At 69.6% G+C, this 56,524-nt stretch carries 54 protein-coding genes and 3 tRNA genes (2 of these 57 running past the window's edge); 16 read left to right on the top strand and 41 right to left on the bottom strand.

Annotated elements, in window-relative coordinates; all coding sequences use genetic code 11:
* A protein-coding gene (aceB, locus tag EV279_RS07230; protein ID WP_133542174.1) for a malate synthase A crosses the window boundary here: on the top strand, positions 1–421 show its 3' end. 1,226 nt of this gene lie to the left of the window's left edge; only the last 421 of its 1,647 coding nucleotides appear in the window; the start codon falls outside the window, past its left edge; it ends in the stop codon at positions 419–421.
* Positions 422–572: 151 nt separating this feature from the next.
* Positions 573–908, top strand: a complete 336-nt coding sequence (locus EV279_RS07225) for a YciI family protein (protein WP_133542173.1) — start codon at positions 573–575, stop codon at positions 906–908.
* Between the two features lie 3 nt (positions 909–911).
* Here EV279_RS07225 and EV279_RS07220 read toward each other — a convergent pair whose 3' ends face one another.
* Genes EV279_RS07220 through EV279_RS07200 form a run of 5 tightly spaced genes read right to left on the bottom strand, consistent with a single transcriptional unit; the run spans position 912 to position 4,856 of the window.
* Entirely contained in the window at positions 912–1,235 is a 324-nt protein-coding gene (locus EV279_RS07220) for a hypothetical protein (protein ID WP_133542172.1), read from the bottom strand.
* A 17-nt stretch (positions 1,236–1,252) separates the two neighbouring features.
* Positions 1,253–1,885, bottom strand: a complete 633-nt coding sequence (locus EV279_RS07215; protein WP_133542171.1) for a response regulator transcription factor — start codon at positions 1,883–1,885, stop codon at positions 1,253–1,255.
* The gene (locus EV279_RS07210; RefSeq protein WP_133542170.1) at positions 1,882–3,069 is read right to left on the bottom strand and encodes a sensor histidine kinase; all 1,188 of its coding nucleotides are present in this window, start codon (positions 3,067–3,069) and stop codon (positions 1,882–1,884) included. Before EV279_RS07210 ends, EV279_RS07215 begins: the two co-directional genes overlap by 4 nt.
* Before the next feature lie 27 nt (positions 3,070–3,096).
* On the bottom strand, positions 3,097–3,942 hold the full coding sequence (locus tag EV279_RS07205) for an ABC transporter permease (RefSeq protein WP_133542169.1): 846 nt from the start codon (positions 3,940–3,942) through the stop codon (positions 3,097–3,099).
* Positions 3,939–4,856 carry an ABC transporter ATP-binding protein gene (locus EV279_RS07200; protein ID WP_133542168.1) on the bottom strand — a complete coding sequence of 306 codons (918 nt, stop codon included), beginning with the start codon at positions 4,854–4,856 and terminating at the stop codon, positions 3,939–3,941. The genes EV279_RS07205 and EV279_RS07200 overlap by 4 nt, the downstream gene beginning before the upstream one ends.
* Before the next feature lie 118 nt (positions 4,857–4,974).
* Between EV279_RS07200 and EV279_RS07195 the strand changes: the two genes are divergently transcribed.
* On the top strand, positions 4,975–6,180 hold the full coding sequence (locus EV279_RS07195; RefSeq protein WP_208109495.1) for a pyridoxal phosphate-dependent aminotransferase: 1,206 nt from the start codon (positions 4,975–4,977) through the stop codon (positions 6,178–6,180).
* Positions 6,177–6,572 (top strand): glucose-6-phosphate dehydrogenase, encoded by a 396-nt coding sequence (locus EV279_RS07190; RefSeq protein ID WP_133542166.1) that lies wholly within the window; start codon positions 6,177–6,179, stop codon positions 6,570–6,572. Before EV279_RS07195 ends, EV279_RS07190 begins: the two co-directional genes overlap by 4 nt.
* 135 nt (positions 6,573–6,707) lie before the next feature.
* On the opposite strand, the gene EV279_RS07185 is transcribed toward EV279_RS07190, so the two are convergent.
* The 8 genes from EV279_RS07185 to EV279_RS17120 form a co-directional block, all read right to left on the bottom strand.
* Positions 6,708–7,844: a UDP-N-acetylmuramate dehydrogenase gene (locus EV279_RS07185; RefSeq protein WP_133542165.1), complete on the bottom strand. Its 1,137-nt coding sequence runs from the start codon at positions 7,842–7,844 to the stop codon at positions 6,708–6,710.
* A gap of 4 nt (positions 7,845–7,848) precedes the next feature.
* The gene (locus EV279_RS07180; RefSeq protein WP_133542164.1) at positions 7,849–8,250 is read right to left on the bottom strand and encodes a MaoC/PaaZ C-terminal domain-containing protein; all 402 of its coding nucleotides are present in this window, start codon (positions 8,248–8,250) and stop codon (positions 7,849–7,851) included.
* On the bottom strand, positions 8,247–8,696 hold the full coding sequence (locus EV279_RS07175) for a MaoC family dehydratase N-terminal domain-containing protein (RefSeq protein ID WP_133542163.1): 450 nt from the start codon (positions 8,694–8,696) through the stop codon (positions 8,247–8,249). The genes EV279_RS07180 and EV279_RS07175 overlap by 4 nt, the downstream gene beginning before the upstream one ends.
* 55 nt (positions 8,697–8,751) lie before the next feature.
* A complete protein-coding gene (locus tag EV279_RS07170; RefSeq protein WP_133542162.1) occupies positions 8,752–9,549 on the bottom strand; it encodes a sulfite exporter TauE/SafE family protein in 798 nt (265 codons plus the stop codon).
* Between the two features lie 2 nt (positions 9,550–9,551).
* Positions 9,552–10,229, bottom strand: a complete 678-nt coding sequence (locus EV279_RS16925) for a DUF2510 domain-containing protein (RefSeq protein ID WP_208109494.1) — start codon at positions 10,227–10,229, stop codon at positions 9,552–9,554.
* Positions 10,230–10,267: 38 nt separating this feature from the next.
* The gene (locus EV279_RS07160) at positions 10,268–11,152 is read right to left on the bottom strand and encodes a hypothetical protein (protein ID WP_133542161.1); all 885 of its coding nucleotides are present in this window, start codon (positions 11,150–11,152) and stop codon (positions 10,268–10,270) included.
* Between the two features lie 372 nt (positions 11,153–11,524).
* Positions 11,525–12,370, bottom strand: a complete 846-nt coding sequence (locus EV279_RS07155; protein ID WP_133542160.1) for a methyltransferase domain-containing protein — start codon at positions 12,368–12,370, stop codon at positions 11,525–11,527.
* Between the two features lie 146 nt (positions 12,371–12,516).
* A complete protein-coding gene (locus EV279_RS17120; RefSeq protein ID WP_279526917.1) occupies positions 12,517–13,605 on the bottom strand; it encodes an alpha/beta fold hydrolase in 1,089 nt (362 codons plus the stop codon).
* A gap of 159 nt (positions 13,606–13,764) precedes the next feature.
* On the opposite strand from EV279_RS17120, the gene EV279_RS07145 reads away from it, so the two are divergent.
* Positions 13,765–14,349, top strand: coding sequence for a pyridoxamine 5'-phosphate oxidase family protein (locus EV279_RS07145; RefSeq protein WP_166644482.1), 585 nt, complete (start codon positions 13,765–13,767; stop codon positions 14,347–14,349).
* A 249-nt stretch (positions 14,350–14,598) separates the two neighbouring features.
* Here EV279_RS07145 and EV279_RS07140 read toward each other — a convergent pair whose 3' ends face one another.
* The 3 genes from EV279_RS07140 to EV279_RS07130 all read right to left on the bottom strand — a co-directional run bounded on the left by EV279_RS07140 (position 14,599) and on the right by EV279_RS07130 (position 16,701).
* Positions 14,599–14,982, bottom strand: a complete 384-nt coding sequence (locus EV279_RS07140; RefSeq protein ID WP_133542157.1) for a TIGR03618 family F420-dependent PPOX class oxidoreductase — start codon at positions 14,980–14,982, stop codon at positions 14,599–14,601.
* A gap of 9 nt (positions 14,983–14,991) precedes the next feature.
* Positions 14,992–15,585 (bottom strand): DUF1016 N-terminal domain-containing protein, encoded by a 594-nt coding sequence (locus EV279_RS07135; protein ID WP_166644481.1) that lies wholly within the window; start codon positions 15,583–15,585, stop codon positions 14,992–14,994.
* Between the two features lie 93 nt (positions 15,586–15,678).
* A complete protein-coding gene (locus tag EV279_RS07130; RefSeq protein WP_133542155.1) occupies positions 15,679–16,701 on the bottom strand; it encodes an AraC family transcriptional regulator in 1,023 nt (340 codons plus the stop codon).
* A 103-nt stretch (positions 16,702–16,804) separates the two neighbouring features.
* Between EV279_RS07130 and EV279_RS07125 the strand changes: the two genes are divergently transcribed.
* Together EV279_RS07125 and EV279_RS07120 are read left to right on the top strand one after the other, a co-directional pair.
* Complete coding sequence (locus tag EV279_RS07125) at positions 16,805–17,395, top strand: hypothetical protein (RefSeq protein WP_133542154.1); 591 nt, start codon at positions 16,805–16,807, stop codon at positions 17,393–17,395.
* A gap of 162 nt (positions 17,396–17,557) precedes the next feature.
* On the top strand, positions 17,558–19,150 hold the full coding sequence (locus tag EV279_RS07120; RefSeq protein WP_133542153.1) for an AMP-binding protein: 1,593 nt from the start codon (positions 17,558–17,560) through the stop codon (positions 19,148–19,150).
* A gap of 22 nt (positions 19,151–19,172) precedes the next feature.
* Here the strand turns inward: EV279_RS07120 and EV279_RS07115 are convergent, their stop codons facing one another.
* Together EV279_RS07115 and EV279_RS07110 are read right to left on the bottom strand one after the other, a co-directional pair.
* A complete protein-coding gene (locus tag EV279_RS07115; RefSeq protein ID WP_208109493.1) occupies positions 19,173–19,604 on the bottom strand; it encodes a GNAT family N-acetyltransferase in 432 nt (143 codons plus the stop codon).
* A gap of 135 nt (positions 19,605–19,739) precedes the next feature.
* Complete coding sequence (locus EV279_RS07110) at positions 19,740–20,606, bottom strand: helix-turn-helix transcriptional regulator (RefSeq protein WP_133542151.1); 867 nt, start codon at positions 20,604–20,606, stop codon at positions 19,740–19,742.
* A 100-nt stretch (positions 20,607–20,706) separates the two neighbouring features.
* Between EV279_RS07110 and EV279_RS07105 the strand changes: the two genes are divergently transcribed.
* The 4 genes from EV279_RS07105 (at position 20,707) to EV279_RS17165 (ending at position 23,975) form a co-directional block, all read left to right on the top strand.
* Positions 20,707–21,951, top strand: coding sequence for a multidrug effflux MFS transporter (locus tag EV279_RS07105; RefSeq protein ID WP_133542150.1), 1,245 nt, complete (start codon positions 20,707–20,709; stop codon positions 21,949–21,951).
* A gap of 24 nt (positions 21,952–21,975) precedes the next feature.
* Positions 21,976–22,992, top strand: coding sequence for a zinc-dependent alcohol dehydrogenase family protein (locus tag EV279_RS07100; protein WP_133542149.1), 1,017 nt, complete (start codon positions 21,976–21,978; stop codon positions 22,990–22,992).
* Positions 22,993–23,444: 452 nt separating this feature from the next.
* Positions 23,445–23,705: a hypothetical protein gene (locus tag EV279_RS17170; protein ID WP_347876852.1), complete on the top strand. Its 261-nt coding sequence runs from the start codon at positions 23,445–23,447 to the stop codon at positions 23,703–23,705.
* 21 nt (positions 23,706–23,726) lie between these two features.
* Positions 23,727–23,975, top strand: a complete 249-nt coding sequence (locus EV279_RS17165; protein WP_347876851.1) for an ASCH domain-containing protein — start codon at positions 23,727–23,729, stop codon at positions 23,973–23,975.
* A gap of 159 nt (positions 23,976–24,134) precedes the next feature.
* On the opposite strand, the gene EV279_RS07090 is transcribed toward EV279_RS17165, so the two are convergent.
* Together EV279_RS07090 and EV279_RS07085 are read right to left on the bottom strand one after the other, a co-directional pair.
* The gene (locus tag EV279_RS07090; protein WP_243728471.1) at positions 24,135–24,809 is read right to left on the bottom strand and encodes a response regulator transcription factor; all 675 of its coding nucleotides are present in this window, start codon (positions 24,807–24,809) and stop codon (positions 24,135–24,137) included.
* On the bottom strand, positions 24,806–26,635 hold the full coding sequence (locus EV279_RS07085; RefSeq protein WP_133542147.1) for a sensor histidine kinase: 1,830 nt from the start codon (positions 26,633–26,635) through the stop codon (positions 24,806–24,808). The genes EV279_RS07090 and EV279_RS07085 overlap by 4 nt, the downstream gene beginning before the upstream one ends.
* 885 nt (positions 26,636–27,520) lie before the next feature.
* Here EV279_RS07085 and EV279_RS07080 point away from each other — a divergent pair.
* Together EV279_RS07080 and EV279_RS07075 are read left to right on the top strand one after the other, a co-directional pair.
* Positions 27,521–29,605, top strand: a complete 2,085-nt coding sequence (locus tag EV279_RS07080) for a phospholipase D-like domain-containing protein (protein ID WP_133542146.1) — start codon at positions 27,521–27,523, stop codon at positions 29,603–29,605.
* Positions 29,606–30,133: 528 nt separating this feature from the next.
* Positions 30,134–31,978, top strand: a complete 1,845-nt coding sequence (locus tag EV279_RS07075) for a DUF3892 domain-containing protein (RefSeq protein WP_166644480.1) — start codon at positions 30,134–30,136, stop codon at positions 31,976–31,978.
* Between the two features lie 384 nt (positions 31,979–32,362).
* Here the strand turns inward: EV279_RS07075 and EV279_RS07070 are convergent.
* The 4 genes from EV279_RS07070 to EV279_RS07055 all read right to left on the bottom strand — a co-directional run bounded on the left by EV279_RS07070 (position 32,363) and on the right by EV279_RS07055 (position 35,149).
* Positions 32,363–32,436, bottom strand: a tRNA-Met gene (locus tag EV279_RS07070).
* Between the two features lie 36 nt (positions 32,437–32,472).
* A tRNA-Thr gene (locus tag EV279_RS07065) sits at positions 32,473–32,544 on the bottom strand.
* 94 nt (positions 32,545–32,638) lie between these two features.
* On the bottom strand, positions 32,639–34,042 hold the full coding sequence (locus EV279_RS07060) for a M23 family metallopeptidase (protein WP_243728470.1): 1,404 nt from the start codon (positions 34,040–34,042) through the stop codon (positions 32,639–32,641).
* 312 nt (positions 34,043–34,354) lie between these two features.
* Positions 34,355–35,149, bottom strand: a complete 795-nt coding sequence (locus EV279_RS07055; protein ID WP_133542143.1) for an inositol monophosphatase family protein — start codon at positions 35,147–35,149, stop codon at positions 34,355–34,357.
* 69 nt (positions 35,150–35,218) lie between these two features.
* Between EV279_RS07055 and EV279_RS07050 the strand changes: the two genes are divergently transcribed.
* On the top strand, positions 35,219–36,790 hold the full coding sequence (locus EV279_RS07050) for an NAD(P)/FAD-dependent oxidoreductase (RefSeq protein WP_133542142.1): 1,572 nt from the start codon (positions 35,219–35,221) through the stop codon (positions 36,788–36,790).
* A gap of 53 nt (positions 36,791–36,843) precedes the next feature.
* Here EV279_RS07050 and EV279_RS07045 read toward each other — a convergent pair whose 3' ends face one another.
* From EV279_RS07045 to EV279_RS07000, 10 genes are all read right to left on the bottom strand, one after another.
* Positions 36,844–37,812 carry a hypothetical protein gene (locus tag EV279_RS07045; protein ID WP_133542141.1) on the bottom strand — a complete coding sequence of 323 codons (969 nt, stop codon included), beginning with the start codon at positions 37,810–37,812 and terminating at the stop codon, positions 36,844–36,846.
* A 126-nt stretch (positions 37,813–37,938) separates the two neighbouring features.
* Positions 37,939–38,862: an ROK family protein gene (locus EV279_RS07040; RefSeq protein ID WP_208109492.1), complete on the bottom strand. Its 924-nt coding sequence runs from the start codon at positions 38,860–38,862 to the stop codon at positions 37,939–37,941.
* A gap of 110 nt (positions 38,863–38,972) precedes the next feature.
* Positions 38,973–39,054, bottom strand: a tRNA-Tyr gene (locus EV279_RS07035).
* A 187-nt stretch (positions 39,055–39,241) separates the two neighbouring features.
* Entirely contained in the window at positions 39,242–40,159 is a 918-nt protein-coding gene (locus EV279_RS07030) for a PfkB family carbohydrate kinase (protein ID WP_133542140.1), read from the bottom strand.
* Positions 40,156–40,650, bottom strand: a complete 495-nt coding sequence (locus EV279_RS07025; RefSeq protein WP_133542139.1) for an FBP domain-containing protein — start codon at positions 40,648–40,650, stop codon at positions 40,156–40,158. Before EV279_RS07025 ends, EV279_RS07030 begins: the two co-directional genes overlap by 4 nt.
* Positions 40,651–40,735: 85 nt before the next feature.
* Entirely contained in the window at positions 40,736–41,518 is a 783-nt protein-coding gene (locus EV279_RS07020) for a hypothetical protein (RefSeq protein WP_133542138.1), read from the bottom strand.
* A complete protein-coding gene (locus EV279_RS07015) occupies positions 41,515–43,629 on the bottom strand; it encodes a glycoside hydrolase family 13 protein (RefSeq protein ID WP_133542137.1) in 2,115 nt (704 codons plus the stop codon). Before EV279_RS07015 ends, EV279_RS07020 begins: the two co-directional genes overlap by 4 nt.
* A gap of 141 nt (positions 43,630–43,770) precedes the next feature.
* Positions 43,771–44,688 carry a sugar ABC transporter permease gene (locus EV279_RS07010; protein WP_133544709.1) on the bottom strand — a complete coding sequence of 306 codons (918 nt, stop codon included), beginning with the start codon at positions 44,686–44,688 and terminating at the stop codon, positions 43,771–43,773.
* Positions 44,689–44,762: 74 nt separating this feature from the next.
* A complete protein-coding gene (locus tag EV279_RS07005) occupies positions 44,763–46,361 on the bottom strand; it encodes an ABC transporter permease subunit (protein WP_133542136.1) in 1,599 nt (532 codons plus the stop codon).
* A 91-nt stretch (positions 46,362–46,452) separates the two neighbouring features.
* Complete coding sequence (locus EV279_RS07000; protein ID WP_133542135.1) at positions 46,453–47,706, bottom strand: maltose ABC transporter substrate-binding protein; 1,254 nt, start codon at positions 47,704–47,706, stop codon at positions 46,453–46,455.
* 263 nt (positions 47,707–47,969) lie between these two features.
* On the opposite strand from EV279_RS07000, the gene EV279_RS06995 reads away from it, so the two are divergent.
* Positions 47,970–48,458, top strand: coding sequence for a YajQ family cyclic di-GMP-binding protein (locus EV279_RS06995; RefSeq protein WP_133542134.1), 489 nt, complete (start codon positions 47,970–47,972; stop codon positions 48,456–48,458).
* A 52-nt stretch (positions 48,459–48,510) separates the two neighbouring features.
* Here EV279_RS06995 and msuE read toward each other — a convergent pair whose 3' ends face one another.
* The gene (msuE, locus tag EV279_RS06990; RefSeq protein WP_243728469.1) at positions 48,511–49,134 is read right to left on the bottom strand and encodes an FMN reductase; all 624 of its coding nucleotides are present in this window, start codon (positions 49,132–49,134) and stop codon (positions 48,511–48,513) included.
* Between the two features lie 165 nt (positions 49,135–49,299).
* Here msuE and EV279_RS06985 point away from each other — a divergent pair, with 165 nt between their 5' ends.
* Positions 49,300–49,656 carry a carboxymuconolactone decarboxylase family protein gene (locus tag EV279_RS06985; protein WP_133542133.1) on the top strand — a complete coding sequence of 119 codons (357 nt, stop codon included), beginning with the start codon at positions 49,300–49,302 and terminating at the stop codon, positions 49,654–49,656.
* Between the two features lie 26 nt (positions 49,657–49,682).
* Here EV279_RS06985 and EV279_RS06980 read toward each other — a convergent pair whose 3' ends face one another.
* The 6 genes in view from EV279_RS06980 to EV279_RS06955 are tightly spaced (at most 4 nt apart) and all read right to left on the bottom strand, a layout consistent with a single transcriptional unit that may run on beyond the window.
* The gene (locus EV279_RS06980) at positions 49,683–51,017 is read right to left on the bottom strand and encodes an FAD-linked oxidase C-terminal domain-containing protein (RefSeq protein WP_133542132.1); all 1,335 of its coding nucleotides are present in this window, start codon (positions 51,015–51,017) and stop codon (positions 49,683–49,685) included.
* On the bottom strand, positions 51,014–52,012 hold the full coding sequence (locus EV279_RS06975; protein WP_133542131.1) for a 2-dehydropantoate 2-reductase N-terminal domain-containing protein: 999 nt from the start codon (positions 52,010–52,012) through the stop codon (positions 51,014–51,016). Before EV279_RS06975 ends, EV279_RS06980 begins: the two co-directional genes overlap by 4 nt.
* Positions 52,009–53,637, bottom strand: a complete 1,629-nt coding sequence (locus tag EV279_RS06970) for an ABC transporter ATP-binding protein (RefSeq protein WP_133542130.1) — start codon at positions 53,635–53,637, stop codon at positions 52,009–52,011. The genes EV279_RS06975 and EV279_RS06970 overlap by 4 nt, the downstream gene beginning before the upstream one ends.
* Complete coding sequence (locus EV279_RS06965) at positions 53,634–54,542, bottom strand: ABC transporter permease (RefSeq protein WP_133542129.1); 909 nt, start codon at positions 54,540–54,542, stop codon at positions 53,634–53,636. Before EV279_RS06965 ends, EV279_RS06970 begins: the two co-directional genes overlap by 4 nt.
* Entirely contained in the window at positions 54,539–55,495 is a 957-nt protein-coding gene (locus EV279_RS06960) for an ABC transporter permease (protein ID WP_133542128.1), read from the bottom strand. The genes EV279_RS06965 and EV279_RS06960 overlap by 4 nt, the downstream gene beginning before the upstream one ends.
* 4 nt (positions 55,496–55,499) lie before the next feature.
* Positions 55,500–56,524, bottom strand: the 3' portion of a protein-coding gene (locus tag EV279_RS06955) for an ABC transporter substrate-binding protein (RefSeq protein ID WP_133542127.1). Its footprint extends 643 nt past the window's final position; only the last 1,025 of its 1,668 coding nucleotides appear in the window; its start codon lies beyond the right edge, outside the window — the gene reads right to left on this strand; the stop codon is at positions 55,500–55,502.

Genomic DNA, 56,524 nt, shown 5'->3' with positions numbered 1-56,524 from the left:
GCAGCGCGACGATGTCGAGGTGACGGCGGCCCAGCTGCTCGACGTGCACATCGGCCGGCCGATCACGGCACGCGGCGTCCACGACAACGTGTCGGTCGCGATCCGCTACATCGAGGCGTGGCTTCGCGGGCTCGGCGCCGTCGCGATCGACAACCTCATGGAGGATGCCGCGACCGCCGAGATCAGCCGCAGCCAGGTGTGGCAGTGGGTGCACCAGGACCGCGAGACCGAGGACGGCACCCCGATCACGCGCGAGCACGTCGAAGGCCTGATCCGTCGCGTCCTCCGGGACGCCGACCGTCACGAGGGCGACCGCTTCGACGACGCCGCCGAGATCTTCCGCGAGGTCGCACTCGGCGCGGATTTCCCGGCGTTCCTCACCCTGCCCGCCTACGCGAAGCACCTCGTGGACGTGGCCTGACCGTCCGGTCGGCGTGATCCCACAAGATCGCGAGGGACGGATGCTCCGGCTTCTGCCGGGGCATCCGTCCCTTCTTTCCGTGGTTCGTCGACTCGGCATCCGGTCGTTCGACGCACAGAGCGTAACGTCGCTTCACGGAAAGGACAGCGCGATGAAATTCCTCATGCTCGTGGTCGTCGATCCCTCCCTCGAGGAGAAGGAGGAGCCGCCGATCCCGATCGAGCAGTGGGTCGACGAGACCTACGGGGCCGGCAAGGCGACGGACGGAGACCGTCTGCGCCCGCCGGCCGACGCCAAGACCGTGCGGCGCCGCGGCGGCACGGTGATCGTGACGGACGGACCCTTCGCCGAGACCCACGAATGGATCGCAGGGTTCGACGTGCTCGAGGCCGCCTCGCTGGAGGAGGCGATCGAGATCGCGGCGCGGCACCCGATGGCCACCTCGGGTCTCATCGAACTCCGGCCGACCTGGCCGCTCGACCTCTGACGCTCAGGCCCTGGGGGCGGCACCGCGCGCGGCGCCCAGGGCCTGCGCCTCGGCCTCTCGCGCCAGGCGCTGGCCGCGGATCCCGCTGGCGACCGACCAGCTGAGCAGCCAGACCACCGTCACCACCGTGATGACGAACGACATCCGCAGCGCGACATCCTGATCCGCAACGGCCAGAAGCGGCGCGAGCGCGAGCACGCCGCCGACCACGGTGCCGACGGCGCCCGTGAGGGCGCAGGCGCAGGTTCCCCAGAGCCACCAGACGAGAACGCCCGCCACGACGAGCACGATCGACGAGATCACGGCTCCCCAGACCAACTCGTCCATGAGGGAAAGGGTAGCCCTCAGGGGAGGAATCCGCGCTCCATCGCCGTCGTCACGGCGTGCGTGCGATCGGCGACGCCCAGCTTGTCGAACGTCTTCAGCAGGTGCGTCTTGACGGTCGCCTCCCCGATGCCGAGTCGCGCGCCGATCTGCTTGTTGCTGTGCCCGGTCGCGACCAGGCGCAGCACCTCCGTCTCGCGCGGGGTGAGGATCGTCTCGGACGCGGGACGCCGCATCCGCTCCACCAGGCGCACGGCGACGCGCGGCGACAGCGCGGACTGGCCGGCTGCGACCGAGCGGATGCCCGCCACGATCTCCTCCTGGGGCGACGCTTTGAGGAGGTACCCGTCGGCGCCGGCCGCGATGGCCGCGAGGATCTGGTCGTCCGACTCGTAGGTGGTGAGGATGAGCACGCGCGGCGGCGGCTCTCCGGCTTCTCCCGCCACGATGCGGGTCGTCGCCACCACTCCGTCGGTGCGCGGCATCCGCAGATCCATCAGCACGACATCGGCCTCGGCGGCGCCCGCGACCCGCACCGCCTCCTCACCGTCGGATGCCTCGCCGACGACCTCGAAGCCGGGCTCGTCCGACAGCATCCCGGCCAGGCCCGCGCGGACGACGGGATGGTCGTCGGCGATGACGAGCCGGATCATCGCGCCTCCTCGACGCGGGCGGGTTCGTGCGGCAGGCGGACGCGGAGCGTCGTTCCGACCCCCGGCGCCGAGATGACGTCGATCGAGCCCCCCGCGAGGGCGACGCGCTCCCCCATGCCGTCGAGGCCGAATCCGGAGCGGGGGGCGTCGGGGTCGAATCCCCGTCCGTCGTCGCTCACCTCCACCTCGGTGACGCCCCCGGCGGAGGTCACCTCGACCGCCGCCCGCGTCGCACCCGCGTGCCGCCGCACGTTCGCGAGCGCCTCCTGGAGGCACCGGAGGAGCACGACCTGCGCATCGCGCCCGAGCGGCGCGGCATCGTCGATCCGCAGCGTGACGTCGATCGCGAGGCCTGCCTCAGCCCGGAAGCGCTCCGCGAGTCGCTCGACGGCTGCCGCGAAGGCGAGTTCGCCGGGGACCGCCGCCGTGCGGGCGACGAGGGCCCGCGATTCGGCGAGCGCTTCGCGTGCGACCTGCTCGACCGTCGCGATCGTCGCGGCCGCGGCATCCGTCGCCCCCTCCCGCGACTGCTTGCCCGCGCGCTCCGCGAGGATCACCAGCCCCGCGAGGGTCTGGGCGAGGGTGTCGTGGATGTCGCGCGACAGCCGCTCGCGCTCGCCCGCCGCGCCGCGATCGCGGCTGAGCGCCTCGACCTCGGCCTGCGCGGCGGTGAGTTCGGTGAGAAGGCGTGCGCGTTCCTCGCCGTACTCGGCGATGCTCGTGATCCACAGGCCCAGGGAGATGGCGAAGGCGACCGAGAAGCCGGCCGTGGTCAGTCCCGAGACGAATGCCTCGAACGACAGCCCGCCGCCCACGAGATACCCCGCGAGCACGGCCAGCGCGATGACGCTCGAGGCGAGGATCGCCTGGCGCCGATCCGGGGTGATGACCCACGCGAGCGGGTAGGCCACGATCTGCAGCATGGAGAGGAAGGGACCGGCCGCGACGCCGATGCAGATCGACACCGCGGCGATCGCGACGAACACCGGGACGCGCCACGTCGGGGGCTCCGTGCCGATCTCGGGACGGGCGAAGAGCGCGTAGCCCACGACGAACAGCCCGAGCGTCATCAGGACGATGAGGCGCTGGATGGGATCGGTCGGGCCGAAGCCGAGGAACGAGAACACCGCGATGGCGAGGATCGCGCCGATGACGGTGACGTCCCACCACCGCCGGTTCAGCATCCCGTGCCCCTTCCTCGCCTTCCGAGGCTACGCGTCGCGGCGGATCCACCGGAAGGTGATCCGGGACAGCACGAGGCCGACGACCAGCCACACCGACAGGGCGATCGCCACGCCGGCGAGGTTCCAGTCCTCCGTCTGCTCGAGCACTCCATAGCTGTCGGGCAGGAAGACGTAGCGCATGCCCTCGGCCATCCACTTGAGTGGGAAGAGGCTGGCGAAGTTCTGCAGCCAGTCGGGCAGCTGGAAGAAGAAGAGGTAGACGCCCGAGATGAACTGCAGCACGAGTGCGATGGGCACGACGACCGCCGTCGCGCTCTTGGCCGTTCGCGGGACCGAGGACAGCGCGACGCCGAGCAGCGCCGAGCCGGTGATTCCCAGCACGAAGACCCACGCGAACACCGCCCACTTCTCCGGGTCCGTCGGCAGCTGCGCGCCCAGCGCGAACACCGCGAAGGCGAGCAGCAGGATCGCCTGCAGGGTCCCCGTCACCCCGACCTGCCCGATCTTCCCGGCGAAGTACGACACCGGCGACAGCGGTGTGCCGCCCAGGCGCTTGAGGGTCCCCTCCGATCGCTCGACGGCGATGTCCATGGCGAGGTTCTGGAAGCCCGACAGGAGGAGCCCGGCCGCCAGCATCCCCGGCAGGTACAGCTCGGCGACCGAGATGGCCGGCACGCCCGGCGCCGGCTGGTACTCCCCGTCTGCGCCGAAGACGACGCTGAAGAGCCCGAGCATCGCGATCGGGAAGAGGAAGGTGAAGAAGAGGGTGTCTCCCGAGCGGAAGTACTGGACGATCTCGAAGCGCGTGCGCCACAGCCCGAGCGTGATGGGGCTACGCAGCGCGGGGCGGTCGGCACCGGCGGTGGCTGTCATCGCGCGCCTTCCTGGATGATCTCGTCGCCGGCGTCCACGGGCTCGGCGAGGCCCTCGTCGCCCGACTCCGCGGACGCCTCCGCCACGAGGTTCAGGTAGACGTCCTCCAGGCTGGGTCGCGCGATCTCGAGGCCTGCGGGAGCACCGCCCAGACGTGCCGCGAGTCGGGTCGCGAACTCGAACGGCTCCCGTGAGCGCTCCTCGCGCGACGCTCCGCCCTCGATCCAGCGCACGACCGGCACGCGGGCCTCTTCTCCGCCGATGGTCGCAACCGGCCCGATCGCCCGCAGGCGCCCGTCGGCGATGACGGCGACGCGGTCGGCCAGCTGCGCCGCCTCGTCGAGATAATGGGTCGTCAGGAGGATCGTCGTCCCTTCGCCCTGGAGGCGCCGGATGAGCTCCCAGAACTCGCGGCGGGCGTGCGGGTCGAACCCCGTCGTCGGCTCGTCCAGGAAGAGCAGCTCGGGCCGCCCGATGATCCCGAGCGCCACGTCGACGCGCCGCTGCTGGCCGCCGGAGAGCTTGGAGATGCGCGTCTTCGCCTGCGCCTCGAGGCCGACGGCCGCGATGACCTCGTCGACGTCCCGCGCGCGCGGGTAGAACCCGGCGAACTGGCGAAGCTGCTCGCGCACGGTGAAGAGCCCGCCGGATCCCGTGGGCTGCAGCACGATGCCGATGCGGGCCTTCCACTCGAGCCCGGCGGTCCCGGGATCCTCGCCGAGCACGGCGACCTCGCCGCCGGAGCGTCGGCGGTAGCCCTCCAGGATCTCGACCGTCGTCGACTTGCCCGCACCGTTGGGACCGAGGAGCGCGAACGTCTCGCCGTGCTCGATGTCGAACGAGACGCCGTCGACGACCGTCCGGCCGCCGTAGGCCTTCCGGAGGTTCCGCACTCGCACCGCAGTGTTCCGCATGCCTTCCAGACTTCCTGACGAGACGCCGGATGGGAACGCCTGACCGGGGTAGCGGGCATCCCCCATTCGGTGGATGCCTCCCCCGCGCACGTCGTTCGTCACGGGTACGCTCGAAGGCGTGACCGAACGCGCTCCCCTGTCCCGCAAGCTGTCCGCGATCGCCGAGTCGGCGACTCTCAAGGTCGACGCGAAGGCGAAGGCCCTGCAGGCGGCGGGACGTCCGGTCATCAGCTACGCGGCGGGAGAGCCCGACTTCGCCACCCCGCAGTTCATCGTGGATGCCGCGATCGAGGCGCTCCACGACCCCGCCAACTACCGCTACACGCCCGCCGTCGGCCTTCCCGTGCTGCGCGAGGCGATCGCGGCGAAGACCCTCCGCGACTCGGGCCTGGACGTCGCCCCGTCCCAGATCGTCGTGACCAACGGCGGCAAGCAGGCGGTCTACCAGGCCTTCCAGGCGGTCGTGAACCCCGGCGACGAGGTGCTGCTGCCGGCCCCGTACTGGACCACCTATCCCGAGGCGATCGCCCTCGCCGACGGCGTGCCGGTCGAGGTGTTCGCGGGTGCCGATCAGGAGTACAAGGTCACGGTCGACCAGCTCGAGGCGGCCCGCACCGACAAGACGACCGCGCTCGTCTTCGTCTCGCCGTCGAACCCGACTGGATCGGTTTACACCGCCGACGAGACGAAGGCCATCGGCGAGTGGGCGGTGGAGCACGGCATCTGGATCATCTCGGACGAGATCTACCAGAACCTGGTCTACGAAGGCGTGCGCGCCGTGTCGATCGTCGAGGCGGTTCCGGATGCCGCGGCCCAGACGATCCTCGTCAACGGCGTCGCGAAGACCTACGCGATGACGGGGTGGCGCCTCGGGTGGATGGTGGGCCCCGCCGACGCCATCAAGCTCGCGGCCAACCTCCAGTCGCATCTCAGCTCCAACGTCAACAACGTCGCGCAGCGCGCGGCGCTCGCGGCGCTGAGCGGCCCGCAGACCGAGGCGGAGGGGTTCCGCGTCGCCTTCGACCGCCGCCGCAAGCTCATCGTCTCGGAGCTGTCGAAGATCGAGGGCGTCACCGTGCCGAACCCCCTCGGCGCGTTCTACGCCTACCCCGATGTCACGGGACTCCTCGGCCGCGAGTGGCGCGGCAAGCGCATCGAGACGTCGCTCGAACTCGCCGACCTCATCCTCGACGAGGCCGAGGTCGCCGTCGTGCCGGGTGAGGCGTTCGGGCCCTCCGGCTACCTGCGCCTGTCGTACGCGCTCGGCGACGACGCGCTGCTGGAGGGTGTGAAGCGGATGCAGGAGCTCTTCGCGGACCGATGAGGATCACGGAATCGGCGGACTGGCGGGACGCGCTCCCGTTCGAGTCTCCTGTGCTGCTGGCCGATGCCCTCCCCGGCGAGCCCGCCCGCTGCGCAGGCTGCGGCCCGGACCGTGAACCGCGACCGCGTGACGAGCTCTGGGCGTACAAGCACCGGCATCCGAAGAACCACTCCGGATACGTGCGCTTCTACTGCGCCGCGCACGTCCCGGCCGCCCGGCGCCCCGCCGCGGCATCCCCCGTTCCGCGATCGCGCGCCGAGCGCGCGCCGCGTCAGGCACCCGTGCGCCGCACGCCCGCTCAGCCGGAGCGCGTCTCGCTGCTGTGCCCCAACTGCTTCGTCGAGGTGCCGCCGACGGGGGTCTGCGGCATCTGCGGCGAACGCGTCGCCTGAGGCATCCCCGCTTGCCGCCGGCCCGGCCGGACACAGGCGAACCGCATGAGGCAGGACCTCCCACCCGGGAGACTGCCTGCCTCCGTCTGATCGCCTGTACTCGACGAGGCGGACCGGGCCGGGCGTCTCGCGGCGCTAGAGCTCGACGCCGAGGAGGACCGGCTCGGGCTGCAGGACGAGCCCGAACTCCGACTGGACCCGCCCCTGGATGAAGCGGGCGAGCTCGGCGAGCTCCGCCGCCGTCGCACCGCCGCGGTTGGTCAGCGCGAGCGCGTGCTTCGTCGACAGCGCGGCGCGCGAGCGCGGCAGCGCGAAGCCCTTCCGGATGCCGGCGTGCTCGATGAGCCACGCCGCGCTCACCTTGACGTCGGGCTCCTCCGCCACGGGGGCCGGCACGTAGCCGTCGAAGGACGCCAGCGGGATGACCAGCACCGGATCGAGATCGGGTGCGACCGGCCAGCGCGGACATTCTTCGGGAAGAGTGCGGGCGAAGGATGCCGAGACCACCGCGTTCTGGAAGAACGACCCCGCGCTCCACGTGTCGGGGTCGTCGTCATCGAGCACCATGCCCTTGCGGCGACGCGTCTGGAGGACGTGCTCGCGGATCCACGCGACCGGGACACCCTGGCCCTCGGCGAGGCCGAGCGCCGTCCGCAGCTGCGAGCCGGCGATGGGCCGCTCCTCGTGGCCGACCTCCGCGAGCTCGAGGGTCACCGAGAGGATCACGGCGGAGCGCAGGGGCGCGGAGCCGTAGTGGTGCTTCAGCACCGACGTCCGGAAGCCGAGGCCGAGATCGGCGGCGGGCACCGTCGAGACCTCGCCCGTCGACTCGTCGAGCAGCTCCACCTCCACCAGCGTCTGCACGATCTCCTGACCGTACGCGCCGATGTTCTGCACAGGCGCCGCGCCGACCGTGCCGGGGATGCCCGACATCGCCTCGATCCCGGCGAGGCCCTGCTCGACCGCGTACGCGACCAGCGCGTCCCAGTCATGCCCGGCTTCGACACGGAGTCGCGCGAACCCGGGCCGGGGCGACGGCATCCGCTCGATGCCCCGCGTGAGGATCCGCACGACCGACCCCTCGAACGGCTCGTCGCCGACGAAGAGGTTGGAGCCGCCGCCGAGCACGAGCCACGGCTCGCCGTCTCCCCAGACCTCCAGGAGCGCAGCGACGAGCTCGTCGCGCGAGTGCGCGTCGATCAGGCGGGCGGGGAGGCCGCCGGTGCGCAGCGTCGTGAGCTGCGCGAGCGGAAGAGGCTCGACATCGGGCATGGGGCTAGGCCAGACGCACCCGTGCCTGGGCCTTGACGAGCACCGTCGTGCCGTCGTGCGAGACGATCAGATCGATACGCGCCGTCTCGTCGTCGACCGCGCCGACCTTCGCCACCACCGACACATCGGCCCCGGCCTCGGGGTCGACGACGACGGGGCGCGTGAAGCGCACGCCGTACTCGAGGATGCGGCCGGCGTCGCCGAGCCACGGCACGAGCGTCTGCACGGCGAGACCCATCGTGAGCATCCCGTGGGCGAGCACGCCGGGAAGACCGACCGCCGCGGCGATGTCGTCGCGGTAGTGGATCGGGTTGAAGTCGCCCGAGGCGCCGGCGTAGCGGACGAGCGATTCACGGGTGAGGTGCACGGTGCGCTCGGCGACGACGTCGCCCACGGTGAGGGTCACTGCTCCCCCTCCGCGACGAGCAGCACGGACGTCGCGGTCACGACATGGTCGCCCGAGGCATCCGTGATCTCGGACTCGCTGGTCACCATCGCGGCCGCGCCCATCCCGCGGATGCCCGAGACCGAGAGCCTGGCGGTGAGCTCGTCACCGGCGACGATGGGACGCGAGTAGCGGAATCTCTGCTCCGCGTGCAGCACGTTCTTCAGGACGATGCCGGAGTCGGGCTCGCCCAGCAGCTGCTGCAGGGTGGCGTCGGTGACGACGATCGCGAAGGTGGGCGGCGCGATGACGTCGGCGTAGCCGAGCGCCTGCGCTGCGGCCGGATCGGTGTGCTGGGGGTCGTCGGCGAAGACGGCGCGTGCGAACTCGCGCACCTTCTCCCGCCCGACGAGGTAGGGCGACGTCGGCGGGAAGTCCCGCCCGACGAGGTCGGGGTTCACTGGCACCGTGCCATCCTACCGAGCCCCTGGCGGCCGCCCTCCCGGCCGAGGGCGGGACGCGTCAGCGCTTGCGTCCGCGCACTGCGCGAACGGCCATCTGCACGGCGATGAAGGCGAGGAACACGGCGAAGAGGACGTTGCCGACGAACGGGTCGACGAGCGTGGCGATCCACGCCCCGAGCGCGGTGGTCGTGCACGCGGCGACACCCACGACGGCGGCGGCCAGGAGGTCGACGTTGCGGCGGCGGATGTTGCCGATCGTGCCCGAGATCGCCGTCGGGATCATCATGAGCAGCGACGTCCCCTTGGCGATCAGGTCGCTCGTGCCGAAGACGATCATGAGCGCCGGTACGACGATGATCCCGCCGCCCACTCCGAGGAGCCCGGCGAGCGTGCCCGTCACGACGCCGAGCACGACCAGGCCCGACACGGTGAGGACGTTCAACGGCAGCTCGGCCTCGCGTGAGGGGATGACGAGGAAGAGGCTCACGATGACGAGCGCGAGGAAGCCCACGAAGCTCCATCGCAGCACGGTCAGCGACAGGCGCGGCAGCAGCCACGTGCCGATCTGCGCTCCGCCGACGGCGCCCGCGGCGAGGATGAGCGCCGGGATCCAGGCGACCGATCCGTGGATCGCGTACGAGATGACTCCGACGGTCGCGGTGGGCACGATCGCGGCGAGGGACGTGCCGGCGGCGAGCCGCTGGTCGAACCGCAGGAGCAGCACGAGCAGCGGCACGATGACGGTGCCCCCGCCGACACCGAAGAGCCCGGAGAGCAGGCCGGCGAGCAGGCCGATGCCGATGCAGGTGAGGTAGAAGCGCGTCGTGCGAGCGGCGCCCGTCGATGATCCGGCCACGGTCAGTCGGAGGCCGCGTCGTCGATGGCCCAGCGCTCGCCGTCCGCCACGACGTAGTACTCGTAGTGCACCTCGGTCGGTTCGGGGGTCGCGAGAGGCTGGTTCTCGTCGTCGGTGAGCGAGAGGTAGGTCTCGGTCGTCGCGACCGTGATCGTGCCGCCGGCGCGGGTGATCCCGGTGACTTCGATGTCGTAGTCGTCGATCGATTCGCTGAAGCCCTGAGCCTCGCCCTCGAACGCCGCGCAGTCGGGAAGGCCGATCTGCGCCCGGAAGGACTCGGTGGTCGCGGCGAAGAACTTGTCGCAGTCGACCTCGCTCCATGCGTCGTCGTACAGCTCGACCGCGTCGACGGCGGCCCTCTCGTCGGCATCCCCCGGCTCCGTGCCGCCGCCGGCCGCCCCGACGAGGCTGGTGAGCAGCATCGGGATGAGCACGATGGCCGCGATGACCATCCCCAGGACGACGACGCCGATCACGACCCAGACGATCCACATCCTCGACGACCGCCGCGGCTCGGGGGTCCCGGGGGCGGGCGCCCCCGCACCGATACCGGCGTCGTCGAGGGCGGTGACATCACGACGATCCTCACCGGGCTGGGTGTGCTCCGTCCACCGGGCTCCGTCCCACCAGCGACGGGCGCCGTGTCGGTCGTCGTACCACCCCGGCGGTGTTGAGCTCATACCGGCAACCCTACCCGCGGGCCCCGGCGGGTCCCGGCTCACACCGGCGGCAGCGTCCCCACCAGACTCGGATCGGGGTCGCGCCACTTCTGCGCGGACTGGAGGATCCAGAACAGCGCGAACAGGCCGAGCGCCACGAACTCGCACACGAAGACCGGCGGGATCTCGGCATCCGGGATCTCGCCGCCCGCCACCAGCGCGACGATCACGACGATGTCGGCCACGAGCGCCGCGGCTATCGCGATGTTCGCGACGGCCAGGGCGCGCGAGGGCTGCACCCACAGCGGGTCGCCGGCGTGGGGGAAGGCATTCCACACGGCGACCGCGGCGATCACGAGGAAGAACAGACTCGTCGCGACGAAGTGCCCGAGGGCCAGGAACGCCTCACGGGCGAACGCCCATGTCAGCCCCACCGAGATGAGGACGAGCACCGTGACGAAGACGGATGCCGCGATCTGCCGCCACGTCAGCCCCTGCCGGCTGCGGATGAACAGCGCCACCACGACCAGCACGGCGCCCGTGACGAGGAAGGTCGCGACGTTATTGTCCACGTCGGCCCGCACCTCCAGCGGGACGCAGGGCGCGTCCGCCGGGCAGGTGCCGCCGAATCCGGGGATTCCGCCCGGATAGATCGGCGTCGGCACGATCGCGATGATCGGCGCGAGCAGCGCTGCCGCGTCGAGGAGGTTGCGCTCGACCCCTCGGCCGGACAAGGCGAACAGCCCGAAGGATGCCGCGATCAGCGCTCCGACGATCGCGTTGCGCGCGGGAGAGTAGTAGTACGCGCTGATCGACTCGAGCAGACCCACCTCCGCCACCCCGAAGCCGACGGAGACGGCGATGACGAGGACCGTGGCGGCGATTCCGATCCGCACGTACCGGTAGGTGCGCAGCAGCGAGGTCTCGATCGGCACGTCGGTCATCGGACTCCCTCGCTCGGGCGGCTGGTCAACGCTAGCGGCGTGCGCTGACGCCGCGTCGGACGGCGCGCAGGGATCGGGCGGGGTTCCCGGCGCGGAGCCGCTGTGGGTCCACGGCGTTACAGGTGCGCTACGTCTCGTCGAACCCGCGATGGTCCGCGGCGTCCGCCCCGTACCCTGACGGCAGGCCCGCCGTTGCGTCACCGCCGGGTTCCCCAAGTCCGGTGCGGCTCGACCTTCCAACGGCGGCCATCCGGCGGCGGCGGGCTCAGATCCCCCTCGGCGACCTCCCACCGCTCGAGGGGGATCGCCAATTCCGGGCGGCGCACGAAAGGCCGGGCCCGGCCGAAGCCGGACCGGGCCCTGGGTGATGGCTCAGGCCCGCCGGGCGGTGACCAGCAGATACTCCCATCCCATGACGCCGTCGCGGAGGTGTCGATCGCCGAGTGCGGCGAGCTCCTCGTCGAGGGCTGCGGCCCTCTCGGCGTCGTCCGCGAGGAAGCGGTACACCGCGATCGTGGGGCCGTAGTTGGCCTTGAAGAAGTCGCGGAACTCCGCGCCACTCGCGAAGCGCGTGACGCGAAGCGACCGCTGCCTGGCCACGAGGTCGGCCACCCGGTCCCCGAACAGCGCGCGCACGTGATCCGCGCTCCCCCACAGCGGCGCCGGCGAAGCGCCGGCGGGAGGCGGCGGAGCGTACGGCCTCATGACCGCGAACATCTCGCCGATGAAGCCGCTCGGCGTCCAGCTGAGGACACCGACGCGTCCCCCCGGGCGGACCACCCGGAGCAGCTCGTCGGCCGCGAGCTGATGGTGCGGCGCGAACATCACCCCGATCGACGACATGACGACGTCGAACGAGCCGTCCGCGAAGGGCAGCGACTCGGCATCCGCCGTCTGCCACGTGATCCCGCGGTTCTCCGTGGATGCCGCGACCCGGCCCACCTCGAGGAGCTCAGGCGTCAGGTCGGTCGCGACGACGTCCGCGCCCAGCCGCGCCGCGGGGATCGCCGAGGTGCCGGTGCCGGCCGCGACGTCGAGGATCCGCTCGCCGCGCTGCACGTCGAGGGCATCGACGAGGATGCCGCCGAGTCCGCCGACGATGTCCTCGACGACGGTGGGGTAGCTTCCGCTGGCCCACATCGCGGCGTGCTTGGCCTTGAGGGCGCGGTCCTCCGGGGTGGCGGTGATCGCCGGTCCGGTGGTGGTTGTGATGGACATTGTTCCTCCCGTGGGTGGTTGATGAGGCAACCGTAGGGACGAGGCATCCGTCCGCACATCGGCGCCAGCGCGCAGATCGGGCGGTCTCGCCCGGCTCGGCTGGCGGCTGACGCGTAGGCGGCGGCCCACGCGCGCAGAGGCGGCACTCAGGACCGGGAAAGGAGCCGGGCGACCGCCGCGGTCCGCGCGGATCGGCCTTGCAGCCCGAGCTTGGCGTAGGCGTTCTGAAGGTGCCGCTCGACGGTTCTCACCGAGAGCACGAGCTCGGCGGCGATCGCGTCGTTGTCCCGTCCGGCGGCAGCGAGGCGGAGGATCTCGAGCTCACGCGGCGAGAGGATCGCCGCGAGATCCTCCGGGTCGGGCGCCGCGTCGGGCAGCCGGTCGGGCGCGATGAAGTCCGACACCTCGCGGAGGAACACCGGCCACGCCGGCTCGTCCTCGAGGACGATGTGATTGTCGCTCTCCAGCGCGACGAGCCGTGCACCGCGGATGTGCGACGCCAGGTCGCGCGCGTGGTGGAACTCGTTCATCTGGTCGCCGCGGCTGTGGATGACGAGGGTCGGAAGGTCGATCTCCGCCATGCGAGCGCTCGAGTCGGCGTTCTGTCGCTGCGCGCGCGAGATGACGGCGGTCTCGGCATCCACCGCCATCTTCTGCAGGTCGTCGAGCCAGCTCCTCTGCTCCTCGGTTCCGCCCGGGATCATGAGGCTGCTGAAGACGCGCCGGAACTCGGACGTCGGGCGCGCCCACCCGACGCGGATCAGGGCTTCGAACGCCTCGTCGAGCGCGATCTCCTCGGGGGACGCACCCGCATGAGCGCCGGCGTAGCTGCCGTAGAAGATGAGCCGCGTCAGGCGTTCGGGATGCCGCACCGCGTACTCCAGCGCGACGGGGCCGCCCTGGGCCATCGCGAGGAGCGCGAATCGATCGAAGCCCGCATCGTCGGCGACCGCTTCGAGGTCGGCCACGCGGGCCTGGAGGCTGTGGTCGGTGACCCCCCGATCCGACAGACCGTGACCGCGCTCGTCGTACCGGATGACGGTCGCCACGCTTCCCAGCCCGACCAGGAAATGGCGCCAGACGGGGCTCTGCCAGTCGAACTGCAGATGGCTGAGCCAGCAGGCGTCGATGAGCAGGGGCGGTCCCGAGCCGTGCACGGCGTACGCGATGCCGACGCCGTCCGCGGAGCGCGCGAAACGGATGTCCTGCACCACGTCCGGCTCGAACGTCACCACGCCGGTCATTGTAGGAGGCGGATGCCGCGCGCACACCTGCTGCCGACGCCGTCCCCCGCCCGCTCCGCAGGACTGGTTCCCGCTAAGCGGGTGCACGCCTGGATCGGCGTCGGTTTCGGGAGTAGGACGGAAGGGGAAGCAGGAAGAAGGCGCAGAAGGATGAGCGGAGCTTCGCAGCACGGGATGTCGTCGTCGGTTCGGGCCGGAGTGGAGCACCTCGACGCGGCCGAGTGCTGGTCGATGCTGCAGTCGACCGAGCTCGGCAGGCTCGCACTCGTCCGGGAAGACGGCGCGCCGGACATCTTCCCGGTCAACTACGTTGCGCACGAGGGCTCGCTCTACGTGCGGACGGCTCGTGACAGCAAGCTGCTGCACATCGCGCACCACCCGGTGGCGGCCTTCGAGATCGACGGCGAGACCGCCGAAGCGCGGTGGAGCGTCGTCGTGCGGGGCCCGGCCGCGCGCGTCACCAGCGACGCCGAGATCCGCGCGAGCGGCGTGCAGCGGCTGAGCTCGTGGAGCCCGACGAAGAAGCACTTCGTCATCCGGGTGACGGCCCACGCCGTCACGGGCCGGCGCTTCGCCCGGTCGCCGGGCCGCAGCGAGCCCCTGCGGCCTTTCGCGGCGGATGCCTCGGCACCGCCGACCGACGGCGGCGACCACCGGTCGCGCGCGACGCGTCCCGAGCCGATCCCGCACCAGAGCCCTTCGCCTCGGTCGCCGGCCGGGCGTGCCCCCGACTGAGTCCCGCCGCCGGCGTCGGAGGGCGCTCCAGTCTCGCCCTGAAACACTCCCGGTGATGAACCGGATCGAGGACTCCGCGTCCGACGACTGGGCCGAGAAGAAGCAGGAACAGGACTCATCGTGGGCCTCCTCGGCGGCGCGAAGCACCGAGCTCCGCGACGATCCGTGTTGCTCTGGACCCTCGCGAACCCGTGAGAACTCCGTCGGAGCGGCCGGACTACGCTCGGGCGGATCACCAGGACGGCCGGATCACGCGACGAGTCCCGAGCTGCCCATCACCCGCCAGGGGACGATCTCGATCGCGACGCGCAGAGGGTTCTCGCGCGGTTGCCGGTAGCGCTCTGCGTAGAGGGCGACGGCGAGCGCGACGGCGTCAGGATCGTCCCGCACGGTCGCCTCTCCCTGGAACGTGATCCATCGAGCGCCTTCGAACTGGCTCACGGTCGCCGTGCCGTCGCGTCGAAGGTTGCGCACCTTCTGGGAGCCGCCCGAGGAGATGACTCTCAGCACGCCGTCCTGGAAGGTGTATCCGACCGGCACGGCGTGGATCCCGCCCCACGGCGCAAGGCTCGACAGCGTCGCGAGGTGGCGCCGGCGGATGAAGTCCCGCCCCTCGTCGGTCAGTGTTCGCACACCGCGACGCTACCGCGCCGACGCTCCGACTCGGTCGATGACGAGCGCGAGGAAGTCCCGCGTGTGCAGGTCATTGCTGATCTCGTGGGCCAGGTCCGAGTCCACGCGGCTGAGGGCCGCCGCGAAGTTCCCCGGAGCGGCCCCGTCGCTCTCGTGCAGCCGCGCTGAGATGTGCTCCACGAGGGTGTCGCAGCTCCACGTGTGCTCGATGGCCTTGCCGGCGTACCACTCTCGCAGCCCTTGGTCGTCGAGCCGGTCGAGCAGTGCGACGACGTGGGGCCAGGGCAGCTGCCCGACGGGCTGCTGGAAGATCCCGCCTCTCCCGGGCCACTCTGCGGCGAAGGTGCGCATGTGGTGCACGTCGGCGGAGCAGAAGCCCCGCATGGCGGGGAACTCGGTGCGGAGGTCCTCGGCGAACTGCGCGACGATCGCGCCGTCCGTATCGCCTTCCGCCTCCCTCTCGACGATCGATCGACCGATCAGCCAGTAGAGCGCGATGAGTTCGGCGTTGGCGCGGCGCTGCAGGGTGAACCGGGCCTCCTGAACGCGGCGCGTGAGAGCATCGAGCGTTTCGGCTTCCCCCGCGGAATCGATGTCTGCCATCCTCCAAGCATCGCGCATCTCATGACTCCAGACCTGGGGGGTTGACCCGGCAGGCCATCCGGTTTCCGGGAGCACGCACGCGGACGGCGATCCTCACTCCACCGGGGCGCCGGAGAGGGACCTCGCGCTGCGGCGCACCTGCGACGGGGATGCGCCGAACCAGCGATGGCAGGCGCGCGTGAGCGCGCTCTGCTCACTGAGCGCGAGGAGGCCGGCGAGCTGCCCGAGGGGCATGTCGGTGTCGCGAAGGTAGCGTTCCGCCTCGTCGCGCCGGACGTGGTCGACCAGCCGCGCGAAGCTGGTGCCCTGCGCGGCGAGCTGCCGTTGCAGGGTGCGCCGATGCTGCGCGAGCTGCTCCGCGACGAGATCCAGGTCGAGCGTGCCGGTCGGCAGCGTACGGCGGATGAGCCTGATCACGGCGTCTACCGTGGTGGCGGTCGTCGGTACGACGATCGTGTCGAGATAGTCCTGCACCACTGCGTGCACGGCGCTGTCGGACCTCAACGGACGCTTCAGGATCCGCGCGTGGAAGACGAAGCCGTAGCGGGAGGCGGAGAAGTCGATCGGGCAGCCGAAGTAGTCCACATAATCCGACCGGTCGACGAGCGGCTCGTGCCTGAGCTGCACCGACAGGGGAAGGAAATCGTCGCCGGCCAGAAGGCGGAAGACCCGGCAGGCGACGCCGAGCGCGAGTTCCGCGGCTTGGCGATGCACGGGGGGACGGCTCACGTCGATGCGCCACTCGAACGTCGCCGTCGATCCGGCCGGCTCCGCGCGCACCCCGACGGTGAGGGCGGGGCTGTACACCGACATGTAGTTCTCGATGGCCAGAAGCGCCTCTCCGACGGTCGGCGCCGTCCGGGCTGCGACGCCGAGGGGGCCGAGGATCTCAAGCCCCTGCCGGGAGCCGAGCCGGCGTCCGAAGTCCCCTGCGCCGGTCGCTTGGGCCGCGGCCTCGAGCACCCCCGCGACGCTCCGATAGCTGACGAATCGCTCATGATCGCCGATCGCCTCGCGGTCGAGCTGATAGGCCGCCAGCAGCCGGTCCGGGTCGCCGTTCAGCTGGCTCACGAGGTCCGCGAAGCCCAGCAGTGCGGTGCCTCGGATCAGCGACATGTCACTCATGATCAAGAAGGTGTCGCGCAGGGTCAAGACACGCTCGGGGTGGTCAAGGGATGGTGTCAAGGCTGATCGCTCACCGACGAGAGAAAAGGTCCCCATGAGCCGCTTCGACATCACCCGAACCAATCTCGCCATCGCGCGGCTGCTCGAGACGACCGAGAACCCGCGACATCGATGGCTGCTGCACGCCTACGACCGCCACCGCAATCTCGAGATGGCGGGGCGCTGGCAGGAGATCTTCGAGCCCGACATGACCGTCGAGCACCCCGTGTATCACTTCAACGTCTTCGGCATCAACACGGTGCTCGACGGCGCCGACGCGGTGAAGGCCGTGTACGACGAATGGTCGCGCTCAGCACAGTGCATCTTCTACACCGACGACGAGAAGCTCGCCGTGGGAGACAACATGATCGTCTCCACCGCCACGATCTACCAGCAGACTCCCGGCACGGTGCTCGCAGAGGCCGGCGCTCCGGTGGACCCGAATGCGCACTACCTCGTCGCCAACGTCGAGCACATGATCTGGCCGTACGACGACGAGGGCCGCCTGATCGGCGAGGACGTCTGGGAGATCGACGAGTCGAAGCGGCGGATCATCCCGCTCGAGCCGCATGAAGTCCTCACGGTCGAGGAGTCGGCCAGGCTGCTGAACCCGTACATCAAACCCCTCCCCGTGCGGGCGTTCTAGGCCGAGGCCACTCCGTCCGAGCGCCGTCCGCTCGCGCGTCCCGGCAGGGCGTGTACCATGCCGGGCATCGGATCCCACGCTGCGTGCGACTCCGTTCCAGCGGTCCGCACGACCCGCTCCCCATCCGACTCACCCATCGCACGGCCGATCGAAGGAGATCCGTTGTTCCGCAGCCCTTACCCCGACGTCGACATCCCCGAGGTCAGCGTCTACGACTTCCTCTTCGGCTCGCTGACCGGCGAGGAGGCGGGGCGCATAGCGTTGATCGATCCGGCGTCCGGAACGGAGACGACGTACGGAGCTCTCCGTGCACAAGTGGACGCGTTCGCGGGAGCCCTCGCTGCCCGCGGCGCGGGAACGGGCACCGTGGTCGGGCTGCTGTGCCCCAACGTCCCCGCTTTCGCGACCGTGTTCCACGGCATCCTCCGGGCGGGGTCGACCGTCACGACGATCAACTCGCTGTACACCGCCGGAGAGATCGAGAAGCAGCTGAAGGATGCCGGGGCCACGTGGCTCGTGACCGTGTCGCCGCTGCTGCCGCAGGCATCCGCTGCGGCCGAGGCCGTCGGCATCCCGCACGAGCGGGTCGTCGTGCTGGACGGGGCGCACGGGCACCCCAACCTGCGCGCGATGATCGCGGAACAGCTGTCGCCCCCGGAAGTGCATTTCGATCCCGCCACGCACGTCGCGGTGCTGCCGTACTCGTCCGGCACGACGGGGGTGCCGAAGGGGGTCATGCTCAGTCACCGCAACCTGGTCGCCAACGTGCAGCAGTGCCGCACCAACATCGACCTGCGCGGCACGGATCGGGTGCTCGCGGTGCTGCCCTTCTTCCACATCTACGGGATGACGGTCCTGCTCAACCTCGCTCTGAGGCAGCGGGCGAGCCTGGTCACGATGCCGAAGTTCGATCTGGCGGACTTCCTCACCAACATCCAGACCTACTCCTGCACCTACCTGTACATCGCCCCGCCGATCGCGGTCGCGCTGGCAAAGCACCCGATCGTCGACCAGTTCGACATCTCCAGCGTGCACACCGTCTTCTCCGGCGCCGCTCCGCTGGACGGCGAGACCGCCGACCTGGCGGGAACGCGCATCCATGCCCGCATGATGCAGGGCTATGGCATGAGCGAGCTCAGCCCCGTCTCCCACGCGATGCCGCATGACCGGCACGACATCCCCGTCAGCTCCGTCGGGACCATGCTCCCCAACGAGGAGTGCAAGCTCGTCGACACCGCCACCGGAGAAGAGATCACAAAGGTGGGCGAAGACGGCGTCACCGCTGCCGGCGAGCTGTGGGTCCGCGGGCCGAACGTCATGCTCGGCTACCTGAACAATCCCGAGGCGACCGCCGAGACCCTCGACGCGGACGGGTTCCTGCACACCGGCGACATCGCCGTCTACCACGAGGGCGGCTACTTCTCGATCGTCGATCGGGTGAAGGAGCTGATCAAGTACAAGGGCTACCAGATCGCCCCCGCCGAGCTCGAGGCGCTCCTGCTCTCTCATCCGAAGATCATGGATGCCGCCGTGATCGGCGTTCTGGACGACGAGAAGCAGGAGATCCCCAAGGCCTTCGTCGTCGCCGCCCCCGAGTCCGCCCTCACCGAGGACGAGGTGACGGCGTTCGTCGCCGACAACGTCGCCCCCCACAAGAAGGTCCGCCGCGTGGAATTCGTCGAGGCGATCCCGAAATCGGCGTCCGGGAAGATCCTCCGGAAGGACCTGCGTTCGCGAGAACTCGCCGGCGCATAGCGAGAAGGAGGAGCGAGCGGGTTCAGTTCTTCCAGGCGTCGCGAGAGAGGCGATAGCGGCGGAACGGCACACCGTCGAAGTCGCCGCTCCCGACGGAAGTGAAGCCCCACCTCGCCAGGACGCGGTCCGGTGATCGTGAATACGGCAGCGCCACGAAGACCTCGTCGAATCCGAAATGCTCGAATCCGGCATCCAGAGCCGCTCGCGCGACATCGGCTCCCGCACCCCAGAAGGAAGGGAACAGGACGAGCCCGAAGTCCGGGCCGTCATCCTCCCGCTGGAACCCTCCCCACCCGGCGAACTCCCCACCGACGAACACCGCCCACGGCCCGTACCCGTTGTGCTGCCACTGGGCGTCCTTGGACCGGACCCATTCAGCGGCTTGCGCCTGGTCGAACCTGCCTGCCAACGGCATGTGTCGCGCGTTGCGCGGCTCGTTCAGCAGCCTGGTCACTGCGGGCAGCGGAACCTCCGGAAGGCGCCCGAATCGAAGCTCCGGCCTCCGATCCTGGCCGGTGTGTCGACGGTCGCCGCTCATCGTGCTGTCCAGGCCCTCTGCTCAGTCCGCTTCTGCGATCTCGGCCCTGGCTCAGACGGTGGCGGAGCTCTTCGCGGCCCATGAGGCGAGCAGGCGCAGGCGTTCGGCCGAGGCTGAGCCGGGTTCGGCCGAGTAGACCATCATGATCTGCCCGGGCTCGGCGGTGATCGCGAGCTCCTCATAGGCGAGGATCAGCTCACCCACAACCGGGTGGTGGAACCGCTTCGTTCCCGAACCGTGCGTGCGCACGTCGTGCGCGGCCCACAGCGTGCGGAAGGTCTCGCTCTGCGTCGACAGCTCGCCGACGAGGTCTTGCAGCCCCTTGTCGTGCGGGTCGCGGCCCGCCTCGGCCCGCATGATATTGACGCACATCGCGGCGAAGAGGTCCCAGTCGGGGTAGAAGTCCCGCGAGACGGGATCCAGGAACTGGAAGCGGGCCAGGTTCGGCGTGCGCCCGCCATCGCCGATCACGGGCGAGTAGAACGCCCGGCCGAGGGCATTCGTTGCGAGCAGGTTCTGCTGCGTGTCACGGACGAAGGCGACAGCATCCGTGATCGCGGCGAGCGCCCATTCGAGACTCGGTCGCGGCGTCTGGGCTCGGGTGCTGCGCCGTCGCGGCCGCCCGGATGTCGGGATGCCGTCGGCCGCCCGGGCGAGGTCGAGCAGGTGCCCGCGCTCGGTGTCGTCGAGCTGCAGCGCCCGTGATACCGCGTCGAGGACGGATGCCGAGGCACCAGCGATGGCGCCGCGCTCGAGCTTCGCGTAGTACTCGACGCTGACTCCCGCGAGGATCGCGACCTCGGTGCGGCGCAGCCCGGGCACGCGGCGGTTGGCGCCGCCCGGCAGCCCCGCTGCCTCGGGCGTGAGCTTGGCGCGGCGCGACATGAGGAACTCGCGCACTTCCGCCTTGTTGTCCATGCATGAAGATTAGGTCGATCGCCGAGGCCGTGAGGTGCCCTGCTGGTACACCCCTTGTCAGGAACTCCCCCGCGTACGGAGACTTCCGGATGCTGGATCCATGCCTTCTTCCGTCACGGACACGTCGCGTCGCTTCGGCCGGCTGCTTCCGCCGCTGCTCCTCCTGCTCACGGTGTTCGGCCCGATCTCGATGGACCTCTATCTTCCCGTTCTCCCCGCACTGACCGTCGAGCTGGGCGCCGTCACGTCGGCCGCACAGCTGACGGTCACCGCGTGCCTCATCGGCCTCGCCGGAGGGCAGCTCGTCGCGGGTCCGCTGTCGGACCGGTTCGGGCGTCGCGGTGTCCTTCTCATCGGAGTGATCGCTTACATCGTCACGTCACTCCTATGCGCGCTCAGCCCGTCGATCGAGCTGCTCATCAGCGCTCGTCTCGTGCAGGGACTCGCCGGCGGCGTCGGCATCGTCATCGCGCAGGCTGCCGGGCGCGACGTCTACGAAGGACCGCGGCTGATCCGCTTCTACGGCCGGCTGACCGTCATCGGCGGACTCGCGGCGATCGTCGGGCCGCTCCTGGGCGGGCAGGTCGCGCTGCTCACGGACTGGCGCGGGCTGTTCGTCGCCCTCGCCGCGATCGGGGTTGTGCTGCTTGCCGCGACGATCTGGCTCTTTCCGGAGACGCTTCCGGTCGACGAGCGCCGCACCGGCGGCTTCGCGCAGACCGGGCGAGACTTCCGCACGCTCCTGACCGACTCGCGGTTCGTCGGCGCCGTTCTCAACCAGGGCTTCATGTACGCCGCGATCTTCGCGTATCTCGCCGGCGCGACCTACATCCTGCAGGGCGTCTACGGACTCTCGCCGCAGCAGTACGCCCTCGCGTTCGGTCTCAACTCGGCCGGCTTCATGGTGTTCGGATTCGCCGCCGGTCGAGCGGCCGAGCGCTGGAGCCTGCAAAGGACGCTCGCCCTGGGGATCGCGATCTCGGCGGTCGGCGCCGCCGGACTCGTCTTCGCCGGCGTCGTGCCGACCCCGGTGTGGGTCGTCGTCGTCTCGCTCTTCCTCCTCGTCAGCGGCGCCGCGCTCACGAGCCCGCCCGCGACGACCCTCGCGCTCGCAGATCATCCGCGGATCGCAGGCACCGCATCATCGCTGCTGGGCATGGTGCGGTTCGGTCTCGGCGGGGTCGCCGCTCCGCTCGTCGGCATCGCGGGCGCCGCCGCGATCCTCCCGCTGGGCATCGTCACCGCTTCCTGCGTCGTCCTCGCCGCGGTCGCTTCGCTCCTCGCCACACGGCGCCGGGTGGGGACCGGTGTGCCGACGGACGCCGAGTTTGCCAGCATCCACTGATCTGTTCACCGAAGGAGAATCCCCATGAAGGCCACCATCCTGTACGGGCCGCGCGACGTCCGCGTCGAAGAGCGGCCGAAGCCCGAGATCCAGCATCCGACCGACGCCATCATCAAGCTCGCCGCCGCGTGCGTATGCGGGTCCGACCTCTGGCCGTATCGCGGCACCGACAATGTCGCCGAGCCCGTGCCGATGGGGCACGAGTACTGCGGGATCGTCGAAGAGGTCGGGTCGGAGGTCACGAGCGTTCGGCCCGGGCAGTTCGTCGTCGGCTCGTTCTTCGCCTCCGACAACACGTGCGAGATCTGCCAGGCGGGGTACCAGTCCGGCTGCATCCACCGCCAGGGCATCGGCGGCTCGCAGGCCGAGTACATGCGCGTTCCGCTCGCCGACGGCACGCTCGTCGCGACGGCGGAGCATCCGCCGGCAGACAAGATCCCGTCGCTGCTCGCCGCATCCGATGTGCTCGGCACCGGGTGGTTCGCCGCCGTCGCGGCCGAAGTGGGCCCGGGGAAGACGGTCGCCGTCGTCGGCGACGGAGCCGTGGGGCTGCTCGGCATCCTCGCCGCGAAGCATCTCGGCGCGGAACGGATCATCGCGATGTCGCGCCACACCGACCGTCAAGCGCTCGCGCGCGAGTTCGGCGCGACCGACATCGTCGAAGAGCGCGGCGACGCCGGCGTCGAGAGGATCAAGGAGCTCACGGGTGGCTACGGCGCCCACTCCGTCATCGAGGCGGTCGGCACGCAGGAGTCGATGCTGCAGGCGATCCGCGCGACGCGGCGCGGCGGCCACGTCGGCTACGTAGGCGTTGCGCACGACGTGTCGCTCGACGGGCAGGAGCTCTTCTTCTCGCACGTGCACCTGCACGGCGGACCGGCGCCCGTGCGCGACTACCTCCCCCATCTCATCGACCTCATCCTGAAGGGCGAGATCGACCCGGGTAAGGTCTTCGACCTCGAGGTACCGCTCGATCAGGCCGCCAAGGCGTACAAGGCGATGGATGAGCGCCGCGCCGTCAAGGCTCTGCTGCGCGTCTGACGCATCCGCAATGCTTCAGGGCCGGGCTGCCTCGGCGGCTCGGCCCTGCGGAGCGGGACCGCCCGCGGGTGGAGTCAGGACGACCACCGCGGATACGAGAAGCGCCCCACACGGGGGCGCTTCTTTCGTAGCAGGAGCGGGGCTTGAACCCGCGACCTCACGATTATGAGTTGAACCGGGCGGCCTCACGAGTCGCAATTAATACTCATTGGACGCGGGATTTCGCGGGTGCCGTGCTTGTTAGGCGCAGTTAGTCCTCGTTGGTCGCAACGGGCGAACCGGCCCAAAACCGGCCCGTCGCGAAGATGGCCGCCGTGTAGGTATCGGGCCGTCTGCGCGTTGTAGATAGCGTCGCGCAGCGGCGCGAGGTCGTGGTGGTGACGGCCGTACCCATCACAGTTCACGACGCCGGGTGGATGACGCGTCACGTGGCGGAGTGTGATGATGACCGTGTGACCGACGTTTCCTATTCCAAGCGCGCAGCTGCCGGTGATCGCGCGGCCGCCGAGGTGATGTGGGCGGCGTACGCGCAGGCGCACCCCCAGGTTGTGAGAGTTTCGGCCGAGTACACCTTGGAGCACTTCGGCGACTCCGAGAGTCTCGCCGATGAATTACTGGAGCTGGTCCTGACCGGCCGCAAGCGAGCCACGGCAGCGCTTGTCGCCGACTTCCTCGCCGAGGGCGAGGAGCTGCCGCGGATCGGCTCGCACTGAATTGCCTGCGACGGGCGGGGCGTGCCGCGGCTCGTCATCCGATCGGTGGAGTTGCGACTGTGTGTCTTCAACGACGTGGATGCGCAGTTCGCCTTCGACGAGGGCGAGGACGACCGGTCACTGGAGAGTTGGCGGCGGAACCATCGCCGCTACTGGGAGCGCGGCGCGGCCGCACGTGGGGCGACCTGGTTGGAGACGGACGAGATCGTGCTCGAGCGGTTCTCGGTGGTGTGGCCACCGGAATTCGCTGACGAGAAGCTAACGTGCTGACTACGCCCGCTCGGTGGTGTACCGACCGAGCGCTCGGCGTTGTCGCTCGCCGTCCACGTTGCACTCCAACACGTAGGGGCTGCCGCCGTCGGCCCCGTCTGCGGAGCTGGCGGGGCTGCGCCTCTGTTACGCGGCTGGCTCGAGGCGCCTCTGGGCGGGTCAGTCGGTTGCTGGGCGCATGACTCCGCAGTCGTATGCGAGGACGACGGCTTGGACGCGGTCGCGCAAGCCCAACTTCGACAGGATACGCGTTACGTGCGTTTTCACGGTCGCTTCGCCCATGTATAGCTTCGCGCCGATCTCGCTGTTCGACAGGCCTCGAGCGATCGCCTCGAAGACGTCGAGCTCGCGTGGTGTCAGGGGGGCGAGCCGCTCGGGGATGCCGTCCAGGGTGGGGGGCTGCTTCACGTACGACTCGACGAGACGGCGAGTGACGGACGGTGCGAAGAGCATGGCGCCGCTCTGTGAGGCGCGGATCGCTGCGGTCAGCTCGGCGGGTGGTGTGGTCTTCAGGAGGAAGCCGCTCGCACCGGCGCGCAGCGCGCGTAGGACGTAGTCATCGAGGTCGAACATGGTCAGCATAAGCACGCGTGCTTCGGGGCGGGCGTCGATGACGAGCCGCACTCCGTCTATGCCGTCCACTCCGGGCATTTGCACGTCCATCAGGACCACGTCGGCGCGGGTTGTGACAGCTTCGCGTGCCGCGGAGGCGCCGTCGGATGCTTCCCCGACAACGCGCATGTCTGGTTCGGTGTCGATGATCGCGCGCAGGCCGCCCCTGATGAGGTGCTGGTCGTCGGCGAGAAGCACACGGATCGGCGGGGCATCCGTCACGAGGTCACCGCCGGCTCGATGGTCAGCACGGCCTCGACGGTGAAGCCCTGCTCTTGCCATCCGGCACGGAAAGTCCCGCCGACGCGGTCGACGCGCTCCCCGAGACCTGCCAGGCCGAACCCCGGACTGTCCGAGCTGGGGTTGCGTCCGCCCGGCGTCTGAGTGCCGTTGTCGACGACGCGCACCGTCACCTTCCCCTCCGACACGGCGACGCTGATCCGGACGTGTTGGGCGTTGGAGTGCCGCACGATGTTGGTCAGGCTCTCCTGAACGATGCGGTAGACGACATCATCCAGGTGCCGAGGGATGGATGCCTGCGCGAGGGAGATGGCGAGCCCGGTCTTGCGTATCCGGTCGACGAGGGTCTGCAACGGCTCGTGCGTGGGGGTTGCCAGTCCGGGGGCGCCGATCGCCCCGGAATCGAGCAGCTCGAACATCAGATCCAGCTCCTGCAATGTCTGCGCGGCCGTCTTGTCCACCGTCTTCAGCGCTTCACTCGCTGCAGCGGGGTCGCGGTCGCGCAGGGCGGACGCGGCGGAGGCCTGCAGCACCATCACGCCAACGGCGTGGCTGGTCACGTCGTGCAGTTCACGGGCCAGGCGCAACCGCTCCTCACGGCGCGCCGACTCCACCCTCGCCTTCAGGTCCGCACGTAGTCGATCCGCCCGGGCGGTGGCGGCGCGCGCCGCGCGGTCTTCCGCTGACCACTCGAACCCGGCGAACGCGGGCAGCGCGAGCAGTGCGAACGTGAATATAGCATTCCCCGGATCGTGCAGTGAGCCCCAGGCAGCCACGCCGACCGCGAGAGCCCCGAACGCCAGCCACACCACCGCTCGCGCGGCGGTACCGGCCGACCAGGCCAGAAAGGTGGCGCAGAGCAGTTCCCCGATGCTCGGCAGCACTCCGCTCAGAAGCCCCGCCCATACGCCGACGGCCGCCACCGTGCAGGCCAGCAGGGTGAAGCGCCGCCGTATGAGCGTGCACGCCGGAAGCATCACGGCGAGCACCCAGGAGAGCGGCGAAGCCGGCTCCCACACTTGGAACCACACCTCCAGCACACAGATAACCAGCAACACGGAGCCCACGATGACGTCCACGATGGGTCGCCACCGAGCCGTCAGCCTTTTCGGTGGATCCGGTGCGGGCTCGGACCGAAGGATCCCGAGCAGCCATCGCAGCTCCGCGACCCCTTGCCGCCCCCGCTGGCAGACCGACTCGATGAGGGTCGCGTCGAGATCGGCGCGCGCGGCCGCGGCATCAGCGCGCATGCCTTCCACCGCGGCGCGGAGCAGCTCGAGAGACTGTCCTCCCAAGCGTGCCCGCTCGTCAGCGACGATCCGAGCGGCGAGCAACGCCGCATCCGTTGCCTCCAGTTCCGCCGTCGACATCCTGGCGCGTTCCGCCCTCTGCGCGCGGAGTTGAACGACTCGGCCGTACCCGAAGGTGCATCCGGTGAGCACCAGGGAGAATGCGATGGTCCCGAAGTTCCACACTCCCCAGGTGAACACGGCCGCGAAGGTCAGCGCGATCAGGCCGCCTCGCCACGGCTCCGCGTACCGACCCAGGAAGTACACGCCAACGAAGTACGTCGCCAGGAACCCGGCATTCGAGCTATTGATGAGGTCAGTGAACGTCAACGTCAACTGCAACACTAAGACCAGGGCGCCGGCGATGACCGGGCGTTGCGGCATCACCAGAATAAGACCGGCCGCCGCGAGCGCCGCAGGAATATCCCACGCCGTCGTCGGCACCAAGTAGACCGCGACGTTAGTGCCGCAAATGATCGCCAAGACGGCTTCCGCGACGGTCGGCCGGCGTAGCCACATGGCGCGAGCGTACTGCCGTCATCCGCAAGACGCATCAGACCTGAGTGGGACCCAAGCTCCAACTTGCGGCTAGTCCGCTCGCGCCCCTTGACGCACGAGACGAATCCTTCAGGTGGACGCAACTTCAGGGGCCGCCCGCCAGCATCGTCATGAGACCGGTCGGCGGGACCGGCAATCTGAAGGAAACCAATAATGGCCGACAAGGGTCTCGTCACTATCAACGGATCAAGTGTCATTCGGAGAGCTGAGATGACCCGGGTCAGTGGGACGGCAAACGGGATGAGGTCTTCCATTCCGTCTCAGTCCGGCGGCACGACATCAACGGGAACCCAGTCAGTCAGCAGAGGACCTCCGGAAGCGAGCTCATGCGTGACGCACCTTTACCGAATCGAGTCAGAGTCGGCAGCCCGCCCGGCGGGCGTGAACGGATCGTGACCGGCGATCGATACCCAAACAACATGGAGCATGGGAACGAGGGGCCGAATTGAACGGCCCACGTGTTCCGCTCTACACCGTCTGGGGGCCGAAATGGTTGAGGGGCGATCTTCCCGGTCGCGAAGCCGTTCTTCGGGGCGATGTGCCTCGGGATCCAAACCATCAGATCTGTTCAAGGTCTTTGGGGCCCCTTGGTAGGTCTGAGCGGCGGCGGATCGGGGCACATGACAGTAGTCAGCGATCGCGCGATCGGCGTGTACGACCAACGTCGTGCAACCGTGAGCGATCCCCGTCCAGACTTCAAGCCCGCGTCGTCCGTCGATCGACTGTTGTCTCGCCCTTGGGCGATGCGCCAGCATCGCTCTTCGCCAGAACCCGAGAAGGTCCGAACAAACATTTACGAGGAGCAGACCGGATCGGCCCGCTCCGGCGATTCGAGGAGATAGACCAATGGTCAACACATCAGTTTCCGGGCGAGTGGTCGACACGACTGGCGCGCCGCAGCCTGGACTGAACGTCAGGGTATACGACGACGACGGGTGGCCATTCCGAGACTTTCTGCAACAGGGAGCCACGGATAGCGTCGGCGCGTTCTCGCTGACCTACCCAGCAGAAGCGTACGGGCTCGACGAACGCCGGCCCGACGTCGTCGTCGAAATCCGCTCTACCGGAGGGTCGTTGCTGTTTGTGACGAAGAAGGCCACCGACGTCGCAGAGGAGGTCCTGCAGCTCGGCGACATTACCCTGAGCGGTGTCAACGTTGGAGTGCAGGGCCGAGTGCTGGACGTGCAGGGGCGCCCGATCGCAGGACTCGTGATCGTCGCGACGGATTTGGACCTCATCGGCGGCGACCCGTTGGGCCGCACGGCCACCGATGCCGACGGCAGGTGGTCTCTCTCGTACTCGCCGACTGTGTACAACGAGCTGTCGGAGCGGCCGGACATCGTGGTGACGGTGTTCGATCGCGTGGGCATCCGTCAGCTGGCGCAGACATCCGAGGCGCGGAACGTCGCGGAATCGGTGCTCGTTGTGAAAGACATAGTGGTGCCCCGGGCCGCGGCCGAAGGATGGCTCGTGACCCTCGGACGGAGCAATACGCCCCGCCTGTCATCCGGCAACGATGTTGAAGTTCTCGTCGACAACGCGATCGCCGCGCGACGGCTTGTGGAGTTGATCGACGCGGCCACCACGGAAGTGCACCTTGCGCAGCTCGCGATCGACACTGGCTTCATCGCCACGTTCACGGGCCAAGACCCGGTGCCAACGAACGCGACACATGCGGATTCACTCGTGTTGGACAGCCTGTTCAAGGCCGGGCAACGGCCCGGCGTCACCGTCCGCGTGCTTCTGAACGAGAACGCGATCGTTCCCGATACGATCGACGAAGTCAGAGACTGGTTCGCGCAACGCGCACCACACACGGTGTCGGTGCGCTCGTTCCCCCTCACCTTCGAGACGATGCACGCGAAGATTCTGATCACGGATCCGGGCCTGCCGACCGCGAGGGCGATGATCATCGGATCACCCTTCGAGCAAGGCTACTGGGACACTCCGTCCCACCTGCTCGTCGACCCGCGCCGCGGCAGCCACGGCGCAAGCGGTATCGGATTGCGGCCTGTGCACGACGTTTCGATCAGCATGACAGGTCCCGCGACCGCTGACATCGCCCGGACGTTCTCCCTCATGTGGAACCATCGGTCGGATGTCGCCTTCCGTGGCGCTGACAAGCTGCCTTCCATAGTCCAGCCGCCCGCTGTCGGGAGCCAAAGTGTCCAGATCGTGCGATCCATCCCGCAACGCGCGATCCCCGCAACCGCTAAGGGCGAAGCGGGGGTCCTCGAGGCGTACCAGAGGGCGATCGGCGCGGCCACGGATGTCATCTATCTGGAGAATCAGTACTTCAGCAGCGGAGAAGCCGTACACGCGTTGCGTCGTGCCCTCGCCGTCAATCCTTCCCTCCAAGTCATTCTTCTCATCAACCAGAGTCCCGACATCCCCACCTACCGTCGGTGGCAGCAGTGGCGGATGGTCGGTGAACTGGGGATGCCGCATCCTCAGATAGGCGCGTTCACCCTCTGGCAGATCGGTCCGGTTGCAGGGAAGACCGGCATCCAACAGGTCTACGTGCATTCGAAAGTCGGAATCGTGGACACGTCGTGGGCGACGGTGGGCACCGCGAACCTCGACGGGATCTCGCTTGAGGGCGCCCGCGAGCTCTACCGCGGAGACAAACGCAGCGTCGAAGTCAACGCAGTCCTCCTCGACGGCGTTGCAGACCAGCCCGCGACGGGCGCGGTTGGCGCCCTACGGTCACGACTGTGGTCCGAGCATCTTGGCCCGCTTCCCGCCTCCCGGCCGCCGCAAGGGTGGCTGTCGCTGTGGCAGGAGCGCGCAGCCGCCAACGTCGCATCGCTCAGCCTCAACTCACCCCGGATGAGCCGAGGCCGAATACTCCCCTACCGGTTCGAAACGAAAGACGCCGACCAGCTCGCAGGTCTCGGCATCGACACGAGCCGGATGGTCGTCCTCGACTAGTTCGAGCAGCGGTCGATCCCAGTTCACTGCAGATGTGAGCGTACGGAAGAAGTTGGTGGTGGATGAGATGCCGATCACGGAGCGCGGCGCGGAGTCGCATGGTCGCCCGGCCCTCTACGTCGGTGTACCGGCACGCGTGACTCGGAGATCGCGCGGGCTCGGCGAGATCCTCAAGTCCCTCTCGCAGGTTCTTGGTGTCCGGCCATGCCGCAGCTGTGAGGAACGTGCTGGCAAGCTCGACGAGCTGGTCGTCATCGGGCCGAACCGGAGCGGTCCGCCGCTCCCCCGGCCGGGTTGTTGGTTCGTAGGAGCGAACTGCTACGGGTTCGTGCAGACCCTGAAGTTTTGCTGCTCCGACGGAAGTGAGTACACGGAGCGGTGGGGATGGTGCTTCGGTCTCGTCTTCGCCCCGCCCTGCACGGGGCGCGCCTTCCCTCCGGGAGTTCACCGTGCCGAGGTAACCCGCGGGTCGGAGATCGCGCCACTACTTACACCGTCCGCCCATCGCCACCAGTGAATCGAGCGATCGTGTGGACTTACTACTCTGATTGGCCAACGCCGGCACGTGACGAGCGCATAGCAACCTACGCGGAGGGCGACCCGCAGCTGCTTTTCTCGAAGCAGGACGACCCAGACGATCTCAAGAGCCGCCGCATCTACGTCGAGGGCAGACGCGTCAGCCGGCACGCGACGCGAAACCTCGGCCTGGATACATTCGCGGCCGCGCACTACATGGGAAGGATTTGGGTTTTCTGGCAGCGGCTGACGCCGACGAGATACCGGGAATTGCCGATGCTCTACGCCGCCGAAGGTGATGGCCGAGATCGCTGGCGCGACCTCGGCCCCGTCGACGGAGATGCCGGCGACCGGGACGGGCGGGTCGACTCCGCTGTAGGATGGCGCGTCGCTGCCGCGGGCGGCGCGCGTTCGCTGAACGTCTTCTACACCCAACGAGAGGCAGGAGGCAGGGAGAGTGTTCGCCACGCGTTCCGCCAAGGACCGAACTCTCCCACGCTCTTCCGCTACGAGACTCTTCCTGCACTCACTGGCCGCACCACGCACTCGCTGACCGCGTTGACATTGCCTGACCAGAGCATCTCCGTGCTCTTTGCCGGTATGCACGGCAACTACGCCCCACCGCCCCACATCTCTGTCGAAGCCGGGACGTGGACCTTCGAGCGGTGGACCCTCGCGGTACACGCCGACGACCCACCCACGAATCTCGCGGCCGTGGCCTGGAACGGCGAGCTGCACCTCTTCTATACGACAGCGCTTGGGGCGCCAGACGGACGCCGTGCGGTCCATCACGCCCACCGGACGCCGACAGGATGGGTGCACGAACCTTGGCTGCTGGCCCGAGAACTGGACGATCCCGGAGAGCCAGGCGATCCCGACGGGTACGGTGCTGGGCTTGCCGCGGTTGCGGACGAGGAGCAGATCCTCGTCTTCGCGGGGGGATCCAACTCTGTGCTGTGGTGCGCAGCGTTCCGACCGGGCATACCTCCTGAGGTCTTCCCTGTTGACGGCCATGTCGACGATCCGCAGACAGGAACCACCAGAACACATACGGCCACACGAGGCACCGACATGAAAGTCCTCGCTCGGCGGGTCATGGATAGCAGGTATGGGCCGACGGTGCCCGGGGTCGAAGTTCGGTACACCATGGTGCCTCGTGGGGGTGTGCCAACTCGGTTTTCCGCCTTTTCCAAGATCCAGCCGCCGGTGACGATTAACCGGTTCATCGCGTCACCGCACTGGTGGTTCGTGCCGCCCTCGATCCTCGCGGACTGGACCAGCAGGACATCGCACCCTGTGTACCTGAGCCTGCGTGTGAGCTACAAGGATGGCCCTGCACAGGCCATCGCTACGCGAAGCGACCCCTTCGCGCTCGACTCCTCGATCGACAACGTATGGGACCGCATGCGAGTTTCCGCGAACCCCGGGCAAGCCACCCGCCTGATCTGGATGGGCGACACAGCCGGCGGCGGCCGGCACATCGCGAACGGGGAGTACACGTTCTCCCTCGAAATCGCGGACGACATGGGTGTCCGATCGACGAGTGCGAGCTCCTGCATCATCAACTGGCATAACGGCAGAATCGAGTGCGTCGTCCGCCCAAATAGCGAAGCGGACGAGGCAGGGCTGATCGCGTTCGGCGGACGCAATGCACAGGGATTCCGCTGGACCGCCACGAAGCCGGGAATGGTAAGCGCGATCCTTGACGGTCAACGGTTTTTCGTTCAGGCCGAGAACGGCGCTCGGGCCGACGTCGAGGTCGTTACCCCGGCAGAGGGAGATCCGTATATCCGAACGACGGCGGACGCGACCTCTAACAACAACCTCCTCTCACTCCCCAACTGCTCACCGGCATGATCCGCTGCCGGGCCGCTCCGAAAGCAACGCCGCCAGTCCGACACAGAGTCCGACGGTGCTCACAGCTCGGTCGTGCCTCGCGCTTCACTGGGCCGTCGATATCGCGTGCGCCGCGTCCGTCCGCTGGGGACGCGCGTGATCAGCAGCGAAAATCACTCTCGCGGCGCTCCGCAAGAGGATGGCCCAGGTTGGCGACCTCACGATTGCGAAATCCATAATCGTGAGGTCACAAACCGCCTGTCGGCGTCTTGCGTGGGTGCCCGTTACTGTCAGTTGGTCGCAGTTAGTAGAGCGCCGACCGCCCCAAAACCGGCTCACATACGGCGTGTCGTTACCGGTCATTAACGGTGCAACAGAAAAACCCAGCTGAGCTGGGTTTTCTCGTAGCAGGAGCGGGGCTTGAACCCGCGACCTCACGATTATGAGTCGTGCGCTCTCACCAACTGAGCTACCCTGCCGCAAGGCATCCGCCGGTCACGGAACCGGATGCTGCGAGCCCCGAGTCAGGATTGAACTGACGACCCCTTCCTTACCATGGAAGTGCTCTGCCACTGAGCTATCGGGGCGTGCTGCCCGCGCGCAGGCAACTAGAAGAGAGTACCAGAGCCGAGGCATCCCGCTGAATCCTGGCGCCTTTCGCGCAGCAGTACTCGGCGAGGATCAGCCGAGGTCGTACCGACCGGCGTTCGCGCGGAGCCACTCGATCGGATCGACCGCCGTCGTGCCGTTCTGCAGGATCTCGAAGTGGGTGTGCGCGCCGAAGGAACGGCCGGTGTTGCCCGTCTTCCCGAGGATCGTGCCGACAGTCACGTGGTCGCCGACCTTGACGTTGAGCGAGCCGTAGAGCATGTGCGCATAGCGGCTCGAGACGAGCTGACCGTCGATGACGTGGTCGATGACGACCGTCACGCCGTACGCGCCGCCGCTGGTCGTCGCGATGCGGACGGTGCCGTCGGCGATCGCCTGCACCTCGGCGCCCTGGCCGGGCACGAAGTCGGCACCCTCGTGCATGCGTCCGTCGCGCATCCCGAAGCCGAAGGTGATGGGCACCCCGACCTTGAACGGCCACTGGATGACCGCGTTCGGGTCGTTGACGTAGAAGCTCGAGTAGTTGGTGATGCCCTGTTCGGCGGCGATCTCGCCCATCGACACGGTGGAGTAGTTCTCGTTGCGCTCGAGCCCGACGCTCTGCACGTCCTCGGGCGCGACGTAGGCCTGGATGTCGTTCGCCTCGATGTCCTGGCCTGCATCCTCGGCGGCGACGAGCGACGTCGGCTCGGTGCCGGTGACGGCGGCGACGGCATCGGCCGGGGTCGTCATCCCGACGGTGAGAAGCCCGACGATGCCCATGACGCCGACCGAGAACGACGCGGTCGCGACCTGCCGGCCGACGCGGCGACCGCGGCGCGTCACGACGTGCGCCGCGGCGGGCTCAGCCGCCGCCTCCGGCGCATCCTCAGCCTCGGTTTCGCCGGTCGGGGTCGACTCCGCATCGGACTGGATCGGGGCCTCGCCGGTGAACGCGAAGAGCCTCGCCGCGGCTTCGAACTCGTCGACGACGGATGACTCGTCCCGAACGTCGGAGGGGGTCTCCTCCTCGACGGCCGGCGCGGGAACGTCCACCGGCTCGAGGAGCTCGAAGGGCTCATCGCTCTCGTCGGCAGCGACCGGCGCGGGCGCCTGCGCGACACCGGCGGCAGCCGCGGCGGCGGCGGTGGCGGCCGCCGCCCAGGCGATCGCGGCCGTCGGGATGGAGTGGGGGGATGCCTCGGCCGGCGTCTCCGGAGCCTCGTCGATGATCGGCGTCGGGCGCGTGCGGATGCGGCGGCTCGCGCGCGTGATGGGCGCGGGGGACGCGGCATCCTCCACCTGCTCATCGGCGGTCCGCACAGCCTCGGCCGCCGGCGACACCTCGGCCGCCGGCGACACCGCGGCCGTCGGCGACACCTCGAGCGCCGGAGCGTCTGCCGGAGTCGGGACGGGACCGGAGTCGCGGTGGGCGCCCGGGGCCGACCACACGGTCCGCTGCGCAGCGCGCGAAGCGCGGGCGTCACGCCTGCTCACGATCGCCTCAGCGGCCTCGGCCGTCGCCTGGGGAACAGGCGTGGCGGAGGAGCGGCTGGATCGGCGCGTGCGCGCAGGCTCAGCCGTAGGGGCGTCGAAAGTCAAAGGGGCGGGCTTTCGGGGTCGGAGTCGCTCGCGTGGAACAACGACAGGGGCGTACTTCGGTTCTGACCACCTCGCCATTCGGGCGGCGGAGGTAACGATCGGATAAACACTACCCCGGGTCGCCTGGGAATGCCATGTCAAGGGGGAGCGTGGCTCCGATATATCGACTATGCGCACACCGCATCGAATGGGGCGAGACCTCCGTCGTCAGTCTGCCGCAAGCGTGCGGATCTTCTCGAAGAGCACGGGTCCGGCGGCGATGATGAGAGCACGGCCGTGGTCGTCGGCAGGCAGCACGCCCAGCATCCCTCCAGCCTCCGTGACCAGCAGGCCGCCGGCCGCGTGATCCCAGGGCTGCAGGCCGCGCTCGAAATACGCGTCGAGCCGTCCCGCCGCCACGAAGGCGAGATCGAGCGACGCGGCGCCGATGCGCCGCACATCCCGCGCGATGGGAATGACTCGTGCGAGCCGCGCCAGGTCGCCGGCGTGCGTCTCGGGGCGGTAGCCGAAACCGGTGGCGACGAGCGCCCCCGCCGGCGCCGCCTCGGCGTTGACCGTGAGACGCTCACCGTCGAGCCACGCGCCCCCGTCCCGCGCGGCGTGGAACAGCTCGCCCGACGCCGGATTGAAGACGGCGGCGGCGAGCCGCTCCCACTCGGCGGGGTCGGGATCGCCGGCGACGGCGGCGATGCTCACGGCGTACGAGGGAATCCCGTAGGCGTAGTTGACGGTGCCGTCGATGGGATCGACCACCCACGTGATGTCGGTCGAGCCGCGTTCGCCCCCCGACTCCTCGCCGAGGAACCCGTCGCCGGGACGCTCGGCGCCGAGACGACGGCGGATGAGCTGCTCGACCTCCCGGTCGGCTTCGGTGACGATGTCGGCGAGATGCGACTTGGTCGCCGCGATCGCGACTCCCTCGCGGCGGCGGCTTCGGGCGAGCTCTCCGGCTTCGCGTGCGATGTCGCAGGCGAGCGCCTCCAGGTCTGTTGCGAGCGGCATGCCCCCACGCTATCGCCGCCCCGTGGACGGATGGACGTGATGCCGCTCGGCTCGGGTTAGCGTGGGCGCGTGACTTCCGGCATCCACGACGTCGTGATCATCGGCGGCGGGCACAACAGCCTCGCCGCGGCCGCCTATCTCGCCCGCGCGGGAAAGGACGTCGTGATCCTGGAACGGCTCGCGCATCCGGGCGGAGCCGCCGTCTCGGAGCGGCCGTGGGCCGGTGTCGACGCCCGCCTGTCGCGCTACTCCTACCTCGTGAGCCTTCTCCCCCGCAGGGTGATCGACGACCTGGGCCTGCGGATCGACCTCCGCCGCCGGCGGTTCTCGTCGTACACGCCGGAACCGTCCGACCCTTCGCGCGGCATCCTCATCGACACGATGGATGCCGCGGCCACCGCGCACTCCTTCGCCCGGACGACGGGTGATCCTGCCGAAGCGGCGAGATTCGCGGAGCTGTCGGCTCGCGTCGCTCCCCTCGGGCGCACGATCTTCCCGACGATGACCGAGCCGCTCCCCCGTGCCTCCGCGGTGCGCGAGCGGCTCGGAGGCGAGCTGTGGTCCGCCATCGTGGAGCGGCCGCTCGGCGAACTGCTGCGGTCGTCGCTCGACACCGACCTCGCGCGCGGCATCGCGATGACCGACGGCCTCATCGGCACGTTCTCGCACTCCGGCGACGAGACGCTCCGCCAGAACCGCTGCTACCTGTACCACGTCATCGGGGGCGGCTCGGGCGACTGGGACGTGCCCGTCGGCGGGATGGGTCGCGTCACCGCCGAGCTGGAGCGGGCGGCTCGGGATGCCGGGGCCGGCATCCGCACGAACGCCGAGGTGATATCGCTCAGCCCCGACGGGGAACTCGTTCTCGCAGACGGGCGGCGCCTGTGCGGGCGCCTCGTCCTGAGCGGGGTCGGTCCCGCCGTGCTCGACGGACTGCTCGCGGCGGGCGGAGGGCCGAGCGGATCGCCCGACGCGCGCCCCGAGGGTGCGCAGGTCAAGGTCAACATGCTGCTGCGGCGGCTTCCCCGCCTCCGCGATGCGGAGGTCTCGCCGGAGGCCGCCTTCGCGGGGACCTTCCACGTCAACGAGACCCTGTCGCAGCTCGACGCGGCGTACGAGCGCGCGGCGGGCGGCGGCATCCCGGAACCCCTTCCCGCGGAGATCTACTGCCACTCCCTCACCGATCCGTCGATCCTCGGGCCGGAGCTCCGCGCCTCCGGCGCGCAGACCCTGACCCTCTTCGGCCTGCAGGTCCCGCACCGGCTCGTCTCCGGCCGCGACCGGGCTGCCGCGCGCGCCGAACTGCTGCGCGCCGCGGAGGCGACGCTCGACTCCGTGCTGGGCGAGTCCATCGCGGACTGCGTCTATGAGGCGCCCGACGGCAGCCCCTGCATCGAGGCGCGCACGACCGCCGACCTCGAGGACTCGCTCGGGATGGTCGGCGGCGACATCTTCCACGGGCCCCTGTCGTGGCCCTGGGCACCCGACGACGCCGAGCTGACGACGCCCGCGCAGCGCTGGGGCGTCGCGACCGAGCACGACAAGGTGCTCGTCTGCGCGTCCGGCGCGGTGCGCGGCGGCGCCGTGAGCGGTCTCGGCGGGCACAACGCCGCGATGGCGGCACTCGAGCTGCTCGGCTGACGGTTGCGGCGACGATGCCCGCCCCCGCGACTCGCGGTGCCGGCATCGGCCGATCAGGGTCGCGGGGGCAGCGGCGGCGGAGGCGGATAGCCCTCGTAGCCGGGCTGGGCAGACGATCCGGCTGCCCCGGGCGGGGGCCAGGCAGCAGGCGGCGGAGCCTGACCCGTCGGCGGGACGGGCGCGGCGGGCCCGGACGGGGCGACCGAGGGCGGCACGATCGACGGGTAGCCCGTGTAGTACGCGTTCCAATCGGGCTGGCCATCGGGCATGACGGGCAGCGGCGTGACGCCGTCGGCGTAGGTCGGCCACGCGGGCGGCGGGGCCGAGCCCTGCAGCCCGGGCAGCGGGGCCGAGCCCTGCGGCGCGGGGAACGGGGCGTAGCCGCGGGCCGCGGGCCGCTTCGGAGCGAAGAGGGCGTTCACGAGCGGCACGAGTGCCGTGCCGACCGCCGCCAGGATCGCGATCGCCACGACGGCGCGCCAATAGGCATCGGGATACGTGAAGTACTCGTGGAAGGCGAGCGGGATGACGAGCATCGCCGCGAGGATGACGACGAGCACGATCGTCACGATGGTCACCGTGCGGGTGAAGACCGTGACGTGGCGCTGGTGGGCCTTGATGAGCAGCCGCGCGTGCAGCAGCGCGAGCAGCAGGATCAGGACGATCAGCAGGAACGAGATGAACCGGCCGAACGCGTCGAAGTAGTACCACCCCGGCGCGGGCAGCCAGATCAGGATCGCGCCGAAGAGCAGGCACAGCACCCACGTCACCATGCTCGCGAGCGCGAACCAGGCGGGGCGGCGAGGGGCCAGCCGCGCATCCAGCAGCGCCGCCCCCGCGAAGGCGGCGAGGAGCAGGATCGTGAGGAAGGCGCGCCCGACGACACCGTTGTCGGTGCCCACCAGGACCCAGACGACGCAGACGATCGCGGCGAGGATGAGCGCTCCGATCGCCACCCACAGCGAGATCCGGATGAGCTTCGAGTCGGCGGTGCCGGTCGGCGCATGATCGGGCACGGTCATTGTGGCCCCACTTTCCGCGGGCCCCCGCCCGCATGCCCATCCTGGCACGCGGGAGCCCCGCTGCGAGGGGATCGTCTCCCGCGATGGATGCCTCGGCTCGCTGCCCGTTCGCAGCCCGGCCGGCGATCAGCCGCGGAGGACGAGCGCCGCCGCGCCGAGGAGCGGTCCGTCGCCGCCGAGCGCCGATCGTTCGACCCGGACGCCGCGGGCGTACGGCAGCACAGCGCTCGCGCGCGCAGCGGCGCGGACGAGGTCGATGTAATCGTCGGCCACGTTGACGAAGCCGCCCGCGATGGCGGCCGCCTCGAGATCGAGGAGCGTCGCCGCGGTCGCGATGGCGCGGCCGACAGCATCCGCAGACCGTCTCACGGCGCGCACGGCGATGTCGTCGCCGGAGCGGTAGGCGACGGCAAGGCCTTCGCCGCTGTCACCAGGCCATCCCTGCGCCCGCGCCCAGGCGACGGCTGCCGTGCCGGAGCCGACCGCCTCGACCGTACCGGCGAGCGGGTCGGCGTCATCGACGGCCTCCAGACGCGTCTGGCCTATGTGGCCGGCGTTGCCCGTCGCGCCCGTCACGGGCCTGCCGTCGGCGATGAAACCCCCGCCGATCCCGGTCGAGACCACCATGGCGAGAGCGTTGCGGCACCCGGCGAGTGCGCCCAGCCAGTGCTCGGCGAGGGCGATGCAGGTGCCGTCGAGGGCGAGCCGCACGGGCACGCCCGGCGCGAGACGCGACAGCAGGTCGACGACGCGGAGGTCCTGCGCCGAGGGGAGGTTGACCGGTGAGACGGCGCCGTTCGGAAGGTCGACCGGACCGGCCGAGCCGATGCCGATCCCGACGAGGCGCTGGTCGGGGGCGAGTCGACCGAGAGTGGATGCCGCAGCCTCTGTGATCGATGCGGAGATCTGCTCGCGGGTCGACGCACGACCGGTGGGGCGGCGCGCCGCGGTGCCGGCGAGGAGCACGCCGTCGCGCGTGACGAGGGCCGCATCGACCTTCGTGCCGCCGATGTCGACGGCGAGGCCCACGTCGGTGATGGCGTCCGGCATGGGGCCTCCTCGTCAAGGAATCGGTCAGTTCAGGCGCGCTGTTCGAATCCCCCGCAGCGTCCGATCAATGACTGAGGGGCCTCGCTCCGCGAGGCCCCTCAGTCTTTCGGTGGCGAGTGAGGGATTCGAACCCCCGAAGGCTACGCCGGCTGATTTACAGTCAGATCCCTTTGGCCGCTTGGGTAACTCGCCAGTGCGCGCCCGTCCGACTTTCACAGACGACCGGAGGCGCGATCAGCAATATTACCCTTCATTCCCAGCGGTCCGAAATCGCCGGCGCGGAAGCACCGAACTCGGGTGGGCGCACCGGATTCAGACCGGCCGAGCACGTCGATCCGAATCCGGCACGTGGATCCGGAACCGGTGCGATCGGCCCTGGTCAGGTGCCGAGACGGTCGAGGTCGACATCCTGCACGGCCGAGGGCAGGCGCAGCAGCGCGCCCTCGAAGCGGCAGGTCGCCGCCGAGACGTCCATCGCCCGCTCCAGGAGGACTCCCCACGCGTCGCCGTCGGCGGGCTTGCCCTCGAGCACCCCCGCGATGGCCGTCGCGAAGGCGGCGTCGCCGCCGCCCATCGTGTCGACGATGCGCCCGGGCAGCGCCGAGATCGGCCGCGTCACGACATCGGCCCCCGCCTCGATCGTCGCGCCTGCTGCACCTTGCGTCGCGAGCACGGCCTCCACCCCGAGGTCGATCAGGCGCGCGCGCAGCGCGTCGAGCGGCTCGCCGTACAGGAGCGCCGCGTCGTCCTCGCCCACCTTGACGAGCGCGGCGCCCGCGGCCAGGCCCTCGAAGCCCCGGACGAACTCCGCCCGATCCGTCATCATGCCCGAGCGGGGGTTGGGGTCTATCGCGAGGCGGGCCCCGGCATCCCGAACCGCCTGCGCGAACTCCAGAGTCTGTGCCACGTCGTCGAACGGGAAGCAGCTGACGGCGACGATCGGTGCCGCGGCGATCGCGGCGCGTTCGGCGTCTCCGAAGCGGATGCGCCGCTTCTGCGCGGCCTCATTGAAGACGTACTCCGGCTCGCCGCCGCCGCTGCGGGTGCTGACCGCGCGCGACGAACCGTGCGGACCGGTCGTCGCGATCAGCTCGACACCGAAGTCGCCCAGGTACGAGCGGATGTGCTCCCCCGCCTCGTCGTCGCCGACCATGGCGATGAGCGTGGCGGGCACGCCGAGACGCGCGAGCCCCACCGCGACGTTGAGCGCCGCTCCCCCAACGAACTCGCGCACCCCGGAGTCGTCGCGCAGTTCGTCGATGAGGGCGTCGCCCACCACGACGACACGCCCGCTCACGCGGCCGCCCCCTCGAGGACGCGCCCGACGAAGGCCTCGATGCGTCGGCGCGTGCCGTCGATCTTGAGGTCGACGCTCGCGCGGATCTCACTCGGCGCCAGCGGTGCGGCCAGTCGCACGTTCTCGTGACAGGAGAGGTCGCGGCAGATGTACGTGCCGATGCTGTCGCCGTGAGAACCCGCCGAACCCGCCTTGCGGGCGGTGAAGAGGGCGACCTGATCGGCGGGCTGCATCGTGTGGCAGAGGTTGCACATCGCCGAGCGTGCCCGCGACGTGCCTTCGGCGGCCCGAAGCACGACGCCGGTCGCCTCGCCCCCGACCTCGGCGATGACGTAGCCCCTGCCCCGGTTGCGCGGGTCGCGCCACGCGAAGAAATCCAAGTGGTCCCAGTCGGTCAGCATGAAGTCGGCCGGCAGCGACACCAGCCTCAGATCGTCGGGTCCGGCGTTGACGAACGTCGCTCGGATGTCGTTCTCGGTCAACGGGCGCATTGATCCTCCTCGCCGTGGCGACCCCCAGTCTACGAAAAGGGTCCGACGAAGGAAGGCCCCGCAAGGCCGCGGCGCGGACGCGAGGTCACTCCCAGCCGAGGCGCGCCGCCACCGCGTCGGCCGCGCGGGACGGGAAGTCCGGCCACTCCGGCTCGAGCTCGCAGAGGAGGCCGAACAGCTCGCGAGCCGCGTCCTCGACGGGCTGTGCCACGGCATCCGCGATCCGGCCCGCCTCCTCGGGGAAGTCGAGCTCGAAGCGGCGCATCGGATCTATCGTGTCCCGGACGCTCGGCGACGCCGTGGTGAGCCGGCCACGGATGACCCGGACGAGCTGGCGGACCGCCCAGCCCCGCACGAACTCGCCCGCGTTGAGCACCTCACCGCGGCGGTATCGCCCGACGCCGATCAGGAGCTTCACGAGCACGAGCCGCGCGTCGTTCTCCGGGTCGAACCCATCGGCGGCATCGGCGCGCTCGCGCGACCGGGCAACGAGACGCGCGACCGTTTCGGCTTCGTCGTCTACGGCCACCGTCGCGGCGCCGGCGAGGGCTTCGGCGAGCTCGGCCGCATCCGCGAGGGCGAACTCGAGCACGTGTCCGTCGTCGTACACGGCGACGAAGCCGAGCTCCCCCTCGCGCGCTGTCAGCACGATGCGATCGGCGTCGGGCAGCCACGACAGGTCGGGGCGCAGAGCGACGCCACGGCCCTCTCGCGTGATCGCGAAGAAGTCGTGGTCCGACCATTCGTCGCGGCGACCGGATGCCTCGTCCGATGCCGAGCCGAGCAGCGCGAGCCCTGCGAAGTCGGGGTGTGCCCGGACCGACTCGGCGAGCGCCCGGCTGAGCGCGGTGAACCTCGTGTCGCTCATGACGGAGAGCTCGACGGGTCGCCGTCGGAGACGTCGACGCCGACTTCCTCCGCCGCGTCGAGGCCCGCCGCCGCGTCGAGGCCCGCCGCCGCGCCGAGGCCCGCTTCCGCCGCCGCGGCGTGGACGGCCGCTTCCGCCGCCGCGGCGTCGAGGCCTGCTTCCGCCGCCGCCGCCTCCGCGTCGGCGATGCCGCCCGCCTGCGGAAGGGCGGCCTGCTCGCGCGCCGTGGGGGCGGGAGCAGCGACGCCCGGCAGCGACCACGCGGCGAAGACCGGTCCGTCGGCCGACAGCACGACGCCGCCGTCGGCCGCGACGCCGAGCGTCGCGTCCCCGTACAGAGGGGTCGCCGAGCCGGCGCCGGGTACCGCGGCGGCAGGGAGGACGACATCCACGTCGTCGCGCGCCGCCACCACGAGGACCGTCTCGTCGACCGACTCGCGCACGAAGACCACACCCTCCGGCCCGACATGCAGCCAGCGCAACCCGCCGTCGCCGAGCACGGAATGCCCGCGGCGGAGTCCGATCAGAGCGCGGTAGAGGTCGATGCGCTCGGCCGTACGGGGCTCATCGACGCGGTCCCACGGCATCGGCGTGCGGCTCATCTCCCCATCGACCCCGACGAGTCCGAACTCGTCGCCCGCATACGCGACCGGGATTCCCGGAAGCGTCATCGACAGTCCCACCGCGACCGGAATGGTGCCCGGCCGGGCCTGCGTCGCGAAGCGCGCGGTGTCATGCGTGTCGAGCGGGAGCATCGAGCCCAGCCGCACGCGCCACGGCAGCTGGCTCGTGAACCGCTGCATCTGCGCGACGAACTGCGCGCCGTCGTACGACGGCATGCCGGTCGGGATGCCGAAGTACCACATCTCGTCGGTCTCCACGCCGAAGGCGTTGATGTGCCGGATGGGCGCCGGGTCGCACAGCCACGCCCACAGCCCGCGCGTGAACGCCGGGTAGGTCATCGCGCCGTGCCAGGCGTCGCCCTGGAGGTCGGTCGCGGCATCGTTGGTCGACTCGGCGATGAGCAGGGTTTCAGGCTCGACCTCGGTCATCGTGCGGCGGATGCCGCGGCGAACCGACTCGTTGAGGTCGATGTCGCCCAGCCTGCCCGTCATGTTCGCGACGTCGATCCGCCAGCCGTCGATCGAGTAGGGCGGGAGCAGCCACTTCGCCACGACCGAGTCGGCACCCTCGATGAAGCGCCTCCGAAGCTCGCCGGAGGTCCAGTCGAACTTCGGAAGCGTCGGAGCGCCGAGCCACGCCTCGTACTCCTCGTTCTGGTCGTCGAGGAAGTAGTAGAAGGCGCTCTCCGGGGCGTCGGGGTGACGGTGGGCGGCACGGAACCACTCGTGCGCCGCGCCCGAGTGGTTGGAGGTGAGGTCACCCATGATCCGGATGCCGCGAGCGTGGGCGGCCTCGATGAGACGTAGGTACGCAGCATCCCCTCCCAGAAGCGGATCGACCTCGTCGAAGGTCGAGGCGTCGTACCGGTGGTTCGACTCCGCGGGGAAGATCGGCGTGTGGTAGATCATCGTCACCCCGAGGGAGGCGATGTGATCGAGGTGCTCGACGATTCCGTCGAGGTCGCCGCCGAAGAACTGCTGACCGCGACCCGGCGGGACGGGGATGAGGTCGTCTCCCCACTCGGCCGGCAGGGCCCATTCCGGCACCGCGCGCTCGTCGGCGGCCGCGGAGCGGGCGAAGCGGTCGGGGAAGATCTGGTACATCACCACGTCGCTCGTCCACGCGGGCGGCGGGTTGCCCGCGACGAGCGCGAAGTCCACGGCATCCAGCGCGTCGATGTCGGTGAGCCCGCCCTGGCTCAGGATCTCCGTCCGACCGCCCCGGTGCACCATGTGCCACCGGTAGCCGTGCCGGGGGTTCGCGACGACGATCCGCGCCGACCACCACTCCCAGCCGTCGGCGTCGCCGTCGCGCGACGCCTCGACCCACAGCGGCTCGTGGTCGGGGTTGGAACGGACGAGCACACGCTCGAGGGGCCCGTATCCCCCGGGCACCCGAAGGCGAACGGTCACCTCATCGCCGAGGTGCGGCGAAGCGTTCGAGACGTAGAGCGGTGAGCCGTCGTGGTGCGGGACGAGCGATGTCATAGGCGGAGCCCTTTCGTGGCCGCGCGGCAGTCCGCCGCGAGGGAAGCGACGTGGTTGCACGGCGGGACGCCATGACAGAGCCCATGGATTGTTGTTCAGTTGTAAGCGACGGATGCCTCGGCCGAGGCATCCGTCGCCGTTTCACTTGACGCTGCCGGCGATCAGACCGCCTGCGATGTAGCGCTGCAGCAAAAGGAACAGCACCATCACCGGGATCGCGGCCAGGACCGCGCCGGCGGCGAAGATGCCCCAGTTCTGCGACTGGAAGCCCGAGACGAGCTGGAACAGTCCGATCGCGAGGGTCTGGTCACGCGGGTCGGTCAGCAGCACGCTGGCGATGGCGAACTCGCCGATGAAGCCGATGAAGCTCAGGAGGCCGATGACGGCGAGGACGGGCGTCACGAGCGGAAGCATGATCGTGAAGAACACGCGGGCGTGACCCGCGCCGTCGATCTTGGCCGCCTCGTCGATCGCTGTCGGGATCGTGTTGAAGAACCCGTACATGAGGAACGTGTTCACGCCGAGGGCGCCGCCGAGATACACCATGATCAGCCCCGCGTGCGTGCCGAGACCGATCGCCGGGAAGACGTCCGTGATCCAGATCATCGTGAGGAAGATCGCGACGATCATGAGCAGCTGCGGGAACATCTGGAGGATCAGCAGTGCCAGCAGACCCGTGCGACGGCCGCGGAACCGCATGCGCGAGAAGGCGTAGGCGCCCATCGCGCACAGGAGCACCGTCGCGGCGCTCGAGACGACCGCGATGACGAGGGCGTTCCAGTACCAGGTGAGGTAGATCCCGCCGTCGCGCGTGAGGATGTTCTCGTAGTTGACGAACGAGATCGCCCGGAACAGCTGATTCGATCCGGTCAGGGTGCCGGCGGGGTTCAGCGAGGCCGAGAGGATGTATGCGAGCGGCAGGAGCGCGAAGACGATCGCGGCGACCCCGACGAGGTGCCGCCAGCCCTTGTCGACGAACCACTTGCCGAACGGCTGCCGCCTGTGCGACCCGACCGGCTTCTCCGGCTTCGACGTCACATCGGCGAGGCCCGTCGCCATCGCGTTCTCGGAGCCGCCGTAGCGGTTCTCCAGGAGCTGGTCTTCTTTGATCTGACGATCGATCGAGTCGGACATCAGTGCAGATCCTCCAGGGACTTCGTCTGCCGAAACGAGATGGCGGCGATGATGGCGACGATGATGAAGATGAGGATCGACAGCGCACTGGCCAGGCCGTAGTCGCGTCCACCTCCGCTGCCGAACGCGATCTTGTACACCATCGTGATCATGATGTCCGTCGAGCCGATCGGCAGCGTCGTATCCGTGAATCTGGGATTACCGCCGGTCAGCATGAAGATGACCGGGAAGTTGTTGAAGTTGAAGGCGAAGGTCGCGATCAGCAGAGGCGCCACCGCGACGAACAGCAGCGGCAGCTTGATCGAGCGGAAGATGCGCCAGGCGCCGGCCCCGTCCATCTTGGCCGCCTCGATGACGTCGTCGGGAAGCGACTGGAGGGCGCCCGTGCACACGAGGAACATGTACGCGTAGCCCAGCCACATGTTCACCACGAGCACGCTGAGCCTGGCGAGCCAGGGATCGCTGAGCCACGGTATGTTCGCTCCGCCGAAGAGCACCTCGTTGATGAAGCCGAACTCCTCGTTGAGCATGCCCGCCCACACGAGACCGGTCAGGTAGACCGGGAACGCGTAGGGCAGGATCACGAGGATCCGGTAGAACTTCTTGCCTCGCAGCGTCGGGTGGTTGAAGACGATCGCGAGGAAGAGCCCGAGCGCGAAGCAGAGGAACGTCGAGAAGAACGCGAAGGCGAAGGTCCAGATGACCACGCGGATCAGCGGATCGCGGATCTGCTCGTTCGTGAAGGCGTACGCATAGTTCTCCCACCCGATGACGACACGCCAGCCCGGCGTGAGCGTCGTGCCGTCCTCTGCGCGGAAATTGCCCTCGCCGTCGTCGGAGTAGACCACGCCGCTCTCGGTGTCGGTGAACGTGTCGGCGGCCTCGTCGTATTCGAGCGTCGAGGTGAAGACGAAGGCGGTGGACCCGTCCTGCGTGCGGAGGGTGCCGTCGTTGACGTCGTCGGTGACCTGCACGTTGAGGGCGAGCACCTCGTCCTGGAAGCGCAGGATCTGGTTGAGGTTCAGCCGCTCCCAGCCGTCGGGGGCGCCGGATGCCTCTTCCAGAGGCTGCTCGTTCGTGCCGAAGGCGGTGTCGCCGCCGGGCTCCGAGACGAACATGCCGTACTGGTCGGCCTGCCGGTAGATCTCGACCGCGTAGGCCGGCGAGTCGGGGACGCGCTCCTGGGACGTGCGGATGATCTGCGAGACCGCGTCCTCTTTGGTGCTGTTGTGCTGGTCGCCGTAGTTCGTGAACGAGATGTAGCCGGTATAGAAGATGACGAAGACCTGGAAGATCGCGAGGAAGAACAGTCCCGGCGTCAGGTACTTGCCCGGCAGGATGCCCGGCCGGAGATAGATGTAGTTGACCAGTGCCACGACGGCCAGGAGCACCGCCGCGGCGACCCAGTCGCCCTTGCCGATCAGGACATAGAGTCCGAACACGGCGAGGGCGTCGATGATGCCGAGCAGCACCACCTTCACGACGAGGGCGACGATTCCGCCGCTGGTCAGTCGGCGCTTCGGGCCGAACCCGGGGTCTTCGACTCCTCGTCGCCGGGGCGGTGCGCCCGTCGGCGTCTCGGTCTTCACGTCGGCCATGGACGCTCCCTCATCGCAGTGTCAAGGTCAGGGTACGAGGGCGGGTGGGGCTGTGTCAGCCCCACCCGCCGTTGAGCGATGAATCGCTCGATCAGCCGATGCTGGACTGGATGTTGGTGGCAGCGGTCTGCCACACGGTGGCGGGAGCGCCGCCCTCACCCTTGATGATCGAGAGCTCGGCGTTGCCCCAGTCGGACCACACGCCGCCCATCTCGGGGATCGCGGGCATGGGAGCGCCGGTCTCGCCGATCGTGCCGAAGGCCTTGACGTCGGGATCCTCAGCGGCAGCCTTCTCGTAGGCGGCGGTGAGTGCCGGCGGGCGGCCGCCCACTTCGTAGAGCGAGAGCTGGGCTTCCTCGGTGCTGAGGTAGTTGACGATGTAGTTCGTCGCCGCGATCGCGTTGTCGGACTTGCTCGACAGGAAGAACGCGTTGACGCCGATGAACGGCCTGGCGGGCTGGCCGCCGGCGCTCGGGATCGGGTCGATCGCGTAGTTGATGCCCGCCTCCGAGATCGCGGGGATGTTCCACGGACCGGTCAGGTAGTAGGGCGACTGACCGGCGAGGAAGAACTCGCGCGCCTTGTCGCCGTCGATGTTCGCGTTGAACACGCCCGCGCCGGCAGCGCCCTGGGTGCCGAGCCAGTCGGCGAACGCCGTGCCCTGCGCGTCGCCGAGCACGAGCTGCGAGCCGTCGTAGGTGCCGTCGGCGTTCTGGGCGAACACCTGCGAGCCGAACGACGTCTGGAAGGGGTACAGGTGGTAGGGGTCACCCTGCTCGGGCGAGAGGCCCACGAGGAAGGGGTACTCCGTACCCGCGGCCTGACCGGCGGCGATCATCTCGTCGTAGGTCGAGGCGGGCTGCGGCGCGAGGTCGGTGTTGCGCACGAGGCCGACGTTCTCGACCGAGTACGGCACGCCGTAGACCTTGCCGTCGTACGTGACGGCGGCCAGCGACGCCTCGGTGAAGCCGTCGGCGACATCGCCGAGCTCGAGCGGCGCCACGACGCCGGCGGCGTAGTAGGCGCCGAGCTTGTCGTGGGGGCTGACGATGACGTCGGGGCCCTTGCCGGTCGGGACCTGGCTGATGAAGTCCTGGTCGACGGTGGCGAAGTCCTTCGTCACGAGCTCGACCTCGATGCCGGTCTCCTCCGTGAACGTCTTCGAGATCGGCTCGAGCGCGGGCTTGCGCTCGATGTCGACCCAGACGGTGATCGACGACGACGCGTCGCCGCCCTCTTCCGTCTCGCTGGTGTCGCCGCCGCCGCCGGCGCAGCCGGCGAGCAGCACGGCGCTGCCTGCGATGAGCGCGCCGAGACCGACCACGCCCTTTCTGTTCACCTTCATCGGTGTGCCTCTCTGAGTGCAGTATTGGGATGCCGGCCTTGACCGGTGGATGCACCGTTGAAGGCCGTTCTTCTGCTCGCTCGAATTGCAAGCGCTTACATTGTTACCACGTGCGCACGCCTGCGCAACACCGGATCACGCGATTCGATATGCGTTCGTGACTTCCAGGAGTGTGGATAGCGCTCACACCGCCGCTGACATGCAAACGCTTGCAGAACAGCGATGCTCCGCGTTCCGGTTTCCGTCGCCAGTAGACTCCCCGCATGGCTGACTCGAGTTTTGACATCGTCTCCAAGGTCGATCACCAGGAGGCCGACAACGCGCTCAATCAGGCCCGCAAGGAGGTCGAGCAGCGCTACGACTTCAAGGGCACGGCTGCCTCGATCGAGTGGAGCGGCGAGGCCGTACTCATCAAGGCGAACTCCGAGGAGCGGGCGAAAGCGGTGCTCGACGTCTTCCAGTCGAAGCTCATCAAGCGCGGCATCTCATTGAAGAGCCTCGAGTCGGGCGATCCCGTCGCCAGCGGCAAGGAGTACCGGATCACCTCGACGATCAAGGACGGCATCTCGTCCGAGAACGCCAAGAAGATCAGCAAGATCATCCGCGACGAGGGGCCGAAGTCGGTCAAGTCGCAGATCCAGGGCGACGAGCTGCGCGTGCAGTCGAAGTCCCGCGACGACCTGCAGGAGGTGCAGCGGCTCCTCAAGGCGGCCGACCTCGACGTCGACCTGCAGTTCGTCAACTACCGCTGAGCCGCGCCCGGCGGTACCGCCCGCCCGGCTTCTCGCCAGACGTGCGCCGGGATCACCAGGTCGACACGTAATCGGACGTCGAGAGCTGTGCTGCCTGCTCGATGAGGGGCAGCCCGCGCGAGACGGCCTGCTCGATACGCTGGTGCGCCCCCGTGCTGCGCAGCTCGTGGCCGTCGAAGTCGGCGGTGCTCGCGTACACGCCCAGCGGGAGCGTGATCGCCTGGAAGAAGCCGAAGAGCGGCCGCAGCTGGTGCTCGATGATCAGCGCGTGGCGCTCGCCGCCGCCGGTGGCCGCCAGCAGCACGGGCTGACCGACGAGCGCGTACTGATCGACGAAGTCGAAAAGGTGCTTGAAAAGGCCCGTGAAGGACGCGCGGTAGACGGGACTGGCGACCACGAGCAGGTCGGCTCCCTCGATGGCGCGGAGCGCTTCCGCGACGTCGGGCGGCAGGTCCGCCCGATGAAGCACGCCCGCGAGCGACGGACCGATCTCGGCGAGTTCGATGAGCCGCGACTCGGTCCGTGCCCGGCTTGCGACCTCGCCGATGATCGCCGAGACGAGGGCTGTCGTCTTGCTGGGTGTGTGCAGTGATCCGGAGACCCCGACGACCTTGAGCGGAGCGCGCAAGGGAGCCGGTGTCGGCGAGCCATCGAGGGAAGCGGCGATGGTGGTCATGAGCCGACGGTACGGCGGGGGAAGCCGGACCCGCCCCGGCCCCCGAAACCGGACGTCACACGGGCGTCATCTCGCGTAACGGCGTCCTCGGGACATCCATGGGCGTCGGTACCGTGACAGTCCGATGCGGACGCCGGACCGGCCCGTACCGTGAAAGGAACCAGGATGAGCGACTTCTTCGACCGCGACGGCGACCGCGCCTACACCCGCGTCTACAAGAGCGAGACCCCCGACATCCTGAGGTCCTGGGTCGACTTCGACGCCGCCGTCTTCGCCTCGGAAGGACGGGAGATCCCGCTGAAGTTCCGTGAGCTGATCGCACTGGCCGTCGGCATCACGACCCAGTGCGTCTACTGCATCGACGGCCACACGCAGAAGGCGGTGCGCGCCGGGGCGACCGAAGCCGAACTCGCCGAGACCGCCTGGGTGGCGACCGCGATCCGCGCCGGCGGCGGGATCGCGCACGGTCGCCTCGCGTTCAAGTTCGCGGAGGATGCTGTCGCGCCCGCACACCGGCACTGATCCGCCGGTGGTCGGCAGAGGAGTTCTCAGAGGCTGCTGCCCGGGTTCAGGATGCCGCGGGAATCGAACGCCTCCTTGAGCCGCCACTGCAGTGCGTGCACCTCCGGCCCCAGCTCGCGGAGGGCCCACTCCTTCTTCAGCCGTCCTACGCCGTGCTCGGCCGTGATCGTGCCACCGAGTTCGAGAGCGAGCGCGAAGATCCGCTCGGCGGCCGAAGCGGCCGCGTCGGGCACGGGGTCGTCCGCCGCCCCGCGCTCGGTGACGATGATCGGGTGCAGGTTCCCGTCGCCCGCGTGCCCGAAGACGAAGATGTCGACGCCCTCCTCCTGGGCGATATCCGAGATCCCGTCGACGGCCTCCGCCAGCCGCTTGCGCGGGACCGCGATGTCCTCGATCAGCACGCGCCCGAGCGCCTCGAGGGCGGGCAGGGCGCGTCGGCGTGCGAAGAGCAGCGCATCGGATGCCGCGGCATCCGTCGCCGTCTGCACGTCGGTGGCGAGCGCGGCGATCGCCGATGTCAGCACCTCCAGCTCTTCCTCGGCGCCGTACCCGTCCGTCTGGATCACTACGAGGGCGTCGCCGCGCTCGCGCAGCGCCGTTCCCTCCAGGTCGTCGATCGCCGCGAGCGTGCGACCGTCGAGGATCTCGAGCACCGCCGGGCGCACGCCGGAGCGCGTGATCGCGGTCACAGCGCGAGCGGCCGTGGCGATGTCGGCGAAGTAAGCCGCCGCGGTCGCGGTGCGCGCCGGTCGCGGGATGAGCCGCACGGTGGCGCCGACGACCACTCCGAGGGTGCCCTCGGACCCCGTGAACAGGCTGACGAGGTCGTACCCGGTGACGCCCTTGATGGTGTCGCGGCCGACACGCACGAGACTCCCGTCGGCCAGCACGACATCGAGGGCGAGGACGTGGTCGCGAGTCACCCCGTACTTCGCACCGCGCAGACCGCCCGCGTTGGTGGCGATGTTCCCGCCGATCGTCGAGATGCCGACGCTGCCCGGGTCGGGGGCGTACATCAGGCCGTGAGCGGATGCCGCGGCATCCAGATCCGCGGTGATGACGCCGGGTTCCACCCGCGCCAGCTGCTCGTCGGCGTCGAGCTCCAGGATCCGGTCGAGCGCCGAGAGGTCGAGCAGGATCGCGCCCTCGACCCCGACGGCGCCCGCGGCGAGTCCGGATCCCGCACCTCGCGGGATCACCGGGGTGCGCGTCCGGTAGGCCTCGGCGAGCAGCTGCTGCACCTCGATCACCGCACGAGGGCGGACGACGCGGGATGGGATGCCTCCCGGCCACCCCGATCGGTCGGTCGCGGCACCGGGCTCTTCTTCGGCCCACGCGTCGACCGCCGGCGACAGGGTCACGCCCGCGCCCGCTCGCGGGTGAGCGACCCGGAGGCGAACTCGGGCGGCAGGGGAACCTGTCCCGGTCGGCCGCCCTGCGTGGCGAGCTTGCCGAGCTCACGCGCCACCGCGGCGTTCAGGGGCGCGTGCACACCGTGCCGCCGCGCGATCAGCGCGATCTCTCCACTCAGGAAGTCGACCTCACTGGACGCTCCCCTCGCGAAGCTCTGCCACGTCGAGAGGTGGCCGCGTTCGTGGCCGGGGACATCGGCCACCTCGATCCGTGGCGCGTCCCAGGGAGGTGCCGCGACTCGCAGCCGCGCCGCCGCGAAGACGCGGCGGGCCTCTTCGGCCAGGGCCGCCTCGGCATGCTCCTGCTCCTCGGGCGTCGCGTCGAAGACATCGACGACGTTGCGGAGATTGGCGATGAGCTTGCGGCGCTTGGCCGCCGCGATATCGGGTTCGATGAGCGCGGCGAACCCTGCTCGCGCGAATGCGACCCTGTGCCTCTCCTCCTCCGCCGGCAGCGACGCGGGATAGCCGCCGATCCAGGCGACGCCCACGACGGGCCTGGCGGGAGAGACGACGATGCCCGGCTCGAGGTGGCTGGCGGGGATGCCGACCGAGACGCCGATCACGCGGTCGAAGCGGCGCAGTGCCGCGTCTTCGGTGGCGAGGCCGTTCTGCAGCGTGAGGATGGGAAGGTCGGCGACCACACCCGAGCCGTCGGCGAGCGGAACCCACGCGATCGCGGAGATCGCGGACTCGCCGTCCTGGGACTTGACTGCCAGCACCACCGTGTCAGACGCGAGCGGGGCGGCCGAGCCGATCGACGAGACGACATCGACCGAGACGGTCTGGTCGCCTTCGGGCCGGCGCACCCGCACGCCGTTCCGAACGATCGTGTCGTACGAAGCGCCGCGGGCGACGAGCGTGACGGGGCTCTTGGCGATCGTCCATTGCGCGGCCAGCAGAGCGCCCAGCGCGCCTGCGCCGATGACGATGTAACGGCTCATGAGAGCGCCTCCCGAAGGGATCGGCCGGGGACGGCATCCAGCAGCGCCCGGGTGTATTCGTGGGCGGGGTCGGCCAGCACCGACGACGCGGGGCCGTGCTCGAGCACCCGGCCGCGCCGTACCACCGCCACCTCGTGAGCCACCTGCGTCACGACCCCGAGATCGTGCGAGACGAGGACGAACCCGACGCCGAGGTCGCTCTGAAGTCCCGCCAGCAGGCGCAAAACCTGCTCCTGCACTGACACGTCGAGGGCCGAGACCGGCTCGTCGAGGTACAGCAGCTCGGGTTCGATCGCCAGTGCGCGCGCGATGGCCGCACGCTGACGCTGTCCGCCCGAAAGCTCCGCCGGCCTTCGGGCCGCGGCATCGGCCGGCAGCGCGACGAGCTCGAGCAGCTCCGCGACGCGCGCACGCCGCGACCGCCGGGTGCCGATGCCGAAAGCGACGAGCGGCTCTGCGACGCTCCGCCCGATCGAGAATCTCGGATCCAGCGACGAGAACGGGTTCTGCTGCACGAGCTGGAACCGGCGGCGCAGCGGGCGCGACTCGCGCCGGCTGAGTGCGGCCACGTCGATTCCGTCGAACAGGACGCGTCCCTCCGTCGGGCTCTCCAGACCCAGTGCGAGTCGCAGCAGCGTCGTCTTGCCCGAGCCCGACTCGCCCACGATGGCCAGTGTCCGTCCCGCCCGAGCCTCGAGGCTCACTCCGTCCACGGCACGCAGGTACGCGGGCGCCGCCCCCTTCGGCATGGGGAAGTCCTTGACCACGGCGTCCCAGCGCACCAGGACGGGGCTCGGCGGGTCGGGTTCGCGCGGCGGCTCGACGGAGACCAGCCCGGGCGCGGCCGCGACCAGTCGGCGCGTGTACGCATCGGCAGGGGCCGCCAGCACGTCGATCGCGGCTCCCTGCTCCACCACGAGACCGTTCTGCAGCACCACGACCCGATCGGCGCGGTCGGCGGCGACGCCGAGATCATGCGTGATGATCAGCAGGGCGATGTCCCGCTCGGTCACGAGCGCGTCGAGATGATCGAGGATCCTGCGCTGGACCGTGACGTCGAGGGCGCTGGTCGGCTCGTCCGCGACGATCACCTGCGGGTCGCCTGCCAGAGCGATCGCGATCAGCACCCGCTGGCGGAGGCCCCCGGACAGTTCGTGGGGGTATTGCCGGGCCCGAGCGACCGGGTCGTCGATGCCGGCCTGGGCCAGCGCCGCCAGGACGGCGGCGTCGACCGCGGGCTTCGTCACGCCGCGCAGCCGCACGGCTTCGGCGACCTGATGCCCGACACGCTGGGTCGGGTTGAGCGAGACGGTGGGATCCTGGGGGACGAGCCCGATCACCCGTCCGCGCAGGCGCCGGGCGACGCGGTCCGGAACGCCAGCGAGCTCGTGTCCCGCGACCTTCGCCGAACCGGCGACGACATGCCCCGTGTGGGGCAGCAGTCCGAGCAGCGTCAGCGCGGCGGTGCTCTTACCCGAGCCGGACTCGCCCACGATCGCCACGCGCTCCCCGCGCGCGACCTGGAGGTCGATGCCGCGCAGCGCGTGGGTGACTCGGCCGTCGCGTCGATACTCGACCGACAGTCCCCGGATGTCGATGAGGGCATCGGTCGTCCCGGTGCTCATCGCTGCACCTCCTCGAGACTCTTCGCGAGATGATTCAGGCTCAGCACGACGAGCGCCACGAAGAGCCCCGGCAGGAGTGACACCCAGGGCGCGGTGATCAGGTAGTTGCGCCCGTTCGAGATGAGCGTGCCCCATTCCGCCGCGGGGGGTGCAGCGCCGAAGCCGAGGAAGCTGAGGGCCGCCACGGCCAGGATCGCGGCTCCGAAATCCAGCACCGCGAGCACGACGACCGGCCCCCATGAGTTCGGCAGCACATGCGTGATCAGGATGCGGCCCCAGGAGGCGCCGCCGCATCGTGCGGCCTCGATGTAGGGCAGGGTCTTCACGCGCAGCACTTCGGCGCGCGTCGTGCGGGCGAAGCCTGGGACGATCCCGATGCCCACCGCGACGGCGACGGGGATGGTGCCGAAGCCCAGTGCCGTCACGATCGCGAGCGCGAGCAGCAGACCGGGAATCGCGAGGAAGACGTCGACGATACGCATGATGACGGCATCCACTCCCCCGCCGACGAAGCCCGCCAACACCCCGAGGGTGAGTCCGGCCAGCAGCGCGATGCCGATCGCGAGCGCCGTGGCGGCGATCGTGAGTGTCGAGCCGTGGACGACGCGCGAGTAGAGGTCGCGGCCGAGCTCATCCGTGCCGAACCAGTGCTGCAGGCTGGGCGGCTGCAGCCGGACGGCCGGCTCGGTCGCCGTCGGATCGTACGTCGCGAACACCGACGGCACGATCGCGGTGAGGATCGCGAACGCGACGACCGCGAGCGCGACGATCACCCCTGGCCGGCGCAGGAGGCCCGCGAACGGCCCGGGAGTCCGGCGGGGACGCGAATCGCCCGCCGCGGGCGCGAGCGGGGCGGCGACCGCGGCGGTGTTCCGAGCAGCAGGCTTCTCGAGGAGGTCGGTCATGCGCGGCTCACTCTCGGGGTTCGGGCGATACGGGGGTCCAGCAGCGGGTAGAGCAGGTCGACGACGAGATTGACGACCACGAACGCGGCCGCGGCCAGCACGACGATCGCCTGCACGACCGGGATGTCCTGCGACAGCACAGACTCCTGCGCGAGTCGGCCCACGCCGTTGCGGGAGAACACGGTCTCGACGACGATCGAGCCGGTGACCGTCGCCCCGACGAGGAGTCCGAGGATCGTCAGCGTCGGCAGGGCCGCGTTGCGGAGGGCGTGGCGGATGAGCACCGCCCAGCGATCCAGGCCTTTCGCTCGCGCGGTGGCGATGTACGACTCGCCGAGCGTGTCGTCGAAGCTGCGGGTGAGCACCTGTGCGAGGACCGCAGCGGTGGGGATCGCCATCGTGACAGCCGGCAGCACGAGGCTCTGCCACCCCTCGCTGCCCATCGCCGGGAACCACCCGAGGGTGAAGGCGAACACCTGGATCAGGAGCAGGCCGATCCAGAAGTTCGGGACGCTGACCCCGATCGCCGGAGCCCGGCGGAAGAGGTCGGCCATCCGCCCGCGCGGCAGCCACACGGCGACCAGGGCGATCGCCAGCCCGAGCGCGAGAGCCAGGGCTATCGCGACTGCGCTGAGCAGAAAGGTGCCGGGGAGGCGCTGCGCGAGCAGCTCCGTCACGGGGATGCCCTTCGTGAAGGACGTCCCGAAGTCGCCGCGCAGCGCCGCCCCGAGCATGCCGAGATACTGCTCCCAGAGAGGACGGTCGAGTCCGAGCCGGGCCGCGGCCACCTCCCTCTCCTGCGGCGTGAGCGAATCGACCTCGATGTTGTTGGCCGACAGCATCAGGGCGACAGGGTCACCCGGCAGCAGGTAGAGGATCACGAAGGTCACGGTGTAGGCCGCCCACAGCACCAGGACAGCCTGGCCCACCCTCTGGAGCACGTATCTCGTCATCGTGCTACTCCGCGCTCTTCCAGATGTCGTAGTACGACAGGAACGACTCGCTCGTGAAGCGGAAACCGCTCACCTCCGGTGCCGTCGCCGCCACCTGCACCCGCTCGAAGATCGGGAAGGAGACCCCGTCGGCGATGAGCAGCTCCTGCAGCTCGGCATAGATGTCGCCCCGCACGGTGGCGTCCGTCTCCTGCAATCCTGCGTCGAAGAGGCGCTGCACCTCGGCCGCGGTCTCTGCCGTCTGCGCGTTCTTCGCGAAGGCCTTGGAGCCGGCGTATCGCTCGTCGAGGATCCACGCCAGCACGCCGGGGTCCGCCCTGGTGTAGTAGGTCGCCAGCAGGTCGTAGTCGCCGTTCGCGATGATCGCCGCGCGGTCCGCGGGTTGATAGACCGTCAGCTCCAGGTCGATGCCGACCTGCTTCAACTGGTCCTGGATCAGCACGTCGCCGGGCGTCTCTGCGGTGATGGGCGAGACCAGCGTGAGAGTCTGTCCGTCGCGCGAGCGGTACTCGGCTCCGTCCTCGAGCACCCAGCCCGCCGCATCCAGGATCTCGCCGGCCCTGTCCGGGTCGTAGGCGAGCTGGTCCGCCTGGCTGACGAAGAACGGCGTCGTGGTGTCGAAGGCGCCCTCGACCACCGGGTACTCCGGTCCGTAGATCGTCGCCGCGTACGTCTCCCGATCGATCGCGATCTGCAGCGCGTCTCGCACCGCCTTCTCCGCCAGCGGGTGTCCGTTGCTCACGTTCGGGTAGTAGGCCTGCGACGGCCCCGGCAGCGAGCGACTCTCGATGGTCGCGCCGCTGCTCTCGAGCAGCGCGCGGTCCTCGGGTGTGAACGGGTTGCGTGGCCATGCGATGTCGCTGGCGCCGCTCGCGAGATTGCCGACGCGCACGCTGTCCTCGGCCACATAGTTGATGTGGACCGCGTCGAGGTACGCCTCGCCCTGGTGGTCGTTCAGCTCACTGGCCCAGGCGTATCCGGCGCGCTTGGAAAGATCTATCCCCTCGGCGGGGGTGTAGTCGTCCAGGA

This window comes from Microbacterium sp. BK668, from assembly GCF_004362195.1.
In the GTDB taxonomy this organism is placed as follows: domain Bacteria; phylum Actinomycetota; class Actinomycetes; order Actinomycetales; family Microbacteriaceae; genus Microbacterium.
The sequence above is the reverse complement of the archived record's forward strand: the minus strand, read 5'-3'. Positions and strand labels throughout refer to the sequence as shown.

Coding starts and splice junctions, on each gene's coding strand:
- EV279_RS07225 (WP_133542173.1), top strand. CDS start 573: ATGAAATTCCTCATGCTCGTGGTCGTCGATCCCTCCCTCGAGGAGAAG.
- EV279_RS07220 (WP_133542172.1), bottom strand. CDS start 1,235: ATGGACGAGTTGGTCTGGGGAGCCGTGATCTCGTCGATCGTGCTCGTC.
- EV279_RS07215 (WP_133542171.1), bottom strand. CDS start 1,885: ATGATCCGGCTCGTCATCGCCGACGACCATCCCGTCGTCCGCGCGGGC.
- EV279_RS07210 (WP_133542170.1), bottom strand. CDS start 3,069: ATGCTGAACCGGCGGTGGTGGGACGTCACCGTCATCGGCGCGATCCTC.
- EV279_RS07205 (WP_133542169.1), bottom strand. CDS start 3,942: ATGACAGCCACCGCCGGTGCCGACCGCCCCGCGCTGCGTAGCCCCATC.
- EV279_RS07200 (WP_133542168.1), bottom strand. CDS start 4,856: ATGCGGAACACTGCGGTGCGAGTGCGGAACCTCCGGAAGGCCTACGGC.
- EV279_RS07190 (WP_133542166.1), top strand. CDS start 6,177: ATGAGGATCACGGAATCGGCGGACTGGCGGGACGCGCTCCCGTTCGAG.
- EV279_RS07185 (WP_133542165.1), bottom strand. CDS start 7,844: ATGCCCGATGTCGAGCCTCTTCCGCTCGCGCAGCTCACGACGCTGCGC.
- EV279_RS16925 (WP_208109494.1), bottom strand. CDS start 10,229: ATGAGCTCAACACCGCCGGGGTGGTACGACGACCGACACGGCGCCCGT.
- EV279_RS07160 (WP_133542161.1), bottom strand. CDS start 11,152: ATGACCGACGTGCCGATCGAGACCTCGCTGCTGCGCACCTACCGGTAC.
- EV279_RS07155 (WP_133542160.1), bottom strand. CDS start 12,370: ATGTCCATCACAACCACCACCGGACCGGCGATCACCGCCACCCCGGAG.
- EV279_RS07145 (WP_166644482.1), top strand. CDS start 13,765: ATGAGCGGAGCTTCGCAGCACGGGATGTCGTCGTCGGTTCGGGCCGGA.
- EV279_RS07135 (WP_166644481.1), bottom strand. CDS start 15,585: ATGGCAGACATCGATTCCGCGGGGGAAGCCGAAACGCTCGATGCTCTC.
- EV279_RS07130 (WP_133542155.1), bottom strand. CDS start 16,701: ATGTCGCTGATCCGAGGCACCGCACTGCTGGGCTTCGCGGACCTCGTG.
- EV279_RS07125 (WP_133542154.1), top strand. CDS start 16,805: ATGAGCCGCTTCGACATCACCCGAACCAATCTCGCCATCGCGCGGCTG.
- EV279_RS07110 (WP_133542151.1), bottom strand. CDS start 20,606: ATGGACAACAAGGCGGAAGTGCGCGAGTTCCTCATGTCGCGCCGCGCC.
- EV279_RS07105 (WP_133542150.1), top strand. CDS start 20,707: ATGCCTTCTTCCGTCACGGACACGTCGCGTCGCTTCGGCCGGCTGCTT.
- EV279_RS07100 (WP_133542149.1), top strand. CDS start 21,976: ATGAAGGCCACCATCCTGTACGGGCCGCGCGACGTCCGCGTCGAAGAG.
- EV279_RS07085 (WP_133542147.1), bottom strand. CDS start 26,635: ATGTGGCTACGCCGGCCGACCGTCGCGGAAGCCGTCTTGGCGATCATT.
- EV279_RS07080 (WP_133542146.1), top strand. CDS start 27,521: ATGGTCAACACATCAGTTTCCGGGCGAGTGGTCGACACGACTGGCGCG.
- EV279_RS07055 (WP_133542143.1), bottom strand. CDS start 35,149: ATGCCGCTCGCAACAGACCTGGAGGCGCTCGCCTGCGACATCGCACGC.
- EV279_RS07045 (WP_133542141.1), bottom strand. CDS start 37,812: ATGACCGTGCCCGATCATGCGCCGACCGGCACCGCCGACTCGAAGCTC.
- EV279_RS07040 (WP_208109492.1), bottom strand. CDS start 38,862: ATGCCGGACGCCATCACCGACGTGGGCCTCGCCGTCGACATCGGCGGC.
- EV279_RS07025 (WP_133542139.1), bottom strand. CDS start 40,650: ATGCGCCCGTTGACCGAGAACGACATCCGAGCGACGTTCGTCAACGCC.
- EV279_RS07020 (WP_133542138.1), bottom strand. CDS start 41,518: ATGAGCGACACGAGGTTCACCGCGCTCAGCCGGGCGCTCGCCGAGTCG.
- EV279_RS07015 (WP_133542137.1), bottom strand. CDS start 43,629: ATGACATCGCTCGTCCCGCACCACGACGGCTCACCGCTCTACGTCTCG.
- EV279_RS07010 (WP_133544709.1), bottom strand. CDS start 44,688: ATGGCGACGGGCCTCGCCGATGTGACGTCGAAGCCGGAGAAGCCGGTC.
- EV279_RS07005 (WP_133542136.1), bottom strand. CDS start 46,361: ATGGCCGACGTGAAGACCGAGACGCCGACGGGCGCACCGCCCCGGCGA.
- EV279_RS07000 (WP_133542135.1), bottom strand. CDS start 47,706: ATGAAGGTGAACAGAAAGGGCGTGGTCGGTCTCGGCGCGCTCATCGCA.
- EV279_RS06995 (WP_133542134.1), top strand. CDS start 47,970: ATGGCTGACTCGAGTTTTGACATCGTCTCCAAGGTCGATCACCAGGAG.
- msuE (WP_243728469.1), bottom strand. CDS start 49,134: ATGACCACCATCGCCGCTTCCCTCGATGGCTCGCCGACACCGGCTCCC.
- EV279_RS06985 (WP_133542133.1), top strand. CDS start 49,300: ATGAGCGACTTCTTCGACCGCGACGGCGACCGCGCCTACACCCGCGTC.
- EV279_RS06975 (WP_133542131.1), bottom strand. CDS start 52,012: ATGAGCCGTTACATCGTCATCGGCGCAGGCGCGCTGGGCGCTCTGCTG.
- EV279_RS06970 (WP_133542130.1), bottom strand. CDS start 53,637: ATGAGCACCGGGACGACCGATGCCCTCATCGACATCCGGGGACTGTCG.
- EV279_RS06965 (WP_133542129.1), bottom strand. CDS start 54,542: ATGACCGACCTCCTCGAGAAGCCTGCTGCTCGGAACACCGCCGCGGTC.
- EV279_RS06960 (WP_133542128.1), bottom strand. CDS start 55,495: ATGACGAGATACGTGCTCCAGAGGGTGGGCCAGGCTGTCCTGGTGCTG.